At 40.5% G+C, this 55,960-nt stretch carries 61 protein-coding genes (2 of these 61 running past the window's edge); 24 read left to right on the forward strand and 37 right to left on the reverse strand.

The annotated features are described in order from the left end of the window. Both ACE1CI_RS02950 and nfi read right to left on the reverse strand, forming a co-directional pair. Positions 1–2,091, reverse strand: the 5' end (the start) of a protein-coding gene (locus ACE1CI_RS02950) for a PAS domain S-box protein (RefSeq protein ID WP_496615208.1). 2,445 nt of this gene lie to the left of the window's left edge; only the first 2,091 of its 4,536 coding nucleotides appear in the window; the start codon lies at positions 2,089–2,091; the stop codon falls past the left edge of the window. Further along, complete coding sequence (gene nfi, locus ACE1CI_RS02955) at positions 2,066–2,749, reverse strand: deoxyribonuclease V (protein WP_413262878.1); 684 nt, start codon at positions 2,747–2,749, stop codon at positions 2,066–2,068. The genes ACE1CI_RS02950 and nfi overlap by 26 nt, the downstream gene beginning before the upstream one ends. A gap of 174 nt (positions 2,750–2,923) precedes the next feature. Here nfi and ACE1CI_RS02960 point away from each other — a divergent pair, with 174 nt between their 5' ends. Next, the gene (locus tag ACE1CI_RS02960) at positions 2,924–5,194 is read left to right on the forward strand and encodes a bifunctional serine/threonine-protein kinase/ABC transporter substrate-binding protein (protein ID WP_413262879.1); all 2,271 of its coding nucleotides are present in this window, start codon (positions 2,924–2,926) and stop codon (positions 5,192–5,194) included. 135 nt (positions 5,195–5,329) lie between these two features. Beyond that, positions 5,330–6,148: a prohibitin family protein gene (locus ACE1CI_RS02965; RefSeq protein ID WP_413262880.1), complete on the forward strand. Its 819-nt coding sequence runs from the start codon at positions 5,330–5,332 to the stop codon at positions 6,146–6,148. Positions 6,149–6,434: 286 nt separating this feature from the next. Here ACE1CI_RS02965 and ACE1CI_RS02970 read toward each other — a convergent pair whose 3' ends face one another. Continuing rightward, a complete protein-coding gene (locus ACE1CI_RS02970; RefSeq protein WP_413264390.1) occupies positions 6,435–7,367 on the reverse strand; it encodes an RpnC/YadD family protein in 933 nt (310 codons plus the stop codon). Between the two features lie 59 nt (positions 7,368–7,426). Here ACE1CI_RS02970 and ACE1CI_RS02975 point away from each other — a divergent pair, with 59 nt between their 5' ends. From ACE1CI_RS02975 to ACE1CI_RS03000, 6 genes are all read left to right on the forward strand, one after another. Next, positions 7,427–8,023, forward strand: coding sequence for a Uma2 family endonuclease (locus ACE1CI_RS02975; protein ID WP_413264391.1), 597 nt, complete (start codon positions 7,427–7,429; stop codon positions 8,021–8,023). Between the two features lie 48 nt (positions 8,024–8,071). Then, the gene (locus ACE1CI_RS02980; RefSeq protein WP_413264392.1) at positions 8,072–8,707 is read left to right on the forward strand and encodes a Uma2 family endonuclease; all 636 of its coding nucleotides are present in this window, start codon (positions 8,072–8,074) and stop codon (positions 8,705–8,707) included. Between the two features lie 88 nt (positions 8,708–8,795). Then, the gene (locus ACE1CI_RS02985) at positions 8,796–9,098 is read left to right on the forward strand and encodes a DUF2281 domain-containing protein (RefSeq protein WP_413264393.1); all 303 of its coding nucleotides are present in this window, start codon (positions 8,796–8,798) and stop codon (positions 9,096–9,098) included. Beyond that, the gene (locus tag ACE1CI_RS02990) at positions 9,095–9,265 is read left to right on the forward strand and encodes a hypothetical protein (protein ID WP_413264394.1); all 171 of its coding nucleotides are present in this window, start codon (positions 9,095–9,097) and stop codon (positions 9,263–9,265) included. Before ACE1CI_RS02985 ends, ACE1CI_RS02990 begins: the two co-directional genes overlap by 4 nt. A gap of 32 nt (positions 9,266–9,297) precedes the next feature. Then, the gene (locus tag ACE1CI_RS02995) at positions 9,298–9,537 is read left to right on the forward strand and encodes a type II toxin-antitoxin system HicB family antitoxin (RefSeq protein WP_413264395.1); all 240 of its coding nucleotides are present in this window, start codon (positions 9,298–9,300) and stop codon (positions 9,535–9,537) included. Further along, positions 9,534–9,764, forward strand: coding sequence for a type II toxin-antitoxin system HicA family toxin (locus tag ACE1CI_RS03000; protein ID WP_413264396.1), 231 nt, complete (start codon positions 9,534–9,536; stop codon positions 9,762–9,764). The genes ACE1CI_RS02995 and ACE1CI_RS03000 overlap by 4 nt, the downstream gene beginning before the upstream one ends. Before the next feature lie 97 nt (positions 9,765–9,861). Here ACE1CI_RS03000 and ACE1CI_RS03005 read toward each other — a convergent pair whose 3' ends face one another. From ACE1CI_RS03005 to ACE1CI_RS03015, 3 genes are all read right to left on the reverse strand, one after another. Further along, a complete protein-coding gene (locus tag ACE1CI_RS03005; RefSeq protein ID WP_413264397.1) occupies positions 9,862–10,209 on the reverse strand; it encodes a XisI protein in 348 nt (115 codons plus the stop codon). Next, a complete protein-coding gene (locus ACE1CI_RS03010; protein ID WP_413264398.1) occupies positions 10,197–10,613 on the reverse strand; it encodes an element excision factor XisH family protein in 417 nt (138 codons plus the stop codon). Before ACE1CI_RS03010 ends, ACE1CI_RS03005 begins: the two co-directional genes overlap by 13 nt. Before the next feature lie 104 nt (positions 10,614–10,717). Beyond that, the gene (locus ACE1CI_RS03015) at positions 10,718–10,915 is read right to left on the reverse strand and encodes a hypothetical protein (protein WP_413264399.1); all 198 of its coding nucleotides are present in this window, start codon (positions 10,913–10,915) and stop codon (positions 10,718–10,720) included. A gap of 340 nt (positions 10,916–11,255) precedes the next feature. On the opposite strand from ACE1CI_RS03015, the gene ACE1CI_RS03020 reads away from it, so the two are divergent. Both ACE1CI_RS03020 and ACE1CI_RS03025 read left to right on the forward strand, forming a co-directional pair. Beyond that, positions 11,256–11,582, forward strand: coding sequence for a hypothetical protein (locus tag ACE1CI_RS03020; RefSeq protein ID WP_413264400.1), 327 nt, complete (start codon positions 11,256–11,258; stop codon positions 11,580–11,582). Continuing rightward, positions 11,579–11,959, forward strand: a complete 381-nt coding sequence (locus ACE1CI_RS03025) for an aspartyl protease (protein WP_413264401.1) — start codon at positions 11,579–11,581, stop codon at positions 11,957–11,959. The genes ACE1CI_RS03020 and ACE1CI_RS03025 overlap by 4 nt, the downstream gene beginning before the upstream one ends. 188 nt (positions 11,960–12,147) lie before the next feature. Here the strand turns inward: ACE1CI_RS03025 and ACE1CI_RS03030 are convergent, their stop codons facing one another. The 5 genes from ACE1CI_RS03030 to ACE1CI_RS03050 form a co-directional block, all read right to left on the reverse strand. Next, positions 12,148–13,866 (reverse strand): ATP-binding cassette domain-containing protein, encoded by a 1,719-nt coding sequence (locus ACE1CI_RS03030; RefSeq protein ID WP_496615209.1) that lies wholly within the window; start codon positions 13,864–13,866, stop codon positions 12,148–12,150. Positions 13,867–13,877: 11 nt separating this feature from the next. Next, positions 13,878–14,948, reverse strand: a complete 1,071-nt coding sequence (gene fni / locus ACE1CI_RS03035) for a type 2 isopentenyl-diphosphate Delta-isomerase (RefSeq protein ID WP_413264403.1) — start codon at positions 14,946–14,948, stop codon at positions 13,878–13,880. Positions 14,949–14,977: 29 nt separating this feature from the next. After that, the gene (locus ACE1CI_RS03040; protein WP_496615210.1) at positions 14,978–15,412 is read right to left on the reverse strand and encodes a hypothetical protein; all 435 of its coding nucleotides are present in this window, start codon (positions 15,410–15,412) and stop codon (positions 14,978–14,980) included. A gap of 98 nt (positions 15,413–15,510) precedes the next feature. Next, positions 15,511–16,194, reverse strand: coding sequence for a D-alanine--D-alanine ligase family protein (locus tag ACE1CI_RS03045; RefSeq protein WP_413264405.1), 684 nt, complete (start codon positions 16,192–16,194; stop codon positions 15,511–15,513). A gap of 236 nt (positions 16,195–16,430) precedes the next feature. Then, positions 16,431–17,471: a hypothetical protein gene (locus tag ACE1CI_RS03050; RefSeq protein ID WP_413264406.1), complete on the reverse strand. Its 1,041-nt coding sequence runs from the start codon at positions 17,469–17,471 to the stop codon at positions 16,431–16,433. A 348-nt stretch (positions 17,472–17,819) separates the two neighbouring features. On the opposite strand from ACE1CI_RS03050, the gene ACE1CI_RS03055 reads away from it, so the two are divergent. Then, on the forward strand, positions 17,820–18,389 hold the full coding sequence (locus ACE1CI_RS03055; protein WP_413264407.1) for a Uma2 family endonuclease: 570 nt from the start codon (positions 17,820–17,822) through the stop codon (positions 18,387–18,389). Here ACE1CI_RS03055 and ACE1CI_RS03060 read toward each other — a convergent pair. Continuing rightward, positions 18,364–19,590, reverse strand: coding sequence for a sigma-70 family RNA polymerase sigma factor (locus ACE1CI_RS03060; protein WP_496615211.1), 1,227 nt, complete (start codon positions 19,588–19,590; stop codon positions 18,364–18,366). The genes ACE1CI_RS03055 and ACE1CI_RS03060 overlap by 26 nt on opposite strands. A gap of 676 nt (positions 19,591–20,266) precedes the next feature. On the opposite strand from ACE1CI_RS03060, the gene pruA reads away from it, so the two are divergent. Continuing rightward, the gene (gene pruA / locus ACE1CI_RS03065; protein WP_459564153.1) at positions 20,267–23,239 is read left to right on the forward strand and encodes an L-glutamate gamma-semialdehyde dehydrogenase; all 2,973 of its coding nucleotides are present in this window, start codon (positions 20,267–20,269) and stop codon (positions 23,237–23,239) included. A gap of 262 nt (positions 23,240–23,501) precedes the next feature. Then, on the forward strand, positions 23,502–24,347 hold the full coding sequence (locus ACE1CI_RS03070) for an ATP-grasp domain-containing protein (protein WP_413267708.1): 846 nt from the start codon (positions 23,502–23,504) through the stop codon (positions 24,345–24,347). A 31-nt stretch (positions 24,348–24,378) separates the two neighbouring features. On the opposite strand, the gene ACE1CI_RS03075 is transcribed toward ACE1CI_RS03070, so the two are convergent. Then, positions 24,379–25,350, reverse strand: coding sequence for a pentapeptide repeat-containing protein (locus ACE1CI_RS03075; protein ID WP_413267707.1), 972 nt, complete (start codon positions 25,348–25,350; stop codon positions 24,379–24,381). 329 nt (positions 25,351–25,679) lie between these two features. On the opposite strand from ACE1CI_RS03075, the gene ACE1CI_RS03080 reads away from it, so the two are divergent. Further along, positions 25,680–26,066 carry a DUF433 domain-containing protein gene (locus tag ACE1CI_RS03080; RefSeq protein WP_413267706.1) on the forward strand — a complete coding sequence of 129 codons (387 nt, stop codon included), beginning with the start codon at positions 25,680–25,682 and terminating at the stop codon, positions 26,064–26,066. Further along, positions 26,063–26,458 (forward strand): ACP S-malonyltransferase, encoded by a 396-nt coding sequence (locus ACE1CI_RS03085; protein WP_413267705.1) that lies wholly within the window; start codon positions 26,063–26,065, stop codon positions 26,456–26,458. The genes ACE1CI_RS03080 and ACE1CI_RS03085 overlap by 4 nt, the downstream gene beginning before the upstream one ends. A gap of 15 nt (positions 26,459–26,473) precedes the next feature. Here ACE1CI_RS03085 and ACE1CI_RS03090 read toward each other — a convergent pair whose 3' ends face one another. After that, on the reverse strand, positions 26,474–26,680 hold the full coding sequence (locus ACE1CI_RS03090) for a DUF6888 family protein (RefSeq protein WP_496615212.1): 207 nt from the start codon (positions 26,678–26,680) through the stop codon (positions 26,474–26,476). Here ACE1CI_RS03090 and ACE1CI_RS03095 point away from each other — a divergent pair. Next, positions 26,674–26,883, forward strand: a complete 210-nt coding sequence (locus ACE1CI_RS03095; RefSeq protein ID WP_413267703.1) for a hypothetical protein — start codon at positions 26,674–26,676, stop codon at positions 26,881–26,883. The genes ACE1CI_RS03090 and ACE1CI_RS03095 overlap by 7 nt on opposite strands. Positions 26,884–26,945: 62 nt before the next feature. Here ACE1CI_RS03095 and ACE1CI_RS03100 read toward each other — a convergent pair whose 3' ends face one another. From ACE1CI_RS03100 to ACE1CI_RS03110, 3 genes are read right to left on the reverse strand one after another with little or no spacing between them, the layout of a single operon-like run. After that, on the reverse strand, positions 26,946–27,224 hold the full coding sequence (locus ACE1CI_RS03100; protein WP_413267702.1) for a BrnA antitoxin family protein: 279 nt from the start codon (positions 27,222–27,224) through the stop codon (positions 26,946–26,948). Continuing rightward, on the reverse strand, positions 27,187–27,465 hold the full coding sequence (locus ACE1CI_RS03105; RefSeq protein WP_413267711.1) for a BrnT family toxin: 279 nt from the start codon (positions 27,463–27,465) through the stop codon (positions 27,187–27,189). Before ACE1CI_RS03105 ends, ACE1CI_RS03100 begins: the two co-directional genes overlap by 38 nt. Before the next feature lie 25 nt (positions 27,466–27,490). After that, entirely contained in the window at positions 27,491–27,682 is a 192-nt protein-coding gene (locus ACE1CI_RS03110) for a hypothetical protein (RefSeq protein ID WP_413267701.1), read from the reverse strand. Positions 27,683–27,700: 18 nt separating this feature from the next. Here ACE1CI_RS03110 and ACE1CI_RS03115 point away from each other — a divergent pair, with 18 nt between their 5' ends. The 3 genes from ACE1CI_RS03115 (at position 27,701) to ACE1CI_RS03125 (ending at position 31,763) form a co-directional block, all read left to right on the forward strand. After that, positions 27,701–28,183, forward strand: coding sequence for a hypothetical protein (locus ACE1CI_RS03115; RefSeq protein ID WP_413267700.1), 483 nt, complete (start codon positions 27,701–27,703; stop codon positions 28,181–28,183). 4 nt (positions 28,184–28,187) lie between these two features. Further along, positions 28,188–30,692: a phospholipid carrier-dependent glycosyltransferase gene (locus tag ACE1CI_RS03120; protein ID WP_413267699.1), complete on the forward strand. Its 2,505-nt coding sequence runs from the start codon at positions 28,188–28,190 to the stop codon at positions 30,690–30,692. A 141-nt stretch (positions 30,693–30,833) separates the two neighbouring features. Next, positions 30,834–31,763: a cobalamin-binding protein gene (locus ACE1CI_RS03125; RefSeq protein WP_413267698.1), complete on the forward strand. Its 930-nt coding sequence runs from the start codon at positions 30,834–30,836 to the stop codon at positions 31,761–31,763. Positions 31,764–31,820: 57 nt separating this feature from the next. On the opposite strand, the gene ACE1CI_RS03130 is transcribed toward ACE1CI_RS03125, so the two are convergent. The 10 genes from ACE1CI_RS03130 to ACE1CI_RS03175 form a co-directional block, all read right to left on the reverse strand. Beyond that, entirely contained in the window at positions 31,821–31,997 is a 177-nt protein-coding gene (locus ACE1CI_RS03130; protein ID WP_413267697.1) for a hypothetical protein, read from the reverse strand. Between the two features lie 146 nt (positions 31,998–32,143). Continuing rightward, positions 32,144–32,650, reverse strand: coding sequence for an SH3 domain-containing protein (locus ACE1CI_RS03135; RefSeq protein WP_413267696.1), 507 nt, complete (start codon positions 32,648–32,650; stop codon positions 32,144–32,146). 114 nt (positions 32,651–32,764) lie between these two features. After that, a complete protein-coding gene (locus ACE1CI_RS03140; RefSeq protein ID WP_413267695.1) occupies positions 32,765–34,279 on the reverse strand; it encodes a Ycf46 family AAA ATPase in 1,515 nt (504 codons plus the stop codon). A 126-nt stretch (positions 34,280–34,405) separates the two neighbouring features. Beyond that, positions 34,406–34,918: a YceD family protein gene (locus tag ACE1CI_RS03145; RefSeq protein ID WP_413267694.1), complete on the reverse strand. Its 513-nt coding sequence runs from the start codon at positions 34,916–34,918 to the stop codon at positions 34,406–34,408. A 162-nt stretch (positions 34,919–35,080) separates the two neighbouring features. Next, complete coding sequence (locus ACE1CI_RS03150; protein WP_413267693.1) at positions 35,081–35,596, reverse strand: Jag family protein; 516 nt, start codon at positions 35,594–35,596, stop codon at positions 35,081–35,083. 5 nt (positions 35,597–35,601) lie between these two features. Beyond that, positions 35,602–36,759: a membrane protein insertase YidC gene (yidC, locus tag ACE1CI_RS03155; RefSeq protein WP_413267692.1), complete on the reverse strand. Its 1,158-nt coding sequence runs from the start codon at positions 36,757–36,759 to the stop codon at positions 35,602–35,604. A 154-nt stretch (positions 36,760–36,913) separates the two neighbouring features. After that, complete coding sequence (locus ACE1CI_RS03160) at positions 36,914–37,294, reverse strand: PH domain-containing protein (RefSeq protein ID WP_413267691.1); 381 nt, start codon at positions 37,292–37,294, stop codon at positions 36,914–36,916. After that, on the reverse strand, positions 37,281–37,724 hold the full coding sequence (gene rnpA / locus ACE1CI_RS03165; RefSeq protein ID WP_496615213.1) for a ribonuclease P protein component: 444 nt from the start codon (positions 37,722–37,724) through the stop codon (positions 37,281–37,283). The genes ACE1CI_RS03160 and rnpA overlap by 14 nt, the downstream gene beginning before the upstream one ends. Positions 37,725–37,731: 7 nt before the next feature. Then, positions 37,732–37,869, reverse strand: a complete 138-nt coding sequence (rpmH, locus tag ACE1CI_RS03170) for a 50S ribosomal protein L34 (protein WP_073594336.1) — start codon at positions 37,867–37,869, stop codon at positions 37,732–37,734. A 77-nt stretch (positions 37,870–37,946) separates the two neighbouring features. Further along, the gene (locus ACE1CI_RS03175) at positions 37,947–38,477 is read right to left on the reverse strand and encodes a DUF2808 domain-containing protein (protein ID WP_413267689.1); all 531 of its coding nucleotides are present in this window, start codon (positions 38,475–38,477) and stop codon (positions 37,947–37,949) included. A gap of 603 nt (positions 38,478–39,080) precedes the next feature. Here ACE1CI_RS03175 and ACE1CI_RS03180 point away from each other — a divergent pair. The 4 genes from ACE1CI_RS03180 to ACE1CI_RS03195 all read left to right on the forward strand — a co-directional run bounded on the left by ACE1CI_RS03180 (position 39,081) and on the right by ACE1CI_RS03195 (position 43,297). Further along, positions 39,081–40,241 (forward strand): Re/Si-specific NAD(P)(+) transhydrogenase subunit alpha, encoded by a 1,161-nt coding sequence (locus tag ACE1CI_RS03180; protein WP_413267688.1) that lies wholly within the window; start codon positions 39,081–39,083, stop codon positions 40,239–40,241. Positions 40,242–40,343: 102 nt separating this feature from the next. Continuing rightward, the gene (locus ACE1CI_RS03185; protein ID WP_413267687.1) at positions 40,344–40,637 is read left to right on the forward strand and encodes an NAD(P) transhydrogenase subunit alpha part 2; all 294 of its coding nucleotides are present in this window, start codon (positions 40,344–40,346) and stop codon (positions 40,635–40,637) included. A gap of 130 nt (positions 40,638–40,767) precedes the next feature. Continuing rightward, on the forward strand, positions 40,768–42,171 hold the full coding sequence (locus ACE1CI_RS03190; RefSeq protein ID WP_413267686.1) for an NAD(P)(+) transhydrogenase (Re/Si-specific) subunit beta: 1,404 nt from the start codon (positions 40,768–40,770) through the stop codon (positions 42,169–42,171). Between the two features lie 232 nt (positions 42,172–42,403). Continuing rightward, complete coding sequence (locus ACE1CI_RS03195) at positions 42,404–43,297, forward strand: succinate--CoA ligase subunit alpha (protein WP_413267685.1); 894 nt, start codon at positions 42,404–42,406, stop codon at positions 43,295–43,297. Positions 43,298–43,381: 84 nt separating this feature from the next. On the opposite strand, the gene ACE1CI_RS03200 is transcribed toward ACE1CI_RS03195, so the two are convergent. The 3 genes from ACE1CI_RS03200 to ACE1CI_RS03210 form a co-directional block, all read right to left on the reverse strand. Further along, entirely contained in the window at positions 43,382–45,082 is a 1,701-nt protein-coding gene (locus ACE1CI_RS03200; RefSeq protein WP_413267684.1) for an ABC transporter permease, read from the reverse strand. Positions 45,083–45,263: 181 nt separating this feature from the next. Beyond that, positions 45,264–46,979 carry a hypothetical protein gene (locus ACE1CI_RS03205; RefSeq protein ID WP_413267683.1) on the reverse strand — a complete coding sequence of 572 codons (1,716 nt, stop codon included), beginning with the start codon at positions 46,977–46,979 and terminating at the stop codon, positions 45,264–45,266. A gap of 45 nt (positions 46,980–47,024) precedes the next feature. Beyond that, the gene (locus ACE1CI_RS03210) at positions 47,025–47,975 is read right to left on the reverse strand and encodes an ABC transporter ATP-binding protein (RefSeq protein WP_413267682.1); all 951 of its coding nucleotides are present in this window, start codon (positions 47,973–47,975) and stop codon (positions 47,025–47,027) included. Between the two features lie 708 nt (positions 47,976–48,683). Between ACE1CI_RS03210 and ACE1CI_RS03215 the strand changes: the two genes are divergently transcribed. Further along, on the forward strand, positions 48,684–49,478 hold the full coding sequence (locus tag ACE1CI_RS03215; protein ID WP_413268029.1) for an LmeA family phospholipid-binding protein: 795 nt from the start codon (positions 48,684–48,686) through the stop codon (positions 49,476–49,478). A gap of 78 nt (positions 49,479–49,556) precedes the next feature. On the opposite strand, the gene ACE1CI_RS03220 is transcribed toward ACE1CI_RS03215, so the two are convergent. From ACE1CI_RS03220 to lepA, 7 genes are all read right to left on the reverse strand, one after another. Then, positions 49,557–49,943 (reverse strand): type II toxin-antitoxin system VapC family toxin, encoded by a 387-nt coding sequence (locus ACE1CI_RS03220; RefSeq protein WP_413268030.1) that lies wholly within the window; start codon positions 49,941–49,943, stop codon positions 49,557–49,559. Positions 49,944–49,945: 2 nt separating this feature from the next. Further along, positions 49,946–50,224, reverse strand: a complete 279-nt coding sequence (gene vapB, locus ACE1CI_RS03225; RefSeq protein ID WP_413268031.1) for a type II toxin-antitoxin system VapB family antitoxin — start codon at positions 50,222–50,224, stop codon at positions 49,946–49,948. Between the two features lie 2 nt (positions 50,225–50,226). Further along, positions 50,227–50,529: an Eco57I restriction-modification methylase domain-containing protein gene (locus ACE1CI_RS03230; protein WP_413268054.1), complete on the reverse strand. Its 303-nt coding sequence runs from the start codon at positions 50,527–50,529 to the stop codon at positions 50,227–50,229. A gap of 165 nt (positions 50,530–50,694) precedes the next feature. After that, a complete protein-coding gene (locus ACE1CI_RS03235) occupies positions 50,695–51,060 on the reverse strand; it encodes a DUF3011 domain-containing protein (protein WP_413268032.1) in 366 nt (121 codons plus the stop codon). Between the two features lie 249 nt (positions 51,061–51,309). Further along, on the reverse strand, positions 51,310–52,701 hold the full coding sequence (locus tag ACE1CI_RS03240) for a UDP-glucose dehydrogenase family protein (RefSeq protein ID WP_413268033.1): 1,392 nt from the start codon (positions 52,699–52,701) through the stop codon (positions 51,310–51,312). A gap of 181 nt (positions 52,702–52,882) precedes the next feature. Continuing rightward, positions 52,883–53,836 carry a UDP-glucuronic acid decarboxylase family protein gene (locus ACE1CI_RS03245; RefSeq protein WP_413268034.1) on the reverse strand — a complete coding sequence of 318 codons (954 nt, stop codon included), beginning with the start codon at positions 53,834–53,836 and terminating at the stop codon, positions 52,883–52,885. A 403-nt stretch (positions 53,837–54,239) separates the two neighbouring features. After that, positions 54,240–55,960, reverse strand: partial view of a translation elongation factor 4 gene (lepA, locus tag ACE1CI_RS03250; protein WP_496615214.1) — the 3' portion only. 91 nt of this gene lie beyond the right edge of the window; the window shows 1,721 of its 1,812 coding nt (coding positions 92–1,812); the start codon falls outside the window, past its right edge; the stop codon is at positions 54,240–54,242.

Raw genomic sequence — 55,960 nt, forward strand, 5'->3', positions numbered from 1 at the left:
TAATAAAGTTACCTCTCCTTGTTGATTGAAAATTGGACGTAGGGAAAAATCAATAGTGACTATCTGATTATTTTTCCCGATTACATTTACTTCATAACGCATGAAAGCTCCCGCTGCTGCTGCTGCGATCGCTAATTGTAACTCTGACTGAGTTGCTTCCGAAATTGTCCACCATTTAGTTTCCCAAAATGGTTTACATATCGCTGACTCTCTAGTAATTTCCGCAAAATTTAGTGCGGTTTGATTAATTTCTAAAATCGTTCCATCCGGTTGCAATAAACTTACAAATTGAATTCCTCGATCGAAAATGGCACGGAATTTTTCTTCACTTTCCCGCAAAGCTATTTCGGCTTGCTTGCGTTCTGTTATATCCATTGCTGTGCCATATAATTGGATAACTTCTTGGGCATCATTAACAATAGCTTCTCCCCTCCCTTCAATGTAACGAATCTCTCCATCAGGACGAATAATTCGATAGATTATTGTGAAAGACTTTCCACTCTGCAAACTATGATTAACCATTTGATACCAAGCATCGCGATCTTCTGGATAAATTAATTGCAAATGTTCTTCAAATGTTGGCTCTGGTTTAGTGGTATCTAATCCAAAAATGTGGAATAATTCTTCTGACCAAGTAACTTTTCCTTTAATTACATCAAATTTCCAACTACCAATATGGGCGACTCTTTGAGCATCTGCTAAATTAGTTTGACTCTCCTGTAATGCTTGTTCAGCAATTTTGCGATCGCTCACATCAAATAATACACCGTACCAAACAGTATCACCATTTTCCCGTCGTTCTGGTCGCGATTTTGCTTGTACCCATTTCAACTTTCCCGAAGCTGTCACGATCCGCCATTCGTGGGAAAAAGGTGCTAAATTTTGGCTACTAATCGCCACAGCTTCTTGGTAGCTTTGATAATCTTCAGGATGAAAAGCATCGAACAGAATTTGGGGATTTTCTAATACTTCTGCTTGTGGGAATTCGTAAATTTCTTCGATCGATGGACTCATATATTCCAAACCGATCGCACCATTGGATTTTATGACAAATTCATAAACTGCTCCCGGTATATTAGCGACTAATTTTTGGAACCGCGCTTGGCTTTTTTCCCAGGTTTGTTCTGCTTGTTTGCGAGCAGTAATATCTCTAGCTGACCACAGTACAGAGTTAGCTGAAAATGGAGAAATAGTAACATAAAACCAATGTTCTTGTTGCTCTATAATTACTTTATAATCAAAATTAATTTGTTCATTATTGGTTAATGATTCTCGAATTTTGCCTAACCAATTACGATAGTTCTGACTTTTTAAATATAAATTATCTAATGTATAATTCAGTAACTCATTACTATGAGCTAAACAACCTAAATTAGTCGGAAAAACTTCTACTTCTTTGATTTGCCCTTCTACTAGATTGATAACCATTAATAAATCTGTCATTGCCGCAAAGACTCTACGCAGCTTTTCTTCGGCAGAGTGAATTTTTTTTTCAGCTAATTGATGATGATAACTTGTCTTTTCTAATTGCTGATTTAACGTCTTTAATTCTGTTTCTTGCTGCTCAACTAAACTTTGTAATTTGTTAAGCTTTTGATTAACTTCTTGGGGATTGATTGCTTCTAGCAAGTGTTGTTGAAGATTTTGCCGAGCGATCGCACCAATTAGATTACCTGTTTTTCCGAGTATAGGTAAATAATTAATTTGATGTTTACGCATTAAAGAATTAACGGCAAACAAATTTTTAATTGCGCTTTCATTAATAGTAATTAACTCTTTACTAATTACAGAAGCGAGAGATAATTTACTCAATTGAGCACCGGAAGCGATTAATTGTATTATTTCCCGTTCTGTAAATAAGCCAACTACAGGGCTTTCTGGTTCAGCGCTAGCCAATACTACCAAATAACTAGTAGAATTTTGGTTCATTAAGGCGATCGCTACATCTACTGTTGTCTCTGCTGTAGCAGTCAAGGGATGATAATTTATTAGTGAGCTATTTTCCTGATTCTCCATAACAAGAATATAACGTAAACTTACTAAATTTGAGTATAAAAAATCAGCTTTAGTTTGCGGGTAATATCGAACCACGATTTGAGGCTAATTTATCTGCCCAACGAGTTGTTTCTGGTAAACGATATTTGGTAATACAACGCAAAACATAATCAATAGCTGTAGGTAAACTAATGCGATGTCCGCTGGAAACATAAACAGGTTTTACTCTTGTGCGTGTCCGTAAAACAGCGCCTACCGTCTCGCCACGATATACTAAAGGTTGCCAAGCGCCCTGTTGTTCTGGCAATTCATCGTATTTGCCAACTAATAAAGATTTTGCCACTCCGATCGCCGGAATATCCGTAAGTAAACCTAAGTGACAAGCAATACCGAATCGACGGGGATGTGCGATTCCCTGACCATCGCATAAGATCAAATCGGGTGTAATATTGAGTTTTTCCAGTGCTTCTATGACAGCGGGAACCTCTCTAAAAGAGAGAAATCCGGGAACGTAAGGAAAGGTGGTAGGACGGTAGGCTAGAGTATACTCCTGCAACTGCAAGTCAGGAAAACTTAAAACTGCTACAGCGGCTCGTGTCGTGCTTCCAGATTCCGTAAATCCTACATCAACTCCCGCAACGTGCTGTACAGTAGTCAATTGATCCGAAGTAATTACCTCTGAGGCTAACTGCTGCTGGATAATAATTGCTTCTTCTGCTGTCAAAGGCCAATCATGACGTTGATTTATCTTCATCTTTAGATACCTTTTATTTATAAGTGTACTCAACCAAACATGAATAAAACCAAAGAGGGATACATCCCAAATCCTAAATCCTAAATAAAAAATCTGATGAGCGATTAATCATACTTAAAATCAAGTTTAATATATTCCTCAAACTTAACAATTAAATTAATTAAACAGTGAGCTATGTTGGGAAAACTTTTAGGGGCAAGATATCAAATAATTGAAGTTCTCGGTGCTGGAGGATTCGGCGAAACCTATATTGCTGAAGATCGGCAACGCCCAGGTCATCCGAAATGTGTAGTCAAACGCTTTCGTCCTACCAATCAGAATACAAGTTTTTTAACTGTAGCCCGACGACTTTTTTATACAGAAGCAGAAACACTAGAAAAGTTGGGACGACATGACCAAATTCCCCGATTATTGGCTTACTTTGAAGAAGAAAAAGAATTCTACTTAGTTCAAGAATTTATTGCAGGGGCTTCCCTGAGTGATGAATTAAGAAGCAACAAAAAACAATCAGAAGCTTATGTATTAAATTTGTTAGAAGATGTTTTAGGAATTCTCACTTATGTGCATAATCAAGGCGTAATTCACCGCGATATTAAGCCCAGTAATTTAATTCGCCGGAATTCGGATGGTAAGTTAGTTTTAATTGATTTTGGTGCAGTTAAATCGATCGAAACTCAAATGGCAGGTGAGCCAAAAGATCAGATGGAATTAACGGTAGGAATTGGTACTCAAGGTTATATGCCTTGCGAACAATTGGCAGGAAAACCCAGGTTTAATAGTGATATTTATGCCTTGGGAATGATTGCGATTAAAGCTTTAACAGGAATCCAACCTTTACATCTGCCAAATTCCCCACAAACTCATGAAATTATCTGGCAAAATCACGCTCAAATTAGCCCAAGCTTGGCAGCTATTTTAGATAAAATGGTGCGTTATCACTGGAGCGATCGCTATCAATCAGTCTCTCAAGTATTAGAAGCTTTGGGAGAAATTTCTAGTCCTGTACCTCAAACAGAATTACCTTCAGAAATTAAACCATCTCTAGGAAAAGTAAAGCGATTATTGCTGATTGCTACTGGAGTAGCAGCAGTTATTTTATTAGTTGCCTTGTTCGGGAAAACTTTAATTACCTTATCTATAAATTTCCCTCCTAATTCTTTATTTAAGCCAAGTAATCAATCGGATTCTGCTGGCGATCGGATTAGTTTTGGTACTAAAAGTTTAACGCCCTGGCAAATTAACCCTTATAAACAAGAAGGAATAGATTTAATTAAATCTGGCGCTTATGAACAAGCAGTTTCGGCTTTGGAAAATGCCAGAAAAGTTAATCGTAGCGATCCTGAAACTTTAATTTATTTGAATAATGCCCGCATTGGTAATGCTAGATCTTACAGTATTGCCGCAGTTGTACCATTAGTTACTAGTTCTCAGAGTGCTTTGGAAATGTTGCGCGGTGTAGCCCAAGCACAGGAAGAAATTAATACTGCTGGTGGAATTAATGGAATTCCCCTGAAAGTGGGTATTGCTCATGATGATAATCAACCAAAAGTTGCTGAATCTGTAGCCCAAGAATTAGTGAAAAATCCCGAAATTTTAGGTGTAGTAGGGCATGGAATTAGTGATACAACTTTGGCAGCTGCATCAGTTTATCAAGAAGCAGAATTAGTGGCAATTGCTCCGATTAGTTCAGCAGTGCAATTGTCGGGATTTGGTGGTTATATTTTCCGCACTATGCCGAGCGATCGCTTCACCGCCAGAGCTTTAAGTAATTATATGTTAACTCAGTTGAAAAAAGAAAAAGTGGTAGTTTTTTATAATTCTGCTAGTCTGTATAGTAAATCTTTGAAAGATGAATTTAAAAATGCTTTGTTCTATGCCGGAAGAGGTAAAGTTTTAACCGAAATTGATTTAGCTAGACCTGATTTTAACGCTAAAGCTAGTGTCGAGCAAGCAATTGAAAAAGGTGCAGAAGTAATTATGCTAGTACCTAGTAATGATGTAACCGATCGCGCTTTGCAAGTTGTACAAATCAACCGTCGCCGCTTAAATTTATTAGCCGGAGATGGCTTTTACGGGGAGAAAACTTTAGAAATTGGTGGCGAAGCTGCCGCCGGAATGGTGTTAGCAATTCCGGGAAATATTAACGGAAAAAAAGGCGAAGTTTTTCAGAAAAAGGGCTTACAAATTTGGGGTCTAAATGTCAATTGGCGCACGGCTTTTGCTTATGATGCTACCCAAGCTTTAATAGCTGCTATTGGTAAAAATCCTACTCGGCAAGGCGTACAGCGATCGCTTGGGGCACCAGATTTTACCATTTCTGGAGCTACTGGAGATGTGAGTTTTCGTTCTACTGGCGATCGGGAAGCCCCTGTACAACTAGTAATAATTACTCCCAAAACTCCCGAAAAACCAGAAAACGGTTATCAGTTCACTCCGTTAAAGTAATTATAACTTAACTGAACAGCTTGGTGGTAATCTCAATGTAGATTCTAGCAGTGGGGCATCTTTTAAAATTATATTTCGCTCCAGCATTTCTTCGCTATATTAGCAATAACAGCTAAAAAGTCAGGTCAATAACTAATGAAATCTTCCAATAGTTCTTACATCTTGGCAGCTATTACCATATTGCTTTTAGTAGTCGCAATTTTTTTCAAACCTTTTGTGATTATCAATGCTGGAGAACGTGGCGTTGTCATGAAATTCGGGCAAGTTCAAGAGCAGGTATTAACCGAAGGAATACACCCTATTATCCCCATAGTTAACACTGTAAAAACTCTCAGTGTCCGGGTGCAAAAACATCAAATTCCCGGTCAAGCTTCCTCCAAAGATTTGCAAGATGTTTTTACAGATGTAGCGCTTAACTGGCATATTGTCCCAGATAAATCTAATATTGTTTTTCAACAAATTGGTGATGAGAATGAAGTAGTACAACGAATAATTAATCCAGCAATTGAAGAAATTTTAAAAGCAGTAATGGCGCTTTATACTGCTGAACAAATTATCACAAAACGAGGAGAAGTCAAAGCTGGTATTGACGAACAACTAACATTAAGATTAGCTCAATATAACATTGCAGTTGATGATATTTCCTTGGTAAATATTCGCTTTTCCCAAAGGTTTAGCGAAGCAGTAGAAGCAAAACAAATTGCCGAACAAGAAGCCAAAAGAGCCGAGTTTTTAGCCCTAAAAGCTACCCAAGAAGCACAAGCAGAAATTAACCGTGCTAAAGGACAAGCAGAAGCGCAAAGATTACTGCGAGAAAATTTAACAGCGGAAATTTTGCAAAAAAGAGCGATCGACAAATGGGATGGACATTTCCCCACTGTTTTAGGTGGCAATGGTGCGCTACCATTTATTAATATCGCCCCCAATGAATTACCACCCACAGTTCAACAGTGAACGCACCAAGTCACGCCATAATTAATCTTTTTCTCTCTTTTAATAGTAAACAAGTAGGGTACGTCAGATCTAAAATTGTTAAACTAAGCGAAGTTTTAGTTTTTCTGACGCACCCTACACCGGACAAAGACTTGATATTAATTAGTACTAAGTAGGTAGATATAAATAAAGTGAAAAATAGGGCGGGCTCTCCTGCCCACCCCACAAGAGTTACATCTTTCTTGTGGGGTGGGCAGGAGAGCCCGCCCCAAGGTTAGATAACTATTATTACTTTATTTATTTACACCTACTTAATCCCAAACCTAGCCAACAATTCTTCACGAGATAATTGAAGTATCAAGCGCGAATACTCTTCTGGAGGTAACTGTAGTAAAGGTTCAATTACCTGCGACAGTTCCTCATCCACAGAGTCAAATCGAAGTCTCAGTAAATTTCCTACAACTAAGCGACGTTCCTGTAAACTTCCTTCTCTTATTCCTTCCTGTATTCCTTCGCGCATTCCTTCGCGCATTCCTTCTCGTAAAGTATTTTCCCGCCATTCCAAATAAGCTGGTGTTAAATTCACGATCAATTCCCTCTCATCTTCAGTTAAATTTTCTTTCCTTTGCACACTAATTCGCCAGGTAGAAATCAATTCTAAAATGTTTCTGCGTAATGGATTTTCGGGAGAAAGTGCGGTAATTTCATTAATAGCTTGCTGCTGGGTTGTTCCTTTTCCTAGAATTCTCAGCCAAAGTGTTTCAGAATTAACAGGTAGTTGATTTATTGCTACTACTGCTGTCTTCAGAGATTCTGCTAGAAAGTAAACACCAACAGGCCAATTGTTTGAATCTAGTTTAGCACCAAAGCTATCGACTAGGGCTGTGGAAGCAGAAGTTGCTAAAATCCACAAGGTTGGTAATTGATCTTCAGCAATTTCCTCGTCTTCCCGCCTAGCTCGGCGCTGTAACTCGCTGTGAAGGGAGAATAGTTTGAGGATACAATTGCGAATCTCTGTTTTGCTAGGTTGATTGCGAAATGGTTCGAGCAAGCAGGGAGTTGCTACCATTTTACCTAACAATCCTAATATATCGCGATCGCCTGTGGGATTGGGTACAAACGAAATATCAACTAGTCGAACTTCTCCGGCAATTTCTCGGCTAATTTCGACATTACCTATAGTTGACAGGAGTTCTTCTAAATATTGTTTGGCAAATTGATCGTGTGGTTGTCGAGTCATTAGATTTTAAATTTCGAGAACGAGTTAAACTGGAAATGCGATCGCAAAAGGTGACTTAGATGTTTGTCGCAACTTCTCAACTAGGATTGGTTACAAATGCAGCTTTGCTCTCAAATGTAACATGGGAAACTCTCTTAAAGCTGGATGCAGATTTAACAGGAACAGGCGCACGTTTAACTTATTTGGATGGGTGTTTAGAAATTATGTCTCCCTTATCTGAAGAACACGAAGAACCTAAAAACACTTTAGGTCAATTGTTGGAGATTTATATGCGAATGAAAAACATTCGTTTCTACGGACGGGGGAGTACAACGATCGGAAAAAAGGAGTTAGGCGCAAGAAAAGAACCAGATGAATCTTATTGTTTAGGTACGCGCAAATCAGTCCCAGATTTAGCAATTGAAGTAATAGTAAGTAGCGGGGGAATTGACATCTTAGAAATTTATCGTCGCGTGGGAGTTCGGGAAGTTTGGTTTTGGCAAGATGGCGTAATTTCGGTTTATTGTTTGCGGGAAACGGGATATGAATTAGTGAGTAATAGTGAAGTTTTGCCGGAGTTGAATTTGCGATCGCTAGAGTTTTATTCTCGCATGGCAGATCAATATGATGCGGTGAATGCTTTTATGAATTTTCTAACCGCAGATGTAGGGCATTGAAATGTTAAAATAGCCACAAGGCAAGAGTTAAGTTGGGGGAATATAATTATGACCGCTACTCTACAGTCAACAGAACGACACTACTACACCCCAGAGGAATATTTAGCAAGAGAAGAAACCGCAGAATTCAAAAGTGAATATCACGATGGGGAGATTGTACCAATGACGGGTGGAACTACAAATCATAATCAAATCGCTGGAAATATTTACATCGCTTTAAGTCTAGCTTTAAAAGGACAAAATTACCGAGTTTTCATCGGTGATGTTCGCTTATGGATACCGAAAGTTAAACGTTTTACTTATCATGATGTAATGGTAATTCCAGGTCAACCGGAATATTACAATAACCGAAAAGATACTATTACCAATGCTCAAGTGATTATTGAAGTTTTATCTAAATCAACTAAAAATTATGATAGAGGCGAGAAATTTAGATTTTATCAAACAATCCCTAGCTTTCAAGAATATATTTTGCTCGCTCAGAATCTAATGTTTATCGAACAGTATTCTAAGCAAAAAAATAAACGTTGGTCTTATAGCGTTTATGATGAAGAAGATCCGGCATTAACTTTCAGTTCTTTTCAGGTGGAAGTACCTTTGGCAGATATTTATGATAAGGTTGATTTTGCGGAAGTGGAAGTTGAAGAATATCCAGAAGATTTTCACGAAGATGAAGGGGAATGAGTGCGATCGCATTTCCCAAAAAACTACAAAACACCATTGAAAAGTCATACAATCAGAATATCTCCAATCTACGCTTCCCTTTCCTCCGATGACAGAATCTAATTTGAAACAAAAGATTGCCGAAAATTTAGAACGACTACCAAAAGGTGAACTTCAGGAAGTTCTGGATTTTGTTGATTTTTTGTTATGGCGAAACAGCAAAGGAAAGGAAACAAGCTCACCTGATAAAAATTCTCCTTCGGAATTTTCGCCTATCGATGATTCGATCGTACATTATGTAGAGGGAGTTTTAGTAGTGAAAGCTGCATCAAGAGAAGCGGGAGAAGAAGTTAAATGGGAAAGTCTTATCCCAGAAATGCGAGAAGAAAGAATTAGGAAATTTATGCCGTGACGAGAGTTTTGTTTGATACATCTGTGCTGGTAGCAACTATGCTGGAAGAAGATCCCCATCACTCTAAATGTTTTGCTTTTGGAAAACTTGATTGGGTTCTCACCAATTCTCGAACATCTTATCTACAATATCTAATTGTGAGTTACTATGGAATCATGCCCAGCTAAAAGTAGGTAGATTACCAACAAATTGAAAATTTATGGATAACAACACTAAACAAATTTACAATTACACAGTTATTCTGGAAAAAGAATCAGATGGAGGTTATCACGCTTTTTGTCCTATCCTAAAAGGTTGTCATTCTCAAGGAGATTCTTTTGAAGAAGCGATCGCTAATATTACAGAAGCTATAGAATTATATATTGAAAGTTTAAGGGCTGATAATCAATCAATCCCTACAGAAGATTTAATTGTTAAGCCTTTAAGGATATTGGCATGAGTAATTTTCCCAGCGTCAAGGCTAAAGAATTTATCAAAGTCATCGAAAATTTAGGTTTTTATCTTGACCGTCAAAAGGGGAGTCATGCTATTTATAAGAATAGCCAAGGACTAAGAGTTGTTGTTCCGATTCATTCAGGAAAAGACCTAAAATCAGGGACTTTAATGGGCATGATTCAGGATATGGGTATTAACAAGGAAACTTTCTTTGAGTTATTGGGAAAATAAATTAGGTTTAATTTTGGGTTGGGTTCCTCAACCTAACCTAACAATAGCGATCGATCCTCGTAATTCTACAAAACAATGTTTTGCTTGGTTGCAGCTTTTAGCCTACTGCATAATCACTCATTTCCCGCATAAAAGGAGGATAAAAACCTAACACAATATCTTGTTTTGGTACGCCTAAATTAACTAAATCTGCTGCAATATCATGCTCTGTTGAATTGTAAAAAATCCAGATTTTCTCATGGCGAATATCAAGATGTATTATACAATGATGCACCCAGCGTTTATGTTGCCAACCCAGATGCACAATTTGATAGTGATTTCGCTGTGTATCAAAGATAGTTTCAACTTCAATATCACCATAAGCTGGCTTAACTTCTGCGTAATCTATCAATAATTGCTGGACTATTTGCTGATAATTGGTTAATTTATCTGTTAGTTTTTCCATTGTAAAATTTGCTCCAATTCAATGTCGTAAATAATCAATTTTACGGAATTTTCTTGCAGCATTGATGCTGGAAAATCAAGTTGAAAGAAGCTATTATAGATTAGATCGGGGATGGCTAGATAGAGAGTGCGATCGGGTTCTTCACGACGTAATGCAGCGCGATAGTTAATAAATTGCCCCAGTGCTGTATGAAACTCTGAAATTGCTGATGCACTAGCCAAAAAACTTTTGACTTCTACCGCAATTTTCTCATCTCCTCGCTCTGCTGCTAGTAATCGTTCTGCCCCCAAGTCAATTTCCATATCTACACCGCCTACTTTAATCTTAAGTGGATCGTGAGTAACATTCCACCCATCCTTAGTAAGAGCCGTCTTAACAACTTGATGAAAACGATCCTTAGCCACAACAGACGATTCGATCTAGAGGTGCAATTTAAAACTATCACATTGAGCGATCGAGAGCGATCGCATTTCCCAAAAAACTACAAAACACTGAAGAGTTGCAGAATTCATAGCTGTTCGTAATCTAATAAATTGGCTTTTCCTTCTGCAATTTCCTGTTTGGCGCGTCGTGCTGCTTTAATTAGTTGCTGTTGCGTTTTCTGAAAAGATTTATCCCATTTAATTTCATCTTCCAAATCGGCAATATATTCTCGTAAATGTTCTGCAACTTGCTCTTGCAAAGTTTTCGGTAAAGACTCCATCATAGCTATTACGGTAGTAATTGCTGGGGATGACGGCTCTCCCGGATTTATGGTGATAACAAAATCTTATTTAATCGTAGGGTGTGTTAGGCACGGGCGATAAATTCAGCATTCCAATCCATCAATAAATTCCCGTGCCTAACGCACCGTTCCCTGGTTTGTAACATTTATGAACATTTTTCCCCATTAACCCGAAAGAGCCGGGATGACATAGTATAATACTCCAATTCTCTTACGAACATTATCACCTCTATGTTCCCAGGTAGAACGTGGGAACGAGCAGAACCCGGTTTCTGTGCTATACAATCAGAATATCTCAAAATTAATCCGTCCCTTTACTCAAATGACAGAATCAACCCAGAAACGCCAAGTTCGTCGAGGTCGCATTTTTCCCGAACACCAGAGTAGTCCAGAAATTCGCGCTAAACGCATCGCGCAAAGGGAAGAATTAGGCAAGCAATGTCGCCAAATTTTTGAGCAAATTCGCCCACAATTAATGTCAACTCATTACAATTGGTTTATCGCTATTGATGCAGAAACGGGTAACTATTTGCTTGATGAAAAGTTTGATGGTTTAATGCAAAAAGTGAAAGTAAATTATCCGTCTAATGGGAAAGTCAGGTTAACCGCTTTTCGCCTGAACGAAGATGGTTATTGTGGGTTAATATGATTTCGGGTCGGTTTGAGGAACAGGGGAAACTGATTTTTGAGATTGAATTAGTTACAGCTAACGGAGAAGAAATTGCTGTTGATACTTTACTGGATACAGGTTTTACAACAGGTTTTTTGGCAGTTCATGCGGATGATATCGAAGCTTTAGGTTGGGTTATTTTAGCTTCTGAAATTGAAATGCAAACAGCAAGAGGAACTGAATATTTTGATATTTATGAAGGTCGGGTAATTGTGGATGGCAGAGAATTTATTGTCCCCGTTCATGTGGGTTCAGAGTTACCGGAAATTCTCTTAGGTCGTCAATGGTTAAGTTTAATGAAGCTGGTTATTGATGAAAGAAACGGTATTTTGACTTTGGAATATGTGGGAGAGTAATTTTGCGATCGCATCTCCATTAATTTACCTGTTTGCGATCGCACTTTGAAAAAAGAATGCAACACAGATGAGATCCCCCTAAATCCCCCTTAACAAGGGGGACTTTAAGACAATTCCCCCCTTGTTAAGGGGGGCTAGGGGGGATCTCATCTTAGGAAACAGCAACTTCTTTATAATTATTGCCTTGATTACTTTGTTGCCAAAGTGTGGCATAGATTCCTTTTTGTTGCATCAAATCTGCATGGCTCACCTGATGCCACAATGGTTCCGTTTTCCAGCACAAAAATTTTATTAGCACGCAACGCATGGGTAATGCGGTGGGTAATCATAATCACTGTGCGCTCTTTGGCAATGCGATTGATCGTTGCCAGAATACCCGCTTCTGTTGTCAAATCGAGTGCTGATGTGGCTTCATCCAGAATGAGAATAGCAGGATTTCTGACTAATGCTCTAGCAAGGGCAATTCTTTGGCGTTGTCCCCCCGATAATTGTCCGCCTCTGTCACCCACAGGGGTATCGTAACCTTGGGGTAAAGTTAAAATAAAATCGTGAATTTCCGCATTTTTAGCGGCGGTTTCTACTTCCTCATCGGTGGCTTCTAAATATCCCATCCTGATATTTTCTCGGATGGAAGTGTTAAATAAAATTACCTCTTGCGAAACCAGTCCAATTTGCTCCCGCAGTGATTTTTGAGTGCAGGAACGTAAATCAATGCCATCAAATAGAATGCTACCTTTATCTGGGTCATAAAGTCGGGTTAAGAGATTAACAATGGTACTTTTACCCGCACCTGAATGTCCAACAAAAACGACAAAATCCCCTTGGTGGATCGTTAGGGATAGGTTATTAACTCCTTTTCGCTCAGAGGAATAGTTAAAGGTAACGTTATCAAAGCGAATTTCCTGGTAAAAATGGGGTAATTCAATGGCATCCGGTGCGTCTTGGACTTGGGGAACTTCAGCCAACAGAACCGAAATGCGTTGCATCGCGGCTATTCCTTCTATTAGGTAAGGGAGGGAAAAAGTAAAGCTGAGGATGTTTAGATTTAAACCGACTAATAAAACCTGAAAAGAGACGAGCGTACCTACTGTAATCATGTTTCTGTAGGTCATTACTGCGCCGATACTGATGACGGCAAGCTGGACAAATACAAAGACTAGAGTGGGAATCCTTTGGACTAAATAAGAAGAAAACTTGGCTTTTACATAAACTTTTTTTAGAGCCTGCAAATCTTTGGAAAAATTGGTAATCGTTCGGGGTTGCAATCCAAATAGTTTAACAACTGCTTGGGAGAGAATATTTTCTTGAACGACATTAGCAATTTGTCCTTGTTTGTCTCTCAGTTGATAGGTTTGCTCTGTGGCTGTTTGACCAATTTTTGCGGGTGCTAGGGTGCAGAAGGTTAACCCAATGCAACTAATTAGACCTAACTGCCAGTTGAGAAAAAACATTAAAATAGCAGAAAATAGAATGCTACCTAGTTCTAAAATTATTATTAATCCGTAAGCCAAGCTATTTTCTATTTTTTCGGTATCGCCTGAAAAACAGTTGACAATATCTCCGGCTGAACGTCGCCCAAAAAACTCTATAGATAGGTTTTGCAGGCGAACGAACATAGAGTGGCGGATATTGTTGATGACTGAAATGTTAAACCGCGTCGCCCAATAATCTCCTATTAAACCAACGAAAACAAATAAAATTGCTGCTCCCCCCAGCAATAGGATAATTAGAACTAGGAGACGGTAATTTTGAGGAATAATGGCTGCGTCGATCATAAATTTTAAGCTCATTCTAATTGAGGATTCAAAAGCCGCCTCAAAAAGACCACGAGCGATGAGAAGAATAGCTAACCATCGGTAGGGTACGATGTATTTATTCAGTTCTTTGAGAAACCAAATTAGATTCATTTATTTTTAAACTAAAAGGTGACTCGCTCCAATACACCAGGAGTTCTCAAGCCCGCTAACGTGGCATTGCCAGTACAGAATAAAACCGTAGTCATTTCAGCCAGTAAATCTTCCACTAACTCCGATAGCGCAGTTTCAGATTCAACGGCTGCTTTGAGAAAGGGAAACGCCAAACCCGCTAAATCTGCACCCAGAGCAATCACTTTAGTCACATCAAGACCATTGCGAAGTCCACCGGAGGCAATAATGGGAATTTGGGGAGAAATCGCCCGCACTGCTGTAACGCATTCTGCGGTTGGTAATCCCCAGTTGGCAAAGGTTGTTCCCAGTCGGCGTTGTCGTGGTTCTGATGCCCGTTCGCTTTCTACTTTTGCCCAAGATGTTCCTCCAGCCCCGGCTACGTCAATGGCGCTTACTCCCGCCTCTATGAGTTTCTCAGCCATCTGTGCCGAGATGCCGTTACCGACTTCTTTGGCAATGACGGGAACAGGAAGCTTTTGGCAAAGGGTCGCTATTTTGGCGAGTAGTCCCCGAAAGTTGGTATCTCCGTTGGTTTGAATACACTCCTGTAGGGGATTCAGGTGTAGGATTAGGGCATCGGCTTCTAGTAAATCCACACTCCGCAAGCATTCGTCAATGCCGTATTTATAGTTAAGCTGTACTGCACCCAAGTTGGCAAACAACAGAATATCAGGTGCTAGAGAACGTACAGCAAATGTGGGTGCAACTTGAGGGTTTTCAATTGCCACCCGCTGAGAACCGACTCCCATCGCAATTCGGTAGTGTTGGGCAATTTCTGCGAGACGATAATTAATCATTTTCGCCTGTTCCGTTCCGCCCGTCATTGAGGAAATCAGGAGGGGAGCGCCTAGTTTTTTCTGGAAAAAGGTTGTACTCAGGTCAATCTCGCTTCGGTCTATTTCTGGTAAACAGCAGTGAGTAAAACGATAGCGTTCTAGTCCATTGGTTGTTTGATGAAATTGTACATCTTCTTCTAAGCAAACTCGCAAATGGTCAGCTTTACGGGTTTGGGTTAGAGTTGCTTGTTCTGGTGTTGCTTTCTCAGCTATTTGATTTAACAAGCTGCCTCCTGTTATAGAGTAAGAATGATTTATTGTGAAACGGTAGTGCCTTCTTCCAAGATTGGAGCGGGAATTTCGGGTACTGCGAATTCTTCAGTCTCTGGATTCCACATCTTCATTAACTTCAGATCTGCATTCCAGAGTTCAATAAACTTTGTGGCTAATTCGGGTTGAGTTTGTTTTAGCAATTTGAGTCGCTCTTGTAATTCTGAGTTTAAGTCTTCCATATACTGATGCAAGCGTTGAGGAGCTTCTATACTATAGAGACGAACAAACATTCGATAGGTATTAATAACATTGCGCTCGATATCTTCTTCATATTCTTGGATGTCTGCCCATATTTTGCAAATTTGATCTGAAATTCGGCACAATTGCAAGAATTCTTCATCATAATGTCGCTCGGTTAACTTAAATAAAATTCGTTGCAAAATCCCAAAATCAAAACATTTGAAAAGACTGGCCATATAAATATCTGCTTCTGCAATCATTCCCCCCGAACAAAATTTTTGTTCTAAACTGTAGTAAGTCAATCCTTCTTGAAGTTCATTTTCAATTTTCCCATCTAAAAGTTTCCTATCAGGAAAACCGCAAACTCTGGGCCATTGATAAATCTTTCCACAAAAATGCTATTTAAGGGACATTGTTTCCCATGCTCTTTGTTTGCCAAACGCTGGACTTGTAACCCGATCTGTTCATCATTTTGAACAACAGAATCCAGCCAAATTCCTTCACTGGCAGTAGAAATTGATGGTTTTACAATCAGAGGAGAACCAAGCCGCTGACAAATTCCTGGTATGCAGTTCGGGTCTGAAATTACTTCATAACGAGCAGTCGCTACACCCGCTTCAACCAAAGCCCGCTTCATTCTAATTTTGGAGATTGTGAGATATTCAAAATTAGAATCTGCACCTGTAAAAATAATTCCTTTCGCTTCCAACAACTTGATTACAGAAAGACCAGGATAACCATCAACTTCGTCAAAACCATCGCAATAATTCAGCACGACAGGAGTATAGTCACGGCTAGAAGCTACTACTTCCTCAACAACTGCTTGCATATTCTCCAGAGTAATTGGCTGCCATTTCCATTTAATGCCAAGTTCCGCAAAAACACTTGCTAGTTCTTGACGATAACCAGGATTGTCATAAAACTCTCCAATTAGCCCTTGTTCTGTAATTTTATAGGGAATAAACGCCCAGACCAAGAGTTTTTTTTTAGGTATAGGGAATGCCTGAAAATTTGTCATTTTTCTCTGATTTCTTATTTTACTTATAGTCATTAGATGCACTCCATTTTTCTGTGACACAGTTGGTTAAATTTGCAAAAATTCCGCTTTGATTCGCAGATTGTTTTTGGAATGCACGCGGGAGAAGCTATTTTCTCGAAAAGGCGATCGCTCTTTTGATGTGGAAATTTAATCGGTTTGTGGAGCGATCGCTGTCTCTCACCCAACAGTTTCAGGTTAAAAGATGTTGCCAAAATTTAATTTTTGCTTTGCCATATAGGGTTTTTACTGCGGTCGTATATGACTAATTTGCCATTATCTTCAAGAACTAATTGGCTGCCTTTGTATTGAGGCCCATAAACGCCAGACGACCAAACAGGCTGAGCGTGATTTTCGTAAACAACAAAGTTGCCGTCGTCCTGCATATAGGTTCTCCAGGCATAAGTTCCTTTTGTATTGGAAGCCCATATAGGTTTTCTAGTAGAAACTTCGTAAACTACTAGATTCCCATCGTCTTGATAAATAAGGTAATAATTTTTGTTATGCGAGAATAATTTGTCTCCTGGTAGTAAAAAATCACCTTCTTGCAGGTAGCTTCTTACTTCTCCGGCTAGCGCAAAAAATTCAAATTCTCCTTGCATACACCGTTTATAGACAGCAATGGCTTCGTCTACGTTCAGTTGACTCGCTTTGCTATCAACAAAATCTTTGAGCTTGTCATAGCTTGAATGGCCTAAATTGTCTTTAACCCAAAAACCATACAAATTTGCCGGACCTTTATCGGGGTCTCTTAATTGAGTTGCCAGCCAGTACCAAAGCCCCAAACATGGCATATTTGACACTAAAAAATAGAGAGGATCGTATTTTTCTAAAACTTCAGACTTATATTGAATGTAGTCTTGAAGCTTTGGAGCTAACTTTATCCCATTCGGATCTTCTATACACCAAGCCTTAAATAATGCCTCAGTATATTTTTTATAGCTTTCGCGCCGTGCTTCGGCAAATTTTTTAATTTCTGTATCTGTAGCTTTTTCAGCCAATTTATTGTACTGATCAGTGGCTTGATAGCAGTAAATAGCATCTTGCACTGTATAGTTTCCGTATTTGTTAGGATCTAAATCTCCATACTTAATGCCTTGAATATGACAAGTTTGCAGCGCTTGTTCCGCAATCGGTAGGGCGGCATCCCACATTATTTTAGATAAGGGATCTCCGTCAATTTTAAAAAATTCTGTAGTTTCCAGCAGCATCTCTGGAACGAATTTTCGGGGAGATAGAAAAGATAATTCTGGTGGCATATCAAGTGACCTAAGTTTTTACAAAAAAGAGTGAACTTTTCTGGAACACAGAAGATACAGTCCAGGATAGGATTGCGCCTATGAGAAGTTGACAGCTTTTCTCTATTCCCTTGGGCTGCTTAATGCTGGTGCATCATCGTCATCTATTTATTAGACGCTTCCTCTTCCCAGATTGTGAACTCTTCACCTGCACAAATTTCTGAAACTCGCTGCACCCAATAAAACTGCTTCCAGGATGTCCCCCTCTTCCAGCAGAGGTGACTGGTTTCTTTACCAAACCAGCATTTTTTGTCAAGCAAAAAGTAGCCTGATATAATATTCATCACTATTGAGGCTAAGTCTAAAATTATGAGTGCTGTGATATTAAATTTAGACACCGTTCACCTCAGCGACGAACAGTTCTATCAGTTATGTCAAAATAACCGCGAGTTGAACTTTGAACGAACGGCTAAGGGAGAATTAATTATTATGCCACCAGTAGGAGGCGATAGCGGAAATCGAGAAGCCGACTTAATTATCGATTTGGGAATTTGGAATCGGCAAACTAACCTTGGTTATATCTTCAGTTCCTCCACTGTATTTAAGTTACCAAATGGCGCTGACCGTTCCCCAGATGCAGCTTGGATTCGCCGGGAACGATACTCAGCATTAACACCCGAACAAAGACGCAAATTCCCTCCCATTGCACCCGATTTTGTCATCGAATTAAGGTCAGCAACAGATCATTTGCAAATGTTGCGTACCAAAATGCGAGAATATATGGATGCAGGGGTGCAATTGGGATGGTTGATTAACCCCCAACAGCAACAAGTGGAAATTTATCGCCAAGGAGAAAGTGTAGAAGTGCGAAATCTTCCTACAGAATTATCAGGTGAAAATGTATTGCCCGGATTTAGCTTGAATCTATCTCTTTATTAAAAGTATTGATTCTCAGAAATTCGATTTCTGGGTCTTTAACAATTATGATGCAGGTGTGCCAACGTGAACATTTTTGTAGGGACACGGCATAATTAAAATTTTGGATGACCGACATGATTTGATGATGCCGTGTCCCTACAGTATAATTGCAACTGGAATTTTGTTCCTCAAAGGACACGGCATAATTAAAATTTTGGATGACCGACATGATTTGATGATGCCGTGTCCCTACAGTATAATTGCAACTGGAATTTTGTTCCTCAAAGGACACGGCACAATTAAAATTTTGGATGAGCAACATGATTTGATGATGCCGTGTCCCTACAGTATAATTGCAACTGGAATTTTGTTCCTCAAAGGACACGGCACAATTAAAATTTTGGATGAGCAACATGATTTGATGATGCCGTGTCCCTACAGTATAATTGCAACTGGAATTTTGTTCCTCAAAGCTAGAAACATCGGTTTTTTCATCCTCAACAGTTTCGACGTTTTCTAATTCCTCAGTTGATGCCAAATTCTCCTCTGCAACTAGTTCTTTTCGTGCAGTATTCTTAGACTTTCTTTGTTTGGGAGATTCGGGAGAAACCTTTGACTTAAACTCAGACAAATCACAGTTAGTTTCATCCTCCCCAACAAAATCTTCACTCAACCGCTTTCGCAAAATTTCCCGCGCCTGAGAAATTCGTTTACGAACGTTATCGTAGGAAATATTCAGCTGTTCGCCAATCTCTCGATAAGATAAATCTGCTTCAAAATGCAGAACAAAAGTCTGCCGCAATCTATCTGGTAACTCATCAATTATATTACGTAAAAATAAATCGAGTTCTTGCCGCGTAGCGGCAAGAACTGGTGTTTCTTCTTGGCTAGCAAATTCTTCTTCCTTTTTAGGAGCAATTTCTTCCCAACTTTCAAATTTCCGAGAACTTCTGTTGCGTTCTCGATGAATATCCACGCAGAGATTTCGAGTAAGTTGGGTCAACCAAGCCTTAAAATTATTGATAACATGATTACCATTTCTAAGCTTCTCCCAAGCTTTGAGCATCGCCCGACTGAGGGCATCTTCTGCTTCCGCTGTATTCCCCTCCATCCACTTCACACAGCAACGGTAAAGATAATCTTGATGTTGCTGCCATAGTTGCCAAAAAGCTGAATCTCTATCTTTAGGAAGATCAATTAATGTTGAATTAGAAGCTAACATTATTTACTAAGAAACTCCTCTAACATTACAATCTATCCCTGATTTAGACCATGCAAAAACGACATCCCATTTTGGTAAAGGGATAAGCTTTGCCGAATAATTGAAACTATTGCGTAGATGCAATTTATTGATATATATCAATAGTAACCTATGCTCCATGAGGAGCGTCAATAGTTTTTAGCTGAACTTATAAAAAACATACAAAATTTTTATAGGAACTGTAAAAGTATGTTTTGCACACACTTAACTAACGCCATAATACACAACCGTATTAATACTGAAATTAATTAGCAAATGACCTTGATGTATTTCTGAAACTAACAGAAATTACGCATAATTAAGCAAAGAAAACAGATTTTTACGGTTAAGAACGGCGATGTAGGCGAAACTTTCCTGTAGGGTACGTAAATTTATAGATATATTTGACAGAGAAGGCGTAAGATTTTTTAACCACAGATGTCCACAGATGAACACAGATGAACACAGATAGTATATGTAAGTTATCTGTTTTTGCCTGAGTTCTTTTTTTAGTACGCAGATGAATGCAGATGAATGCAGATGAACGCAGATGTGGAGGTATATTTGGGAGGGGATGCGATCGCAAAGTCACCCCAAAACGTAAGAATAGAGGATACGGGATTTTTATCCCTATTCTTGCCGAAAATAGGAGTCCACAATTGTGGTTGCACAAACTAACAGCACTTACGAACCTAAAACCCAGGAGATAGCGAAGCAACTTTTAGCAGCAACTAAGGAAAATCGCTCGTTTTTTGCCAAAGTGCGCGACCAAATGCGCTGGGATGATAAAATGCTGGCATGGGCGATGAGTAACCCAGGTTTGCGCGTGCAGCTGTTTCGCTTCATTGACTGTCTTCCGGCACTGCGTAGCAAGTCTGAGGTTGCTCGTCATTTACAAGAATACCTCAGTGATGAGTCTGTAGAACTTCCCAGCGCGTTGAAGGGAATGTTAAATTTTGCTTCTGCAGATTCTATGCCGGGACAGGTGGCGGCGACAACTGTATCGACTGCGGTGGAAGCTTTGGCGCATAAGTACATTGCTGGGGAAAATGTTGAGCAGGTAATTAAGACGATCGAACGTCTCAGAAAGGATAAAATGGCTTTTACCATCGACCTTCTTGGTGAGGCGGTAATTGCTGAGTCGGAAGCACAGCTGTATCTGAAAAAGTATTTGGAATTGATGCAGCAGTTGACGGAAGCTTCTCAGAATTGGAAAACTATTCCTCAAATTGATGAAGCTGACGGACAACCAATTCCGAAAGTACAAGTTTCGGTGAAGCTAACTGCATTTTACTCCCAGTTTGATCCTTTGGATGATCAGGGAAGTGAGGCGAAAGTTAGCGATCGTATTCGTATTTTACTCCGTCGCGCACAAGAGTTGGGAGCGGCTGTTCATTTTGATATGGAACAGTATGCTTACAAAGATTTGACTCTGGCAATTTTAAAACGAGTTTTGTTGGAAGAGGAATTTCGTTCGCGTACCGATATTGGTGTTACCATTCAAGGTTATTTGCGTGATAGTGAAAAAGACTTGAAAGATTTAATCGAATGGGCGAAATTGCGCGAATATCCGGTAACTGTTCGTTTAGTAAAAGGCGCATATTGGGATCAAGAAACCATCAAAGCTGCTCAAAGAGATTGGCAACAACCTGTTTATAATGATAAAGCGGCGACTGATGCTAATTATGAGAAACTTACTCAACTGCTGTTAGAAAACTATCAATATATATATACAGCAATTGGTAGTCATAACGTCAGAACTCAAGCACGCGCAATGGCAATTGCGGAAACTCTCAATGTTCCCAAGCGTTGCTTTGAAATGCAAGTTTTGTACGGAATGGGAGATAAGTTAGCTAAAGCTTTAGCTGATAAAGGTTATCGGGTGAGAGTATATTGTCCTTATGGGGAATTACTTCCGGGAATGGCGTATTTGATTCGCCGTTTGTTGGAAAATACTGCTAATAGTTCATTCCTCAGACAAAACTTAGAAGACCGTCCAATTGAAGAACTCTTAGCTGCGCCTTCTCCTAAGAATACTGTATCAGATTTAGCGGCGAAACGCGCATTTCCCAATGTGGCAGATACAGATTACGCTGACAAAGAAAAGCGGGAAAAAGCACAAGAAGCATTCCGCATTGTGAGAGGACAATTGGGTAAAACTTACTTACCTTTAGTTAATGGTAAGTACGAAAATACTTCCGAAACTTTTGATTCTGTTAACCCTTCAAATCCCAAGGAAATTGTTGGTAAAATCGGTTTATTATCTGTTGAACAAGCAGAAGAAGCACTGAAAGCAGCAAAAGCAGCGTTTCCGCAATGGCGGAAAAAATCTGCCAAAGAACGCGCCGACATTCTGCGAAAAGCAGCTGATTTAATGGAACAACGTCGCGCTGAACTTTGTGCTTGGATTGTATTAGAAGTTGGCAAACCTTTACAAGAAGCAGATGGAGAAGTTTCAGAAGCGATCGATTTTTGTCGTTACAATGCCAACGAAATCGAACGTTTAGATCAAGGATACAACTACGACCTCGCTGGCGAAACTAACCGTTACATTTATCAACCTTTGGGTATTGCATTGGTAATTTCTCCTTGGAATTTCCCCTTTGCAATAGCAACAGGAATGACTGTAGCGGCGTTAGTTGCCGGAAATTGCACGCTGTTGAAACCTGCGGAAGTTTCTTCCGTAATTGCTGCTAAACTAGCAGAAATCCTGGTAGATGCGGGAATGCCTCCCGGAGTTTTCCAATTCGTACCTGGAAGAGGTTCAATTGTTGGCGAGTACATGGTGAAGCATCCCGATGTGAACATGATAGCTTTCACAGGTTCGCAAGAAGTCGGATGTCGCATTTACGCCAATGCTGCAATTTTACAACCCGGTCAGAAACATCTCAAACGGGTAATTGCCGAAATGGGTGGCAAGAATGCCATCATTGTCGATGAAAGTGCCGATTTAGATCAAGCCGTTGCTGGGGTTGTGCATTCCGCTTTCGGATACAGCGGACAAAAATGTTCCGCTTGTTCGCGGGTGATTGCCGTCGATTCAGTGTACGATACCTTTGTGAATCGCTTAGTGGAAGTTACCCGCAGTTTAAATGTCGGTAATGCTGAAGATCCTAGTACAAAAGTCGGCCCTGTAGTTGATTCTAAGGCACGCGATCGCATTCGGGAATACATCGCCAAAGGCAAAGAGGAAGCGAAACTAGTTTTAGAAATGCCTTCTTCGGAAGCGGGATATTTCATCGGTCCCGTAATCTTCAGCGAAGTCTCCCCAACTGCTACAATTGCCCAAGAGGAAATTTTCGGCCCTGTACTCGCCTGCATTCGCGCCAAAGATTTCCAAGAAGCTTTGCAAATTGCCAATGGTACGAACTTTGCCTTAACTGGCGGTTTGTACTCGCGCACACCTTCGCACATTGAACAAGCAACCGCAGAGTTTGAGGTGGGTAATCTTTATATTAACCGAGGAATTACAGGTGCGATCGTCTCGCGTCAGCCTTTCGGAGGATTTAAACTTTCTGGTGTCGGATCTAAAGCCGGAGGGCCCGATTATCTGCTACAATTCCTTGAACCCCGCGTGGTGACGGAAAATATCCAACGTCAAGGTTTCGCACCAATCGAAGGGGCAGAATAATCTAAGTTTCCCTTGCTAGTCTATCAACTCCGTAGGGGTGGGCAATGCTCACCCTGTTTTTTTGCTCTCTTTCCTTTGCGTTCTTTGCGGTTTAAGTAGGTGCAAATAAATAAAGTGATAATAGTTATCTAAGGATGGGGCGGGCAGGATGCCCACCCCACAAGAAAACTGTAACTCTTGTGGGGTGGGCATCCTGCCCGCCTTGGTTTTCACGCACCCTACTAGCTACTAGCTATTAAAATATAAACAATGTCTATAGTAATTGAATAAAGCCAAAATGAACGTAAAAAAAGTCAACTGGTTAATTGAAAGGAATATTTTTGATGCAGATGAACAATTTTTAGAAGAATTAAGGAAGCAGGGATACATTTACAAAGAAATTAAATATCTTAATTTTCGAGCACAAGAAGCAAATAAATACTTTCCAGATGGTGAATGCGTTCTCTTCAGAGGAACTCTAAATCTCGGTAGAGATATTTTACGCACTTCTTGGATTCCGGGGGCGTACATGAATGAAAAAAACCTTCGCTGTTCTACTTACTATGCTTATTTTGGTGAATACTTACTAAACAATAAATATTTTATTTTTCCTTTGCGTGAGTTGATTAGAAGAAAAGATGAAGTCCTAGAATACTTTAAATCCGAAGGTGAGATTTTTATAAGACCAGATAGCAACATGAAGCCATTTCGGGCAGGAATATTTGACCTTCAAGTGTTAAATACCATGCAGAGTTTAGCAAGTGAATTAACCAGCAATGAAACTATTTTAGTATTAGTTAGCAGCAAGCGACCAATAGCCAAAGAGTGGAGATTCTTTGTTTACAAGAATGAAATTATCACAGGGTCACTTTACTTGATTGGAGAGGAAAGAGTTGATGAAAGAATCCAAGGGGGTTATTTAGAAAACTACCTTAGTGAAGTACTAAAACAAGTGAGTTGGTATCCAGAATTGCTTTACACTATAGATATTTGTGAGTCCGAAGGAGAGCTTTATATATTAGAATTGGGCTCTTTTAGTTGCGCTGGAGAGTATGGTTGTGACTTGGGTTTAATAATAGAAGCTGGCGCAAAAGCTGCATGGGAAGATTACGAAGCTGTAAATAGTTAATGCACCCGATTGATAAATCAAAAGCACCCTACTAGCTACTCCAAGTACTTCCATCCGGCATAACTGTATTATGAAAAAAAACATGACGCGAACTGTATTTAGTGATAATTGCATTTACTAACTCAGTATCACTTAACTTCCTCGACTTTCCTAAAGGAAACTCTGAGTCAAATGTTAAGTTAGCATTACTTAGATTAGCTTCTGTCAAATTTGAATTATTTAAGTACAATTCACGTAAATCTGCACCACTTAGGTTAGCTCTAATCAAACAGCAATTACTCATTTTAGATGACTCTACATAAATCTCTTCAAGATTAGCATCCGTTAAATCACTATTATCAATATTTCTAACAAATGCCAATGTTGCTTTTCGCAAGCTTGCTGCTGTTAGATTGATTTGACTTAACTGCGTTCCTTGTATTTGAACATTGTTTAAGTTTGCTTTATTCAAGTTAACCTTAGTAACATTAACATCTACTATCCTAGCAGATTGAAAATTTGCTGCTCTCAAATCAACGTTTATAAGGTTAATGTGGCTAATCATTGCTCCCTGTAAATTGATATCTGTTAACGTTACGTTGTCCAAACTAATATTCTTCAACCTAGCCTCAGAAAAATTTCTTTCTCCTGCTTCGTAATATTCCAAAATCTCTTCAGCGCTTACCTCTATTCCTGAAAAACGGCTACCTTTAACTCTCCGCTTAGAAGGCATTTTAATGTAGGCATAAACATAAATACCCCCTTGGTCTGTAACTTCCTTGTCACCGTCATAATCATCAAGTGAAAGAAAATACTGCTGTGCTGACCTAGCATCCTCAACTTTAATAGCTCGTAGAACGATACAGCTATGTTCTTTTGACCGAGCTATATGGTTTCCCGGACGTGATTCAATATCAGAAGTAACTCCTATGTACCAATTAGAATGGTTAAAATGAAGCCCCTCTTGCTCCTGCAGATGAGCAAATATTTCTCGAACAATAGCAGCAGAATCTTTCGCATCCATAAATTGTTAACTGATTTGTCGATCGCTACTGCTCTCAATATATCGGCGCAAAAGCTGCATGGGAAGATTAATAAGCTGTAAATGGTTAACACACCTGATTGATAAATCAGCCACTACGCTTACAAGGGTTGAGTGCTAGTTGTGCGTGGCGTTTGTGGGGTGTAGTGCGATTCATTCTTCTATTATGCTTTCATTTGCGATCGCTCTCTATCTGGTGATTTTTATTTAATCTGTGAAGGCAGATTTTGTCTGTGTAGTTGCGGTTTAACCCTATTTTCTTCTAGTTCTCTCTGAGATAGCATGAAAATAGATTCTGACGAGTTAGAAATATGACTTCAGCATCGAGTGAGCAAACCTCCATTATTCTTACTGAACGTGGACTGACAATCTCAGGTACGCGCATCACGCTATATGATGTGATGGATTACCTAATTGCCCAATATCCTCCTAAGTTCATTCGTGGGCTTTTCAACCTAACTGATGAGCAAATTAATACTGCCCTTGCCTATATTGAAGCAAACCGCGCTGAAGTCGAGGCTGAGTATCAAATTGTACTTAAGGAAACTGAGGAACTTCGACAGTATTATGAAGAGCAAAATCGCGATCTCATTACTCGACTTGCTACAAAACCACCAAAACCAGGTATGGAAGCTGCCTGGGAAAAGCTTCAAACCCAGAAGGCAAAACATCGAGCTAAAATTAAATCCTACTCATGATTTTCCTCGTCGATCATAATCTTGAAGGACACGCTCTACTTTTGTCGGGTAATATTGTGATGCTTGGCTGGCTAGATCTACTCCCAATTCAGTTTATTACCTTTGAAGAGATCGAATTATCTATTACTAGCAATGATAGAGAAGTTTGGCGGTTTGCACAGGCAAATCAAATGATCCTGTTAACAGCTAATCGAAGTATGAAAGGTAAAGATTCTCTGGAACAAGTCATACGTGAAGAAAATATATCAACTTCATTACCTGTTGTCACCATCGGAGATGCAGATCGAGTTCTGAGCGATCCTGATTATCGCAATCGTTGTGTTGACAGGCTCATTGAGATTGTCTTTGACATTGATGACTACAGAGGTTCAAGGAGACTTTTCATTCCATAAGCTATTAGTTTCAACTCAAATCTTGCACCTGATTTTAAAAACCCAATTTTTAGATAAATGACAACGAGTTTTATATTGAATGTAGATTGTTTTTAACTTTTGGTCATAACGAAAAACTTGAATTGGTTGATACAAATTAGAAAGTAACTGACAAACAAATATTGCCATGTAGCACTGGCTTTGTGTCGGCAAGTTGTAGCTCCTAAATATAATATATGACAAACTTAGCTTATCAGAAGTTGATACTGATGAATCAGCTGCTACGTTTGCGAGGACTGAGTGCTAGTTGTACATTGCGTTTGTGGGGTGTAGTGCGATTCATTCTTCTATTATGCCTTCATCTGCGATCGCTTCCTGTTCTTCCCACTCCAAATCGAGCCGATATATCACAAATTATAAATGCTCACTATGCTTACAAGAAGTAAGTTTGTGGGGTAAAGTGCGATCGCACTTCTGTTCTATTCAAGTATTCTAATACAAAAAATTGTTAACTCAGTTGTCGATCGCTTTTACTCTCCATATATCGACGCAAAATTGAATTAATCAAAGTTTTGTAATCCACATCTTGAGATTGAAACCAGGTCACAATATCTGGATCGAGTTTTACTAAGTTACGCGCTTGATCTGCTGGAAGTCGCAACGTCGCCTTAGCAAAAAATTCCTCGGTTAATGGTGGAATATCCGAGTAATCAATATCTTCATCCGTCATTGCTTCCAGTGCATCCCAGTTAGTACGAGAGGTATTGCTCAAATCTTTTGCGCTCATATCGGTTAGCCCTTCTTGCTGAAATAATTCTGATTAAATTATTTTGTCGTTCTGTCCAAACAACAACCGCTACACCGTTTCTCAAAAATCCAATTCCAATCCACCGATCTTCGCCGTAATCAATTCGATCGTCAACCTCGATTAACATAGGACTTTCAAACATTTCAGGGACATCTGCAAAGTCTATTTGATGTTTGCGAATGTTTTGCAAATTTTTCGCTTCGTCCCATTCAAACTGCATCAAGGTCTAATGAATGCTAATCAGGCTACTCATTATTATCACATATTCCTGTACCTCTAATAGCGTAGTCTGACAACAAAGGTGCATTTTCCCCCACACTTTTGGCAAATTCATCAGTTAATCGATCGACCATTATTTCAAACTCTTCTTCTGTAATTGTTTCGCTGGGAAGTGCGATCGCTCTTCTCCCTTTTCCCATATAGTTAATATTAACCATAAACTCAAATTATTCACTATGGACAACACAGCCAAAATTTACACTCTATACTTTGTTTTTGTCGATACCCTAACCTCTATTGGCAACATCGACAATAATAGAGAAAATACCGGGGAAAAGTTTGATACTGATGCACTTTTTAATAGATTTTTGACTTACGGTAAAAATCAATATTCTGATATACTCTACGATCTGGCAGCCGAAATAGGGTTATCTCATTACAAGGCTGAAGAAGAGTATGGCAGAATTGCTACCAGAATTTCAAGTTTTTTAGGCAACTTGGGAGATGGAAAAAATGTAGGTTTAGTTTTTGCCCTTTGGATTGCTGTAGAATTAGCCTTAAGTTTTTATTTTTCAAATTGTGAAAATCAGCCTGACTTGGTTTATGATTTGGAAGAAAAACTCAGGTTAGGGCATGAACAATATTTGGCAGCACAATCTAATTCTGAAGAATGGCAAAATACTGATTCTATAATTAAGTCTAAGTTGGGGAATTTCTAAGCCCATGATGGAAGAGAAAAAAGACAAAAAGTTCCAAGGGTTAATTGCTCTGGCAATTATCTGGCTGTTGGGTGCTCTGTGCGATCGCCTTTGGTTCGCTCTCGACCATTCTACCCCGGCTTGGGATCAGGCGGAATATCTCACAGGTACTTTAAATTATGGGCAAGCTTTACGCAATCCTGAGATCTTTTCTGGAGAATGGTGGGTTAATTTTTGGCAGATCTCGTCCAAAATACCACCTTTGGTTTATATTTTAGCAGGCTTTGTCCAAAATGTCTTCGGTACGGGGCCAGATCAAGCAACTATTATTAATCTATTTTTTAGCGCTATCTTGTTATTTTCGGTTTATGGTTTGGGGGTTTATCTATTTAGTGTAGAAGTGGGTTTGTTGGCGGCTGTTATCTGTCAGCTTTTGCCTGGTTTATATCGGTTTCGCTTAGATTTTTTGTTGGATTATCCCCTAACGGCTGTTGTTACTTTTAGTTTTTTTTGTTTGACGGTTTGGCGTTTTTTGGGAACCGCGAAGACGCGAAGAGCGCGAAGGAAGGAGTGGTTTTGGGCGGTAATTTTTGGGCTTTCTTTCGGAGGAAGTCTGATGGTGAAGCAAACTGCTTTGTTCTTTCTGGTGACTCCAATTTTGTGGATTTTGGTGGGAACGATTAAAGCGAAAAAATGGGAAAGGTTAGCACAGCTTTTTACTGCTTTTTTGGTTTCGGTTTTGGTGTTTGGTTTTTGGTATCGGATTAATTGGTTGTTGATTTTAACTTCGGGGAAAAGGGCTACTGTGGATTCTGCGATCGCAGAAGGCGATCCCCCTCTCAATACCTTAGCTGCTTGGACTTTTTATTGGCAAGATTTACCTTATGTGGTTTCTTGGGTTTTATTATTAGTGCCAATCGTCGGTTTAGTGATTTATTATTTTAAATCTAAGGCAAAAGATCCGAAAGCTAAGGTTTTAAATCCGAATTTATCATGGTTGGCGGTTTTTTGGATTGGCTCTTATCTGCTTTGTTCTTTGAATATCAATAAAGATACTCGTTATGTTTTGCCTTATTTGCCAGTTTTGGCTGTCTTTTTAGCTTATTGTTTGACTCTGTGGAAAGGGCGATTTGCTCAACAGATTCGTTGGGGTACAATTGGGTTAGCGTTTTTGTTAATGTTGTTCAATCTTTACCCTTTGGGAGGTGCTTGGTTAACTCAAGTTTTGAGTCCTCGATTTCAACATTATATTTATACTGGTGCGGAGTTTCCCCAACGAGAAGTTATCGAGGAAATTATCCAAACTGAACCTTATTTACGCTCGAATTTAGGGGTTTTACCTTCTACTCCTAAGCTGAATCAGCATAATTTTAATTACTTCGGTGCTTTGCAAAATTTCCAAGTTTACGGTCGGCAAGTGGGAACTCGCAAAAAGTTTGTTCCTCAAGATGCGAGGAGTCTTTCTTGGTTTGTGACTAAAACAGGCGATCAAGGTTCAGTTCCCTCGGAAGCGCAAAGTCAAATAACGCAAATTGTCGAACAAGGAAAGGATTTTAAATTACAGAAAACTTGGAAGTTACCTGATGAAAGTAATCTGAATCTTTACCGGAGTAAACAACCACCTGTAATAGTTCAACCTTTGGCGAAACCTTTGGCAAAAGTTACCTTAAATAAAGTTACTGTGCCCCAAAAAGTTGCACCTGGATCTCCCGTTCCGGTAATCTATGATTGGTCTGGTTCTTGGCAACAATTACAATCAGGCGTAGTACTTCTAACTTGGTATAATACTGCTAATCCTAAGCAATATCGCTGGTTTCACGATCGCGCTTTGGCTATGGGAAATTTATATCCGCAAAATCTGTCAAATAATTCTTTAGGGTTTCGCGTGGTGGAAAAAATGGCAATGCTTCCACCCGCAGAATTAACACCGGGAACTTACACTTTATCCGCAACTTATGTAAATCGCCAAACTGGTGAAAGTTACCCAATTAAAACACCAAAAGTTACTGTAACCATCGACCCTAATGCTAACAAAATCCCTGCGCCAGAATTGGATTTAATTACTCAATTACGCAGTTTAGCAATTTCTTTACCCGAAGGGCCAAAAGCACTCGATCGCGTGTTCGATCAAATTGGTAGAATCAATCAATATGACCCGACTCAAGATTATTTGCAACAAGCAGAAACAGCTTTGAAATTTCGCTTAAAACAAGAACCAAGTAATTGGGAATTAGCTTATAATTTGGCACTGTCGGAAGTTTTGCAAAGAGATGTTAATGGCGCGATCGCATCCCTGCAAAAAGTCACCCAACTAGACTCCCAAAACCCCTACGCCTACGCCTATCTCGCCTTCGTACACCTATACAACTGGAACCCCAAAGCTGCCCAAATCGCCCTTCAGCCAGCCTTAGCAATCAATCCTAACTCGCCAGAATTACAAGCCCTTAGCGGTGTCGCTTCCGCAATGCAAGGTAATCTTATAAAAGCTTGGCGACAACTTCAGCCAATTCTTAACAAGAATTCACAATAAACTGAGGTACGTTGTTGCGCTTCAGCGCTACAATTAGCGCTGAAGCGCAACAACGTACTTTTTTGGTATAACGTAGGGAGGATTAACAATTCTAGAGACAGAGGTAAATTGAGAGAAACTACAATTCTATGGGGATAAATTATGAATAATAGTCAACAACTCAGAATCGTTTCTCTACTTCCCAGTGCGACAGAAATTGTGGCTTGTTTGGGTTTAACTGATGCTTTGGTAGGACGATCGCACGAATGCGACTATCCCCCCGAAGTCCAAAACTTACCTGTTTGCACCCAAGCAAAAATTAATTCGGAAAAACCTAGCGCTGCTATTCATCAAGATGTTACCGAATTAGTCCGATCGGCATTGAGCATTTATGAAGTCAAACTTGATGCTTTAGAACAATTACAACCTACTCATATTTTAACACAAGACCAATGCGATGTTTGCGCGGTTAGCGTTGCAGAAGTTGAAAAAGCTGTGGCTAAACTGATTAACTCTCAACCCCAAATTATTTCCTTAAAACCGCAGCATTTAACAGATGTTTGGACAGATATTCAAAACGTAGGTAAAGCCCTCAATGTATCTCCAGAATCAGCGCTCAAAAACTTAGAAGCGCGAGTCAAAATTTGCGAACAAAAAACTCAATCTCTCACCTCAGACGATCGCCCCAAAGTGCTTTGCATTGAATGGACAGACCCCTTAATGGTTGCAGCTAATTGGGTACCCGAAATGGTAAAAATTGCTGGAGGAGAACCGCTTTTTTGCGTCATCGGTCAACCTTCACCCCAATTAACTTGGGAATCAATAATTAATGCCAATCCAGACATTATTATTTTCATGCCCTGCGGCTTCAATTTAGACCGCACTCATCAAGAAGCTATGCCTTTAACTCAAAGACCGGAATGGCAAAATTTACACGCTGTCCAAACCGGAAGAGTTTACATTACAGATGGCAATGCTTATTTTAACCGTCCGGGGCCGAGATTAGCAGAGTCAGTAGAAATTTTAGCAGATATACTGCACCCAGAAATTTTCCAATATGGCTACAAAGATCGAGCTTGGAAACAGTTATAAACTTCATTTCTGGGATTTCTTCCCGAAACTTTACTTGTTTAATGCCTGTTTAAAATTTTAAATTAACCCCAAGCGATCGCACAGCAAAGCTACCAAAACTGCAAAAATGGTAATCTGTAGCGCTACTAGGGGATGTTGTCCCTGACTCACTGCGAAAGAGGTAACAATACCTGCACCTAAAGCAGCTGTCACCACAGCACCTACGAGATCTTTATTCGAGTTTTTGTTGTACATAAATTCATCCCAGGAACTAGTAAAGAAACCAGATCAATTTACTGTTTTCCAAACTATCATCCTGGGCTAAATTGATTAAGCTTTTGCCTCAATATTGCAACCAAGTTTAAAATTTTGCTACTTTTCTTAACAGATTAATTGAGTTTCTACTGATTAGAGGCTTGTGCTTGTTCACCTTCTTCTACCCGCTTAATATTTCTTGCTCTTACCCAACCTTCGTTACTACCATTTTCCGATCGAATTTTTACCCAACGTTTGTCCTCACTTTCAGTCAAAACTACCACCACTTCGTTATAAGCTACCCCACCAATTCTTTCCGAATCAGGGCGAGGATTACTGCGAATGCTTAAACCACTTGACCAAGTTACCCGTCCTCTGTATGCTCCTGGTTCTAAAGGTTTTTCGCTAGTTTCACTAGTTGGCGTACTATTACTAACTTCTGTCGTTGTAGGAGTACTCGCTGCTGATGGCTCAGTCTTAGCTGCTACTGGCTTAACTTTGTTGGCATTTCTTTCGTTGGCGAATACAGGTCTTTCTGGAGGTGCAGTTAATTTGGTGATAAAATACAGCGCCCCCGCAACACCCGCACCCGCTAATAAACCAATAGCAATCACAAAACCAATCAAAAATTTAACTATTCCAGAAAAGCTCATAACTGATCACCCACTCACGCCTATTTTGCTCAATGCAAGTATATATCCAGATTAGGTACGTAGTTGCGCTTCAGCGCTCTTCTTTGGCGCTAAAGCGCAACTACGTACTATATATTATCGGAGTTGATTTTTAATCCGATCGCTCAAACTGCTATGTTTAGAAGCTAAACGCGCCTTACCCGCCGCCGCCCAATCTTGTAAAAACTCGATTTGTTCTTGAGCAGTTCTGGCTAAAGGTACAATTTGACTAGCCGCTTCTAAAACATCATCGGTGTTAAAATCTCGGTTTTGACTAAAGCCAATGTGCATCGCTTCTGTCAAAGCTTGCTCAATTTCTGCACCCGAAAAATCAGGTGTTTCGTAAGCTAAACGATCGAGATCGTAACTATTCAAATTATGGGGACGTAGCCGAGTTAAATGTACCCCAAAAATTGCCCGTCTTTCTTCTTGTGTTGGTAAACCCACAAAAAAGATTTCATCAAACCTCCCTTTTCGTAACATTTCCGCTGGTAAAGTTTGAATATTATTCGCTGTCGCTACCACAAAAACCGGGCTAGTTTTCTCAGCTAACCAAGTAATAAATGTACCAAAAACCCGGTTACTAGTACCTGCATCACCTTTGCCATCCATCCCGGAAAAAGCTTTATCAATTTCGTCGATCCATAATACGCAAGGTGCTAAAGCTTCGGCTAATTGAATCATTTGTCTGGTGCGAGATTCTGATTCTCCCACTAAACCGCCAAATAGTCTTCCTACATCTAATCTTAGTAAAGGTAAATGCCAATGGTGCGCGATCGCTTTTGCCATTAAAGATTTACCCGTTCCCTGAATTCCTACTAACAATAAACCTCTCGGATGGGGTATACCATATTGTCTCGCCCGTTCCGAAAAAGCACCACCCCGACGCAACAACCATTCTTTTAAATTATCCAATCCTCCCACATCGGAAATATTTTCTGTTGCTGGATAGAACTCTAAAATTTGCGTTTGGCGAATCGTTTGGCGCTTTTCTTCTAATACCAAATCTACATCTTCCGGGCGTAATTCGCCATGAGTTGCGATCGCTCTCGCCAACACCCGCCGAATTCTTTCTAAAGAAAGTCCTTGACAAGAACGCACAACTTGATCTAAAATTCGACCTTCCAAAGATTGTCCCGTAGCCGCCAATAAACGTTCCACTTCCACCTTAATATCCGGTGCTGATGGTAACTGAAACTCCAAAACAGTTAGCACTTCGCTCAACTCTTCGGGAATAGCCAATCTAGGCGATAAAATTACCACATTTTTCGGCTGTGACTTCAGCAAACGCGCCAAATTTTTCAACTTCCGGGCCACAGCCACATCTTCTAAAAAGCGGTGAAAATCCCGTAAAATAAAAATAGCTGCCGCAGAAGTAGGCAGCTTTTCCACAAATTCTAAAGCTTGTAAAGGATTGCGTTTACCGAACCCCGCATCATTGGGATTACCTTGATACCCATCAACAAAATCCCAAATATAAACCCCGCGATTACCTTGATTTTTGGCGATGTTAGCGATCGTACTTTCCACTCGCTCTTCTTCGCAAGTCGGAATATAAATTAACGGGTAACGGGCGCGTAACAGCAGTTCAAACTCATCACTAAAACTCATATTTTTTGCTGATTTGGTAAAAGGTAATGGTAAATTGTTAGGTTTTTAAATTGAGCTTTTAGAATGAAGTGCGTTTTCCATTATAAATCCCAGTCCCCAGTCCCCAGTCCCCAGTCCCCAAAACCGTTATTTACCATTATTGAGTCTTTCCTTCAGAGATTCAAGCGTTGCCCAACGGCTATCGATCGTTCCTCCCCCAGAACTGTTACTATTTTCTAATTGAATACCTTGACAATTTTTATCACACAATTGTCTTTGAGGAATAGCCAAACACATTTGCTGATACAACCAATCATCAGGATAAAAATAACCATTTGGCGGTAAACTTTCCACCAAATCCTCTAAAGCCGTTTCTTTTTCTAAAACATCATCAGGTTGATTTGCTGCTTCATCTAACCAAATCATTTCCGAAGTTTTCACCAACAACCGATGATTGTATTGTTGCAAACAACGATGACAAGTTAAGGTAACAATTGCTTCTGCTTGAGCAGAAACATCCAGATAATTTCCTTTATGAGCTACCTTAATCTTGCCTCTAACTGGTGTTAAAGTTTCCAAATCAGGGAGAAACTCATCTACTTCAATTACTTCAGTTTGCTGCGGTGCTTTCGTCAGACGGGGAATATAAATTGCTTCCATAGTCTGTTACCTTTTTTTTCCATCCTAGTACAAGAAGGCTCCAAGGGAGGTAGGGAGGTGGGGAGGTAGGGAGGTAGGGAGGTAGGGGGAGTTTTAGATATAGTTAAAAAATTTCCCCCCATCTCCCCATCTCCCCATCTCCCCACCTCCCTTGGAGCCGACTTAGCGCCGTCGCACCACCAAACGACGGTCTGGTTCTTTACCCCGACTATAGCTTTCTACATCGGAGAACTCTTTTAAAAACGTATGAATTTGTCGTCTTTCTGCGGCAGAAAGAGACTTCATTTCAAACTCTTGACCATTGGTGCGTACTTGCTGAATGGCGTACTCAGCCAAAGCCAAAAGTTCTGCTTGTCGGCGAACGCGGTAGCCATCTAATTCAACAGTGTAAGCAGCTTGTTCATCATGCTCTTTACCCATATTGAGAATGGCATTAACTAAGTATTGAATGGCATCTAAAGTATGACCTTCTTCACCAATCAATGCTTGAATTTGCGATTGCGACAGGTGGGTTTCATCAATTGTTAACCAGTAGCTAGCCGCTTCTTCTGGTTCCTCTGGATCTGCTAATTCTGCTTGTGCTTCACCCTTTTGGGCTTTAACCATAGCTGGAACTTTCATCAGTTTTAGCAGTTCTTCCAGCCATTTTTGACCACGTTGTATGCGAGTGTCTGTCATGAAAACTAACCCGAGGCTTTTTTCTTAGAACGACCTGGTTCAAATGGGAGTGCCTCTCTTCCCTTACCTTCCTTAGTAGCCGCTTCTTTTTCTTGAGCTTCCACTAATTTTTGGAGATTTTCTGGCAATGGTTCCCTGGACAGAATAAAGGTCTGAGCAGTTTGAAAAATATTAGCAATCACCATGTACATTAATACACCAGCGGGCAATGGGAAGAACAAAAACATTCCCGAAAAAATTACTGGCGTAATCTTATTTACCGTATCTTGCTGAGGATTAGAGTTAGCACCTGGCTGTTGTCCTGAGAGTAGCTGGTTGATATATAAGCTAATACCAAAAAACAGCACCATTCCCACAATATCCCAGTGAATAGCTCCGTCTTGATCGAATGCACCAACTCTTCCTAAAGCGTCGATAAATAGAAATCCTTTATCAGATGCTAAACCTGGAATAGTTCCCTGAATAGTGACATCACCAGGTTCTAAGGCTTCTATATTGCCATTGGCATCTATTTTTACCCGCTCCTCACCTTTAGTAACCTTCCAAGTCGGAGTTAGTTTCGTTTCTTGATGTTCCGCTACTAAAGCTTCTAAAGGCTTACCTGCTGGTGTTTGAAATTCTAATTGCGTTTTCTCACCCACTGCGACTTTATTTCCCCCAGGTAATAACGCAATCACTGGAGCATGAGCGCTTTCCGCAAAATAAATATTTTGGGGTGCAGTGGCAAAAGATTGTCTTTGAACTTGCTCGATTTGTTCCTTGGGAAGAACTTGAACATTCACGGTGTAATTTACATCCGAGAACGGTGAACCACGCAAGGTAGCAAATAGGGCAAATAACACTGGCATTTGTACTACTACGGGTAAGCAACCTGACAATGGGTTGCCAAACTCTTTGTAGAGTTTGCCCATTTCTTCCTGTTGCTTCGTTGGGTCGTCTTTATATCGTTCCTGAATTTCCTTAACCCGCTTTTGCATTAGCGGTTGGGTGACTCGCGTCTGGCGCATACTACGAATAGATTTAGCGCTCAGGGGATAGAGTGCGAAACGAATCACCAGAGTCAGCGCTACGATAGCCAACCCATAGCTGGGGACGATCCCGTAGAAAAAATCCAGGATCGGCAGCATTACGTTGTTGGAAAGAAAACTTACACCAAAATCCATGCTTATGAAGTCTACCTAAAAGCGCTGTATTGTCTTTATCTAATCTATCTTGCGAACCAGCCAGAGAGATAACTGTCTGGTATCTGGAGGGAAATTAGGAGAGGATGAAAAAACTTTTTCTATCTTCTGCGGTTCCCTTTGTGTAACGATTTAACTACCCGACAGTTTTTACTGACTTAATTTTGGCTTTTTCGGTAATGTAATCGTAAATTTCGCGGAATTTAGGAATTGCTCTGAGTTCTAAACGGCTACCGTCTCTGAGAACTACTACCATGTCGCCCCACAAACCAATGCCACGAGGAACTTTTTTCACATCGACTATTTCTGAGTAAATGATGTCAGTGCGATCTTGACCGCGAAAGCCGCCTGTAACGGAGATGCGTCGATCGGTAATCCGATAACGCAGCCACAGGGCACGAGCGATCGCACCTACGGTTAACGGTAAGCCAATCACCGTCAGTCCTATGAGAATATTTAAAATTAAATCTCCAATATGAGGGCCGCCCTCATAGTAAACTTCTTCACGAATGCCCATTGAATACCTCAGCTTCTACCAACAACTGCTCTAATTCTTGCAGAATTTGATGATAATCGCACTGCGTAGCTAATGGTTTTACTACGATCGCTAGTAACCAACCGGGAGCAACTTTGGGTAATAGTTGCCGAAAAGCCGCTTTTAGCTGTCTTTTTATCCGGTTTCGCACAACTGCTCGCTTGCTGACTTTTTGGCTGATGGAAATGCCAAGAAGCGAGGGAAGTGAGGAGAGCGCGATCGCGGCATCATTCCCCTGAACAGCAGCAGCCGAATTCGGCAATCTCGAAAGCGACTGCTTCCCTGATTCCGCTTTGGCTGACTGCCGCAAGGCTCTTAAAGTAAGATGGGGCGTGCTGCAACGCATCCCCTTACGGAATAAGGCAGAGAAGTCCTGCCGATTTTTCAGTCGATGTGCTTTTGGCAAAACCACAGCTTTTTTAAACTGCTAAACGATAACGACCTTTCTTCCGACGGGCTTTCAGTACAAGTTTTCCATTTTTGGTTCGCATCCGGGCGCGAAAACCAGAAGTTCTTTTTCTCTTACGGCTAGTGCCATGTAACGTGCGCTGAGTCATTACGGGTTCTCCAAGCTGGGAGCCTAAAATTAAATCAAAAAGTCACAATCTCTTATTTTATCACTAGTTTTCTGCCCCTAATCAATACTCACCAACCAAGTACCGATGTAGCGCATTAAAGGCACATCCCCCGGAGTCATGATGCTGCAATTAAAGTAAAACATTCCCCCAGCAGAGGGATTTTTGACATTTGAGAGAATCAACTCGACTTGATTCCCCGCTGGTACTGGTTCTCTTGGGAAAATCTGAATAGTCCGGTTTTCCTTATCCCAAGTGACTTCATCCAGCTTTACAGATTTGCCTTTGACTCTCACCTCAACGTCTTTGGTGTCAAACGTGCCTTTGTAATAGTCAGGATAAGAAATCGAAAACTGCGAAACAGCCAAATTCATCTTTTTTTGAGGAATTTTTAACCGATATCGATCCCAAGTATTAATTCTCCCGCCAAAGTCTAAGCGAAACGGCAGTTGATTTTCGCGTGGTGGCCCACCAAATAAGGTAAATCCGGGGAGGCTATCTGCCCAGACAATGCTAGAAGTTCCAGTAAGTAAGCAACTGGTGACTGCTAAGGCTGAAAGGATACGTCGAAAGGAAAGTTGCAAAGACATAGCGGTAGTTTCTGTTGTCACTCCAGAGTAAAGGGTTTGTTACCAAACTTAACTTACACTCAATTTACGATATCAAAGATGTTTTCTAACTGTTAGCAGTTCCGGCAAAGCAATTCTGATTATAGGGGATCGAGGCAGAAAGTTACCTCAGAAGTATAAAAATAACGCTTTTTTCGTAAATTTTTCCGGCAACATATTAAGTTAACTTTAAGTTGGTCAAATAGCAGTTTTGATAATTCGGTAATTAAAGTAACATTATTTGCTGAAAATCATATTTCTAAATGTGTCTAATTGTATATAAATTTTGTCTGAATATTAAGAAAATAGAGATAAATAGGCGAAATAAGTAAAGAATAGGTATTTTCTCATCAGCCAAATGATGAATCTATAAAATAAGTTAAAGAGAATGCCCCAAAATTTGGGGATCAACATATTATAAAAAAGTAGAAGAGTTGGCAGGGCGAATTGGATTGAATTGCGGCAGCGCTATCAACAAACTGAATCATGAGAATGCCCAAATAACTAAATAGGAACGGAAAAGTAGTCACGAACTAAATTTGTAGTTTGGCTACAGAGAATTACTTAAACTAGCAAGGAGGTTCAATGAAATTAGCAGTTGCCAAAGAAATTGAAATGGGTGAAAATCGTGTAGCCCTCATACCTGACACTGTAGCTCGGTTGGTTAAACAAGGAATAGAAGTGTGGGTAGAAGCTGGTGCTGGTGAGCGATCGTTTTTTGCAGATGAAGCATACACAGCAGCGGGAGCAAAAATTATTTCCGATCCTTATACTTTATGGGGAGAAGCTGACATTTTAGTTAAAGTCAGCCCACCTCAAGAAAGAGACGGACGGCATGAAGTGGATATGCTGCGAGAAGGTGCGATTTTAGTCGGTTTTACTAATCCTTTGGGAAATCCGACTTTGGCGCAAAGATTAGCCCAACGCCGCATTACTACTTTGAGCATGGAATTAATTCCCCGCACTACTAGGGCGCAAAGCATGGATGCGCTTTCTTCGCAAGCTTCTGTGGCGGGATACCAAGCGGCGTTAATTGCAGCAGCGGCAGCACCGAAGTTTTTCCCCATGTTAACAACTGCTGCGGGAACGATCGCACCTGCCAAAGTATTTATTATCGGCGCGGGAGTTGCGGGTTTGCAAGCGATCGCAACTGCCCGGAGACTAGGTGCAGTTGTGGAAGCTTTTGACATTCGCCCTGCTGTCAAAGAAGAAGTGCAAAGTCTTGGCGCTAAATTCGTAGAAGTAAAATTAGACGAAGAAACGGTGGCAGACAACGGTTACGCGAAAGAAATTTCTGAGGTTTCTAAACAGAAAACTCAAGAAACGATCGCCGAGCACGTCAAAATCTCTGATGTAGTAATTACCACCGCCCAAGTTCCTGGTAAGAAAGCACCATTACTAGTTACTGAAGAAATGGTAGCGCAAATGAAGCCCGGTTCAGTAATAGTTGATATCGCCGCTGAACAAGGCGGAAACTGTGCTTGCACTCAGCCAGGAAGAGATATTCGCTATAACGGTGTAACAATTATTGGCACCATTAATTTGCCTTCTTCAACCCCAATTCACTCTTCGCAAATGTATGCGAAAAATATTCTCACTCTCTTACAATACTTGATTAATAAAGAAGGAGAATTTAACCTCAATTTTGAAGATGATATCGTGAAGAGCACTTGCGTTACTCACGCTGGGGAAATTCGCAATCAAAAAGTTCAAGAAGCATTGGATCAATTGCGGGTAAATGCTTAATTAAGGGGACTGGGGATTAGGGACTGGGGACTGGGAATTTTGACAATTACCCAATCCCTAATTACCAGTCACTAATCAGCAATTTTTAGGAGTTTTAAATCGATGACAGAAGCATTATTAGCGGCTTTGTTTGTGTTTGTGCTTGCCTCTTTTACTGGGTTTGAAGTGATTAACAAAGTGCCGCCAACTTTACACACGCCTTTGATGTCTGGTTCAAATGCTATTTCGGGAATTGCTGTTCTAGGTGCGATCGTCGTTTCTGGCGAACGTAATACTAGTTTGACAGTAATTCTGGGTTTAATTGCGGTGATTCTGGCAACAGTTAACGTTGTTGGCGGTTTTTTGGTGACAGACAGAATGCTGCAAATGTTTAAGAAGAAGGAAGCTAAGGCTTAGTTCGGTGTTTTTGATTGGTGGGAAGGATCTTTTTTTTGAACCGCAAAGGACGCGAAGAGCGCGAAGGAAGAGAAGAAAGAGAATTTCTCACGATTTCCATAGTTACTGAAAATAAGAAGAAAGAAGGAATATGACTGATTTTTTGCCGACTGGAATTCAGCTGACTTATTTAGTAGCAGCATCTCTGTTTATTTTGGGTTTGAAAAAGTTGGGATCTCCAGCAACCGCCCGTGCGGGTAATGTTTGGGCTGCGGTGGGGATGTTTTTGGCTATTGTGGCTACTTTGCTCGATCGCCATGTCCTCAACTATGAAATGATTTTGTTAGCGATCGCCATTGGTAGCGTCATCGGTGCCGTTGTTGCCTATAAAGTGGCAATGACGGAAATGCCTCAGATGGTTGGTTTGTTGAACGGTTTAGGCGGCGCAGCTTCCGCACTTGTCGCGGTTGGGGAATTTTGGCGACTTCTGGGTACTGGCGAACATATCCCATTGGATTCTAATATTTCGATGCTGCTAGATGTGTTAATCGGCGGTGTCACTTTTACAGGTAGTTTTATCGCCTTTGCTAAACTGCAAGGGATTATGAGTGGTTCTCCGATCACTTTTCCCTTACAACAACCGTTTAACGCTTCACTTTTAATCGGTTATATAGCTGGTAGTGCCTTTTTGATTCTCCATCCGGGTAATTTACCTGTATTCTTGGGAATTGTGGTAATTTCTCTGATTTTAGGGGTAATGTTCGTTATCCCCATCGGTGGCGGTGATATGCCAGTGGTAATTTCGCTATTGAACTCGTTTTCTGGTTTAGCTGCTGCTGCTGCTGGTTTTGTGGTGATGAACAATATGTTAATCATCGCTGGTGCTTTAGTGGGCGCTTCTGGTTTGATCCTCACCGAAATTATGTGTAAGGCGATGAACCGTTCGCTGGCTAACGTTCTGTTTAGTGCTTTCGGTACTGGTGGCAGTTCCAGTGCAAGCGCAGCAGGTGGCGCAACCGATCAAACAGTCCACAGCATCGATGCGGAAGAAGGCGCGATGATGTTGGGTTATGCGCGTTCTGTGGTAATTATTCCTGGTTATGGAATGGCGGTAGCGCAAGCACAACACGCAGTTCGGGAGTTGGCAGATCAATTAGATCGGTTGGGTGTAGAGGTAAAATATGCTATCCACCCAGTTGCGGGAAGAATGCCGGGGCACATGAATGTGTTATTGGCAGAGGCGAATGTGCCTTATCCCCAACTGTACGATATGGATGATATTAATCCTCAGTTTGACCAAACTGATGTAGCTTTGGTAATTGGGGCGAATGATGTAGTGAACCCAGCGGCGCGTCATGATAGTGCTAGTCCTATTTATGGTATGCCGATTTTAGATGTCGATCGCGCTAAACATACGATCGTCATTAAACGCGGCATGAGCACTGGTTTCGCTGGCGTGGAAAATGAATTGTTTTACAAAGATAAAACAATGATGCTCTTCGGAAGTGCGAAAGATATGGTAGCGAAGTTGGTTTCTGAGGTGAAACAGCTTTAACTGCGATCTTGCTTCCTGTAAGGAGGTTCTACCTCCTTTCACCTCGTGACTAGGTTCAACCTAGTCACGAGAAACAAAAAGTCATCCGGTAAGCAGATGCAGCCAAATGATACAGCAGCCCGATACGATCAAATAGCCCAATATAATTCGTTAATAACTAACTGTTAAACTGTAGAAGTTATGATAAGGCGCATTGATGCCCCAGCACTTTTAGAGTGCTAAACTCCTGATTATGAAACTCAGCCCAGACGATAAAGTATTAATTCAAGGTATCAACGAACCACTCGCTGCTGTCCATGCTGTTCGGATGAAAGCTTATGGTACTAATGTAGTGGCTGGAGTTAGCCCCGGAGATGGGGGACAGGCATTAGATGGAATTCCCATTTTTGACTTGGTAGAACAAGCTGTCTCACAAGTAGGTGCGATCGATACTACGATCATCTTTGTCCCGCCTTATCTAGCTTTAGATGCTGCACTCGAAGCGATCGCAGCTGATATTCATCAAATTATCATTATTACTCAGGGAGTTCCCCCCCTGGATATGGTTTGTCTGCTGCGAAAAGCGGAAGCGACAAATACCTTAGTTGTGGGGTCACATTCTTTGGGCATCATAGTCCCAGACAAAATATTATTGGGAACTTATCCCGTAGAATTTTACACTCATGGTACGGTGGGAATTATTAGCCGCAGTGGTACCCTAACTTCAGAAGTGGCATTAGAACTGACAAAAGCTGGATTAGGTCAATCAATTTGCGTCAGTATTGGTAGTGATAGTATTATCGGTTCTTCTTTATGGGAATGGTTAAAAATTTTGAATGAAGATAAAAATACAAAAGCGATCGCCCTAGTCAGTCAAATAGACGATGGCATTCAAGAAACAGCCGCCCAATACATTAAAGAAAAAATTGAAAAACCCGTAGTTGCCTACATCGCCGGACGTTTAGGCCCACCACGCAAACGCCAACTTCACGCCAGCGACTTAATAGTTTCCCTACCCATTTTAGGCACAGATCCAGAAAGTACCGAAAATATTATTGCTACCTTTAGACAAGCAAAAATCCCCATTGCCGATCGCCCATCCCAAGTCCCCGAATTAATCAAAAAATCACTCAAAATTAAGCCTTAAATCTTAGATCCCCGACTTCTTCGAGAAGTCGGGGATCTGGGTATTAGATCCCCGACTTCTTCGAGAAGTCGGGGATCTGGGTAGCTACATTGACTTTAGTAAAGCCTTAGTAGCCGATTCCCCTGCCAGTTTTAACTGTCGATTTAACTGCCGATTCAACAAAGCGAAAATTCCCAACTGAGAGACAAAAGCAGCGAAAAAGCTTTCCACTGACGCATCTTTCATAGCTGCCGCAGGAAAGGCTGTAAATAGCCAAAACAGAGGAGCTCGATCGGGGGAAAGTGATAAAACACCCAGAAAGATTGGCGGTAAAACTATTAAAGCGACAATTGTACCAGCCGCCCATTGCATCTGTCTTTTAACTGGCTTTAGCAACATTAATTGTAGAACAGTGCCATAAATTAATGTCAAAGTCATAGTAATTGCCAAAATAGCTAATATCGGCATTGAGTTAAGTTCACTAGGACTTAAAACAATCCAAACAGACAATATTACAAAACTCAGAACGAGATTAATTGCTATTGCCAAAATAGCCGGACTCTTTTCCGCCCAAAGCAAATCTTTGATTAAATCTCGACTCCAAAAACCCCAACGATTTGTGATTCTTTCCCGCCGATATCTTGCCCAATCTTGTAAAGCTTGTCGCTGTGGAGATAAAGCAGCAATTAAACTCAAGAATAGCACTTGGTTTAAGATTAGCACAGCATAGAAATTGTTTTCTAGTGAAGATGACCATCTACTCGTTTGTAGCGCAAAACCCAAAGTCATTACTTCAATACAAACTACCAGTAAATAACTTTGACCTTTGCTAAGAATTGTCTTACTTGGATTATGGAAACGACGCTGCAAACCTTGCCAAATCCAGTAACTCCACAAGGCATAATTAAACAGCAAAAAACTGATAGCTGTCACAGCATTGCTACCCAATGGTAAGTAAAACCATTGCCAACTATCTAAATTAAGATAGGAAAAAGAAAAGCTATTTTCTACCGGACTTGCATCTACCACATAAAGCAAAGCTCTATAAGGAGAGAATATAATTATCCAATCTGTGGGAGTGTTGGTTATTGGTATAGCGCAAGTTATGCAGAGAAACATTAAAACTAAACCGCTACCTAACCAAGGTTGAAATCCACTAAACCCCGAACTAAACAAGCCAAATAGCAAACTGGCACTGAAAAATAAAAAGCAACTGCCAACAATAGCCGCCCAATAAAACAGAATTCCCATGAAAGGAATGCCAGCGGAAATCCCCGCCCAAAAATGCAAAGGTAAAGCCAGAATAGCGAACAGATAAAGTAAAAAAGGAACACCGAGAATTTTACCTAATAAAATGTTTTTGCTAGTTTGCGGACTGAGGCGAATAAAATTCAGAGTTCCGGTTTTTTCTTCCTTAGCTAAGTCGTTAATTAGCATATACGTACCTGCAACTAACAGGATAAAAATGCCAATTACACTCAAGATTGTAAATATTTCCATCCACCAAAGTTGCCAGTTAATGACAAAATTTCCCCAACCATCTGGCAAACATTCTTGATAAACTCCTGTGCAATATCTGTTGAAAACTTTGCCGTCTGGACTCAGATAGCGATCGTCCGTAGGCAACCCTGCCATAGCCATCATTAATATTAAGAATTGCCCCAAAAGAGAGATGCTAGTGGCAATAATTAAATTGCGTGGTTTGCAGCGTCCTTTAATTTCCCGCCACATTTGAGGATTCACATCACCTATTCTGTCTAACCAATTTAATTTCATCATCTTTCCTCGAAATTTATATTTTGTCATTTGTCATTTGTCATTTGTCATTTGTCATTCGTCATTTGTAAGCGGTTATTGGGAGAAATTTTCCCATCAATAACCACAGGACTTACGCAAAACCTCTATCCGTAGGGTGCGTTAACGCCAGTGTAACGCACCATTTCTCCATATATAGTGCCAGTGCGTAAGTCCTAAACCATTGATTTTTTTACAGGTTTGTTGAGGGTAAAGCCCGTCGTTTCTGTAATAAAGCTTTAGTCGTAGATTCGCCAGCGAGTCGTAGTTTTTTGGTTAATTGTGCGGTCAATATTCCCACTACAGTTAGCTGTCCTAAAGCTGCTACAAAAATTCCGATCGCAGATGTTTGTTCCCAGTAAGTTGTTACGGGTGCTAATACGGAAAAGTACCAGAGAAATCCCAACTCTTTTTCGGGACTAATTTGGAATACTGCTAACACAATTAGGGGCAGAAAAATGGCGGCGCTTAAGGTACCCATTGCCCAAATTATATTGTTTTTAATCCGAACAAACAACAGTAATTGAGTGAGTACAGCATAGAGCATCATTAAAGTAAATGCGAAACCTAAACTGACTAAGGTAGCAGTTTTATACTCCCATTTTGCCCCGGAACTTAAACTCCAGAGGCTGATTAGTGCGATCGCAATTCCCAAATTAATTGCTATGGCTACTAATGCAGGGCTTTTTTCCCCAAAAATCAAATCTTTAATCAGTGATTTACCCTGATTTTGATGTCGGTAACGCGCCCAATCATGTAACACTTGACGATGGGGTGAAAGAATGGCAATTAAACCCAAAAACAGCAGGAAGTTCAAGCTACATAAAAAAATGAAGTTTTGGAAAAGCCAATCTTTATCAGAAAGATGTTCGTAGGTGTATCCTGGTACGGTAAATCCGATTAGGGAAACCTGAAAACAAGTTGTTAGTAAATAGCTTTGAGCTTTGCTGAGAATAGTTGTACTTGGATTACGAAAAGAGCGATTTAAACCTTGCCAAATCCAATAATTCCACAGGGCAAAATTCACCAAAGAAAACAAAAGTAAAATAGCCCAAGTTTCCCCAATTGGTAAGTTATACCATTGTAGTTTTCCTGAGTCTTTCAAATACTCGTAGTTATAGGTATAAAAAGAGGTTTTCCAAACATCAGGAATTAAATCAAATGGCGTGAATATTCTTAGCCAAGAAAGTGGCGTATTTAGGGGAGAATAGGTAAGCAAGCAATTCAACCAAAGGAAACATGAAACTATTCCACTACCTAACCAAGGTTGAAAACCTCCTAACCAATTACTCACTAAAGAATAGAGTAAGGCTGCACTATAAAATAAAATGCAGCAAGCAATAACAAGCAAGTCAAAACCTAAAATCTGAATAAAAGGGATTTGCGCTGATAAACCCTCCCACAAATGCAAGGGAACTGCCAACAATATGGCTAAATAAAGCAAAATGGGAACGCCCAGTATTTTGCCGATTAAAATGTTTTTATTGGATTGGGGACTGAGGCGAATAAAATTTAAAGTTCCCCGGCGTTCTTCCTGAGATAAATCACTGATTAGCAGATAAGTTCCGGCAATTAATAAGGAAAAGATGCCAATAAAACTCAAGCAAACAAATAAATCTCGATTCCAGGTTTCCCAGTTGATAATAAAGTTACCTAAACTATCTCGAAGACAGCGAAATTCTCGGTAAGAACGTTCGCCTGTACAGTAATTGTTGTAAATGGGGTAAGTGTTTTGATAAGGAAAAGGTTCGGCGGGGAGTTGGCTGAGGAAATATTGAAAAATAAAAAATTGGGTGAGCAGGGAAATAGCTACACTAATTACTAGATTCCGAGGTTTGAGGCGACCTTTAATTTCTCGCCACATTTGGGGATTTAAATCACCTATTTTGTCGATCGCATTACTTGCCATTTTTCATCCTCTGTATATTGATAGTTAGGATTTCACCAATGACGATTAAGATGCTTGTTTATGACCCATTTTTAAGAAGATTGTTTCTAAATCTTCTTGGGTACAATGGAATTCGTTTAAGGGAATGCCAGCTTTAACTAGCGATCGCAACAGCTTAGCACAATCTTCTGGATTCCCGCCAAAATCAACCCTTACCTGATTAGTTCCTGACAAAACTTCATATCCTTCAACTAAGGGATAATTTTTCAACTCCGACAGTAGCGGATCTAATTTTCCCAAAGTAGACATAATAATTTGCTGACGACTGAGACGGCGATAAAGTTCAGCTAAACTCGCACTTTCCACCAAATATCCCAACTCCATAATTCCCACAGAAGTACAAAGTTCTGCCAAATCACTCAGAACATGGGAAGAAATTAAAATTGTCATTCCCGCTTCTTGCAAAGTTTTGATGATTTCCCGAAACTGCATTCTGGCGATCGGATCTAACCCCGAAACAGGCTCATCTAACAACAGTAAAATCGGTTCATGAATAATAGTTCTCGCCAAACTTAAGCGCTGTTTCATCCCTCGCGACAAAGTGTTAATTTGACTATTGCGCTTATTAGTTAGCTGCACCAATTCCAAAACCTCAAATAACCTGCGACTGCGCCGAGGTTCTTGTAATCGATAAAGTCGGGCAAAATAATCTAAATAATCCCAGACCGTCAAATCATCATAAAGCGGAAAATCATCAGGAAGATATCCGAGTCGCTGCTTCAAAGTCGGATTACTTTGATCGCGCAACAACCTGTCACCGTTAATGTAAATTTCTCCAATACTCGGTTCTTCCGCCGCCGCCAACATTCGGATTAGGGTAGTTTTCCCTGCCCCATTTGGCCCAATTAAACCATAAACTTCCCCCGCCTTGATTTCTAAATCAACATCATTGACAGCAATGTGGCGATCGAATTGCTTAGTCAGTCCGCGAGTACAAATAGCCAGTTCTTTTGACATGATTGTTTGGGACAAAAAATTTTCCGTACCTTTCTCAGCTAAGGATGCCCACCTGAACCACAAATTTTGTCTCCAATTGGAGACAAAATTTGACCAGAAACCGACATCCCCAGCGAAGATCAATATATCCAGGTCAACTTCACCTATGCAGATAAAGCATCAGCCTTGCTCTACATTTTGCGATCGAGCCATTCCTGAAGGGGCAGGGGAGCAGGGGGCAGGGGGGCAGAGGGGCAGAGGGGCAGAGGGGCAGAGGGGCAGAGGGGCAGAGGGGCAGAGGGGCTCTCGGAGCAGGGGAGCTCTCGGAGCAGAAGATAAAAATTACCCTAGTCCCCTAGTCCCCTAGTCCCCTAGTCCCCTAGTCCCCTAGTCCCCTAGTCCCCTAGTCCCCTAGTCCCCTAGTCCCCTAGTCCCCTAGTCCCCTAGTCCCCTAGTCCCCTAGTCCCCTAGTCCCCTAGTCCCCTAGTCCCCTAGTCCCCTAGTCCCCTAGTCCCCTAGTCCCCTAGTCCCCTAGTCCCCTAGTCCCCTAGTCCCCTAGTCCCCTAGTCCCCTAGTCCCCTAGTCCCCTAGTCCCCTTGCCCAGTCCCCAATCCCCAGTCCCCCATCCCTTACTTATGAATGAGATTGCAACTTAGTATCGAAAAATTATTGCTCTGTCCTTTATATTTTGTTACAAAGGATGAAGATCCTCTGTAGACACAAATCTTTATGTTAGGTGGTCTGACTGGTTTTAATAATAATCCTGGCACTGATTGGGGCGAAAAAATGCTCAACACCGTTGCCAGCCAATCCATCCGCCACTTGTTCAGTAAGAGCGAGTCTGTGGAGGTATTTGTCCGTTGTTCGCCTTCTAACAAGTTGTTACAAGGCAGCATTGACAGCTTTAAAATGAATGGTCGGGGCTTAGTGATCCGCAGACAATTTCCGGTTGAGGAGATGTCTTTTGAGACGGATGCTGTTTCCATTGACTTCAGTTCCATTTTGAGCGGGAAAATTTCCCTGAAACAGCCAACCCAGGCGATCGCTCAAGTTACCCTCTCCGAAGCTGGCATCAACGACGCTTTCCAAGCCGAATTGGTTACAAAACGCCTGAAAAATCTCTCCTCCGACTCATTGAACGAATTATCCGGTGGTCAACCAGTTTCCTTCAGCGAAGTGCAGATAGAACTGGAAAATGGCAACCGGATTCGCCTATTTGCTAAAGCTGAACTTCCCAATCATGGCACCGTACCCATTGCAATGCTGATGACCTTAGCCGTAGAACGTCGTCGCCGCATTGCTTTTAAAGACCCTGTATTTCAAGCCGAAGCTATCCCCGAATCTCTCCGAGAAATTTCCCAATCTTTGGCAAATGCTTTGACAGATGTGTTAAATAACATGGTCGATCTCGATCGCTTCGACCTCGACGGCGTAACCATGAGAATTAACCGTTTAGAAACTCAAGGAAAAAAATTACTTTTCAGTGGTTATGCTCAAATTGAACACTTTCCTAAAACTGGCTGATTCTTAAAATTTAGCTTATCGGAAATTTAAAAGGCAAAAGGAGTAAACATCACTTCTTTTGCCTTTTGAATTTTGACTTTATAACCATAACCTCTGAATTGGATAAGCATCAAAAGCCACATCACAGCCAACTATAATTAAACTATGATTTATAGCCTGAGTAATCAACATTCGATCAAATGGATCGCTATGATGTAATGGCAGAGTGAGATAACCCTGCACATCCGCCAACGTAATTGGCAAAACTTCGACTTCCAGGAATTTCAAAACATCTACTAATTCATCAAATGAATTTTGAAGAACCAGCCTTCCCTTACCAACTTTGATTGCAATTTCCCAAAGGCTAGCAATACTAAAGTATAGATTATTATCTGAAACTCCAATAATATCTCTAGCCTGTCTACTTAACTGCAAACTACCTTCTATATACCAGATGAATGTATGAGTGTCTAAAAGTACATTCATGCTTACATATACTCCTCAAACTCTTCAAGCGGCGCATCAAAATCATCTGCCATCGAAATCTTACCTTTCCATATACCGAAACCGTCTCGTCGTTTTTTAGTTTGTTCTTTTTCCGAAGTTTGGGTATTGTCTTCTGGTGGGAAATCAGAGACCTTTTCATTACTTTGCTTAACATACTTACTACCTAAATACTCTACATAATGCAGAACTTCTATTTGTAGAGATTCAGGAAATTGATGCAGCATTTTCTCAATATTTTGCATAACCAATGTTTGTTTCATGATTATTTCTCCTGTTCAGTCTTTACTAAAAACATTATAGCTACACCTGCTTTAATATCAAATACATTTCCGCTTGTATCTCCACTACGAATATCACCACCTAAATCAACAATATAAACATAATTAAACTCTTGAGCTACAACTTTTCTAAATCCATCAAATGCTTTACCGTCAATAAACGATCGATTAGTAACAAATGCAATTAACCCCTTTTTTCCTAAGCGATCGACCGCCCACCGATAAAACCGCACATACATATCATAAACTGCGATTTTATTTTGTGCTTTCCCCCAATTGTATCGCAGTTATCAGGTAAATTTTTTAACAAAAATAACGGCAAAAATTCCTACCTGTAAATTTTAGAAAAACTTAACATTTTTGGTAAGAATTAATGCCGATCGCTAATCCAATCAACCAAATACCAGTATAAAATTAGCGACTAAAACAGAGCATTCGCCCCAATTTCCTTCTTAATAATATTCGATATAGCCCTCTTCAACACAATAAACTGGGCAAAAATATTCTCTGGGGTAAGGTTGACCTCTTTCTGGCTCAAAGCCGAAGTTACCAACAGCCCGAAACCTAGCCCGACAGCCATTTTCTACCCACACAAAACCATCTTCATAACCCCAATTACCCGCACAAATTGAGTTAGAATACTCTTTATCTAAAACCACACCTCGGCGAGTATCCAAAGAACAAGTTGCAGGTTGGTAATCAATACTTTGGCAAACAGTGGTAGTTTGAGCATGAGCAGGTTTAACTCCTACTAAGGTAGCAGCGATCGCGATCGTCGCAGCTGTACCCACAGCAGCTTGAGAACAAAACTTAATCATTAACTAACACTCCTTTATAAAAATCCGCCCAAGTCGAGAGTCATGTAATAGACTTAATTGGTGTTATTCCAATATTTCCTTGAACAACGAGTAATTTCAGGAAAAAGTCAACCGATTTTAGATTTCAGATTTTAGATTTTAAATTCACCGCACCCAAAACCCGTATGATTAATTCACATAAAAAATCCGAACTGCAAATATCACTTCACAGTTCGGATTTGGTAATAATTATTAGCTATTCAAAAAATGCTATCTACCGACACCAACATAATGGAAACCAGCAGCTTGTAGAGCTTTGCGATCGAGGAAATTCCGTCCATCAATAATGATTGGAGAGTGCATCTGTTTCGCCATTTTAGCGTAATCTAAAGTGAGGAACTGTGCCCAATCAGTAATTAAAACTAAAGCATCGCAACCATCAGCTAACCGTTCGGGATCGGTTTCTACAATTACACCAGTTAAACCGTGACGCAAACCAGTTTGAGAAACCAAAGGATCGTAAGCTTTAACTTTTGTTCCCAAGCGGTTTAATTGTTCGATGATATTCAGTGCAGGTGCATCGCGCATATCATCAGTATCAGGTTTGAAAGTTAAACCTAACAAACCAACAGTTTTACCTTTGAGGATTTTCAATTCCTGCTGTAATTTTTCTACAGCAATTAAACGCTGACGTTGGTTAACACTCACAGCAGCTTTTAACAAATGTGCTTCATAACCATAGTCATCAGCAGTATGAACCAAAGCGGAAACATCTTTCGGGAAGCAAGAACCACCCCAACCAATTCCCGCTTGCAGGAATTTGCCGCCTATGCGAGAATCTAAACCAATACCTCTGGCAACTTGGGTAACGTCAGCGCCAACGCGATCGCAAATATTTGCTACTTCATTAATAAAGCTGATTTTAGTTGCTAAGAAAGCATTCGCCGCATACTTAATCATTTCTGCTGAGTTGATATCCGTTTTCACCACTGGTACTGGTGGTAAAGATGGATCTTCAGCATACTTCCGCTGTGTAATGGGAGCATAAAGTGCTTCCATCATATTCAGCGCTTTTTCGCTATTGCTGCCTAATACAATGCGATCGGGATTAAATGTATCATAAACCGCCGAACCTTCCCGCAAAAATTCTGGGTTACTTACTACATCAAATTCAGCTGCAATCTTTTCTACTTCTTCATCGCTGACAACGCCACCAGCACCGACGAGCACTTTTTGCCGTTCTTTAATTCCATCCATGACAATCATCCGCACCCAGTCACCAGAACCAATAGGTACGGTAGATTTATTTACAATTACTTTGTAGCCATCATTAAGATTTGCGCCAATTCCTCTAGCTACTGCTTCTACATAACGAGTATCACTTTCACCCGTAGGTAGAGGCGGAGTACCAACAGCAATGAATAAAATTTCTCCATGATTAACACCAGCAGCTAAGTCAGATGAAAATTCTAATTTTCCTTCTTTAGCCGCAGACTGCATTAATTCAGACAGTCCAGGTTCAAAAATTGGTGACTGTCCTGACTTCATTAACTTAACTTTTTCTTCGTTGTTATCGATACAGATAACATCATGTCCAATATGTGCCAAACAAACGCCTGTGACTAAACCGACGTATCCAGTACCAATTACACAAACTCGCATATTAGGTAATCCTCAAAACAAATTTTACACAGTAAATCATCAGCCTTAGTCAAATTGTCCAGCCAACGTCAGGATTGTTGGCATGGCGATAAAGCTTATTTCGATATCAGGTGGGAATTGTCCTGTTCAGGACTTATTTATAGTACCCAGCCCACCCAATCCGATCGCTATCGTCGCAAATTTATTTACTAACAGCTGAGGCTGGAGAATTGGAGATGCGATCACGAAAATCTTCTATAGTTAGCTTCAAACCTTCTTGCAGAGGTATAGTAGGTTCCCATCCCAACCAAGTTTTAGCTTTAGTAATATCCGGTTGTCTTTGTCTGGGATCATCCTGTGGTAGAGGTTCGTACTTAATATCTGCATCCGGGTTAACCATTTGCTGAATTTTTTGTGCTAACTCTAAAATAGTATACTCGTCTGGATTTCCCAAGTTTACAGGGCCAGTATGCTCTCCATTCATCAACCGCATTAGTCCTTCTACTAAGTCAGAAACATAGCAGAAACTCCGGGTTTGCGAACCTGTACCGTAAACTGTTAAAGGAATTCCCCGCAAAGCTTGAACGACAAAGTTACTTACTACCCGACCATCATTTTCCAGCATTCTGGGGCCGTAAGTGTTGAAAATCCGCGCCACCCGAATTTCCACATCGTTTTCCCGATGATAGTCAAAAGCTAATGTTTCGGCAATTCGCTTTCCTTCGTCGTAACATGAGCGAATCCCGATCATATTTACATTCCCTCTATATTCTTCTACTTGGGGATGCACTTCTGGATCGCCGTATACTTCTGAGGTAGAAGCTAAGAGAAATCTGGCTTTCACCCGTTTGGCTAAACCCAACATATTGATTGTTCCCATCACATTTGTTTTTACCGTCTTGATGGGATTGAATTGATAATGTACGGGAGAAGCTGGACAAGCTAAGTGATATATTTGATCTACCTCTAACCGAATGGGTTCAGTAACATCGTGGCGAATCAGTTCAAAATATGGATGATCTAACCACTTAAGCAAATTGCGTTTATGTCCGGTATAAAAATTATCTAAGCACAATACTTCATGACCTTGTGCCATTAAGCGATCGATAAGATGGGAACCAATAAATCCGGCTCCACCTGTTACTAAAATTCTCATAGTTTCTCAGTAAGCGGTAGGTTATTTTAGGCAGTTAAGACCGCTGTTACAACTATAACTCCATCGATATCCATCAGTCTATAATTATCTTTAACCTGAAAGATAGTAGTAGAGCTTGGAATCGCTTTATATTTATGGATTCTCTAGTGTAACTGCTGTCTTTGTTCCATCAAAATTAACTGCTTTAGTAGAAAGATTAGCAGATTATTTAGCAAAAAGTTACGTTTATTCATCCAATTCATTAAATCTTTATCAGACAGTGAGATCGACTAACAACTTCTTCATACTTCTTGATAATTATTAGTTAATGATGATTTAGTGATAAAATTCTAAAGAATTAGAAATGAAAACAGATGACTTACTTAGTGAGCCTCTGCTTTCATTTTTATTGGCTAATTCCCACTTATTCTTTATCCAAGCGTAACACTGCCATAAAAGCTTCTTGGGGTACATCTACTGTACCGATTGCTTTCATGCGTTTTTTACCCTTAGCTTGTTTTTGCAGCAACTTCTTCTTCCGGGAGATATCACCACCATAACATTTAGCCAACACATCTTTTCGCAATGCGGGAATATGTTCGCTAGCAATTACTTTACTACCAATTGCTGCTTGCAAAGGAATTTTAAACTGGTGACGGGGAATCAATTCTTTTAACTTTTCCACCAAAGCTCGACCGACATAATAAGCTTTATCTCGGTGAACAATCATCGCCAAAGAATCTACTGGATCGCCATTGATCAAAATATCTAAACGTACCAAGGTATTCTCGCGATAACCAATCAAATGATACTCCATGCTGGCATAGCCGCGCGATCGAGATTTCATTTGATCGAAAAAGTCAGTTACCACCTCCGCTAAAGGCAATTCATAACTTAAAGTTGTCCGTCCTAAAGTCAAGTATTTCATATCTTTGAAAACACCGCGTCGGCTTTGACCTAATTCCATCAAAGTTCCGACATACTCCTCCGGCGTAATCATATCTACTTGCACGTAAGGTTCTTCAATTTTCTCTCGATATTGCGGGTCTGGTAAAGTGCTAGGATTATCGATTAATAACTCTTCTCCTTTGTTAGTTGTGACTCTATAAACCACTGAAGGAGCGGTAATAATCAAATCTAGATTGTATTCTCTTTCCAGCCTTTCTTGGACAATTTCCATGTGTAATAAACCCAAGAAACCGCAACGGAAACCAAATCCCATAGCGCTAGAAGTTTCCGGTTCATAAGACAAAGCGGCATCATTTAACTTCAGCTTTTCTAAGGCATCTCGCAAGTCAGGAAATTGATCGGCATCGGTGGGAAACATTCCACAAAATACCATTGGTTTAGCTTGAGTATAACCGGGTAATGGTGCAGTTGCCGCTGCATTTGCTAAAGTAATTGTGTCACCGACACGGGCATCTTCTACCGCTTTAATTGCAGCTGCTAAATAGCCTACTTCTCCCGCATGGAGATCGTCAACGCGAATTTGGTTAGGAGAAAGTACGCCTAATTCGTCAAGTTCATATTCTTTACCACTTGCCATTAAGCGAATGCGATCGCCATTTTTCAATTTCCCATCCATCACCCGGAAATAAACAATTACTCCCCGATAACTGTCATAGTAACTATCAAAAATTAACGCTCGTAAGCGTTCGTTAACAGTATCTTGAGGTGGGGGTACTAAATGGACGATCGACTCTAAAATTTCCTCAATTCCCAACCCTTCTTTTGCCGAAGCTAAAATCGCACCACTACAATCTAAACCAATTACCTCTTCAATTTCTTTTTTTACCCGTTCCGGTTCCGCTCCCGGCAAATCAATTTTATTCAAAACCGGAATAATTTCCAAATTACTTTCTAGCGCCAAATAAACATTAGCCAAGGTTTGTGCTTCTACACCTTGAGAAGCATCCACCACCAACAGAGCACCCTCACAAGCAGCGAGACTCCGCGACACTTCATAAGAAAAGTCTACGTGACCGGGAGTATCAATTAAATTGAGAACGTAATCTTGCCCGTCTTTTGCTTTATAATTCATCCGGGCAGCTTGCAGCTTGATAGTAATGCCTCGTTCTCTTTCCAGTTCCATATTATCGAGGAACTGTTCCTTCATATCTCGCGCAGCTACCGTTCCGGTAGCCT

This window comes from Floridaenema flaviceps BLCC-F50 (assembly GCF_041929275.2).
Lineage (GTDB): Bacteria > Cyanobacteriota > Cyanobacteriia > Cyanobacteriales > Aerosakkonemataceae > Floridanema > Floridanema flaviceps.

What these genes read in the sequence shown, in the direction of transcription:
- ACE1CI_RS03145 (WP_413267694.1), bottom strand. Translation starts at nt 34,918, where the DNA reads ATGGAAGCAATTTATATTCCCCGTCTGACGAAAGCACCGCAGCAAACT.
- ACE1CI_RS03235 (WP_413268032.1), bottom strand. Translation starts at nt 51,060, where the DNA reads ATGATTAAGTTTTGTTCTCAAGCTGCTGTGGGTACAGCTGCGACGATC.
- ACE1CI_RS03040 (WP_496615210.1), bottom strand. Translation starts at nt 15,412, where the DNA reads ATGGCCAGTCTTTTCAAATGTTTTGATTTTGGGATTTTGCAACGAATT.
- ACE1CI_RS03160 (WP_413267691.1), bottom strand. Translation starts at nt 37,294, where the DNA reads ATGGGCATTCGTGAAGAAGTTTACTATGAGGGCGGCCCTCATATTGGA.
- ACE1CI_RS02970 (WP_413264390.1), bottom strand. Translation starts at nt 7,367, where the DNA reads ATGACTCGACAACCACACGATCAATTTGCCAAACAATATTTAGAAGAA.
- ACE1CI_RS03150 (WP_413267693.1), bottom strand. Translation starts at nt 35,596, where the DNA reads ATGACAGACACTCGCATACAACGTGGTCAAAAATGGCTGGAAGAACTG.
- ACE1CI_RS03125 (WP_413267698.1), top strand. Translation starts at nt 30,834, where the DNA reads ATGAATAATAGTCAACAACTCAGAATCGTTTCTCTACTTCCCAGTGCG.
- ACE1CI_RS03000 (WP_413264396.1), top strand. Translation starts at nt 9,534, where the DNA reads ATGAGTAATTTTCCCAGCGTCAAGGCTAAAGAATTTATCAAAGTCATC.
- ACE1CI_RS03110 (WP_413267701.1), bottom strand. Translation starts at nt 27,682, where the DNA reads ATGGTTAATATTAACTATATGGGAAAAGGGAGAAGAGCGATCGCACTT.
- ACE1CI_RS03045 (WP_413264405.1), bottom strand. Translation starts at nt 16,194, where the DNA reads ATGACAAATTTTCAGGCATTCCCTATACCTAAAAAAAAACTCTTGGTC.
- ACE1CI_RS03015 (WP_413264399.1), bottom strand. Translation starts at nt 10,915, where the DNA reads ATGATGGAGTCTTTACCGAAAACTTTGCAAGAGCAAGTTGCAGAACAT.
- nfi (WP_413262878.1), bottom strand. Translation starts at nt 2,749, where the DNA reads ATGAAGATAAATCAACGTCATGATTGGCCTTTGACAGCAGAAGAAGCA.
- yidC (WP_413267692.1), bottom strand. Translation starts at nt 36,759, where the DNA reads ATGGATTTTGGTGTAAGTTTTCTTTCCAACAACGTAATGCTGCCGATC.
- ACE1CI_RS03020 (WP_413264400.1), top strand. Translation starts at nt 11,256, where the DNA reads ATGACAGAATCAACCCAGAAACGCCAAGTTCGTCGAGGTCGCATTTTT.
- ACE1CI_RS02985 (WP_413264393.1), top strand. Translation starts at nt 8,796, where the DNA reads ATGACAGAATCTAATTTGAAACAAAAGATTGCCGAAAATTTAGAACGA.
- ACE1CI_RS03205 (WP_413267683.1), bottom strand. Translation starts at nt 46,979, where the DNA reads ATGGCAAGTAATGCGATCGACAAAATAGGTGATTTAAATCCCCAAATG.
- ACE1CI_RS03220 (WP_413268030.1), bottom strand. Translation starts at nt 49,943, where the DNA reads ATGAATGTACTTTTAGACACTCATACATTCATCTGGTATATAGAAGGT.
- ACE1CI_RS03105 (WP_413267711.1), bottom strand. Translation starts at nt 27,465, where the DNA reads ATGCAGTTTGAATGGGACGAAGCGAAAAATTTGCAAAACATTCGCAAA.
- ACE1CI_RS03135 (WP_413267696.1), bottom strand. Translation starts at nt 32,650, where the DNA reads ATGAGCTTTTCTGGAATAGTTAAATTTTTGATTGGTTTTGTGATTGCT.
- ACE1CI_RS03180 (WP_413267688.1), top strand. Translation starts at nt 39,081, where the DNA reads ATGAAATTAGCAGTTGCCAAAGAAATTGAAATGGGTGAAAATCGTGTA.
- rpmH (WP_073594336.1), bottom strand. Translation starts at nt 37,869, where the DNA reads ATGACTCAGCGCACGTTACATGGCACTAGCCGTAAGAGAAAAAGAACT.
- ACE1CI_RS03115 (WP_413267700.1), top strand. Translation starts at nt 27,701, where the DNA reads ATGGACAACACAGCCAAAATTTACACTCTATACTTTGTTTTTGTCGAT.
- ACE1CI_RS02995 (WP_413264395.1), top strand. Translation starts at nt 9,298, where the DNA reads ATGGATAACAACACTAAACAAATTTACAATTACACAGTTATTCTGGAA.
- ACE1CI_RS02980 (WP_413264392.1), top strand. Translation starts at nt 8,072, where the DNA reads ATGACCGCTACTCTACAGTCAACAGAACGACACTACTACACCCCAGAG.
- ACE1CI_RS02965 (WP_413262880.1), top strand. Translation starts at nt 5,330, where the DNA reads ATGAAATCTTCCAATAGTTCTTACATCTTGGCAGCTATTACCATATTG.
- ACE1CI_RS03245 (WP_413268034.1), bottom strand. Translation starts at nt 53,836, where the DNA reads ATGAGAATTTTAGTAACAGGTGGAGCCGGATTTATTGGTTCCCATCTT.
- ACE1CI_RS03075 (WP_413267707.1), bottom strand. Translation starts at nt 25,350, where the DNA reads ATGGATGCGAAAGATTCTGCTGCTATTGTTCGAGAAATATTTGCTCAT.
- ACE1CI_RS02975 (WP_413264391.1), top strand. Translation starts at nt 7,427, where the DNA reads ATGTTTGTCGCAACTTCTCAACTAGGATTGGTTACAAATGCAGCTTTG.
- ACE1CI_RS03100 (WP_413267702.1), bottom strand. Translation starts at nt 27,224, where the DNA reads ATGAGCGCAAAAGATTTGAGCAATACCTCTCGTACTAACTGGGATGCA.
- ACE1CI_RS02960 (WP_413262879.1), top strand. Translation starts at nt 2,924, where the DNA reads ATGTTGGGAAAACTTTTAGGGGCAAGATATCAAATAATTGAAGTTCTC.
- ACE1CI_RS03200 (WP_413267684.1), bottom strand. Translation starts at nt 45,082, where the DNA reads ATGACAAAATATAAATTTCGAGGAAAGATGATGAAATTAAATTGGTTA.
- ACE1CI_RS03050 (WP_413264406.1), bottom strand. Translation starts at nt 17,471, where the DNA reads ATGCCACCAGAATTATCTTTTCTATCTCCCCGAAAATTCGTTCCAGAG.
- ACE1CI_RS03240 (WP_413268033.1), bottom strand. Translation starts at nt 52,701, where the DNA reads ATGCGAGTTTGTGTAATTGGTACTGGATACGTCGGTTTAGTCACAGGC.
- ACE1CI_RS03190 (WP_413267686.1), top strand. Translation starts at nt 40,768, where the DNA reads ATGACTGATTTTTTGCCGACTGGAATTCAGCTGACTTATTTAGTAGCA.
- ACE1CI_RS03030 (WP_496615209.1), bottom strand. Translation starts at nt 13,866, where the DNA reads ATGAATCTAATTTGGTTTCTCAAAGAACTGAATAAATACATCGTACCC.
- vapB (WP_413268031.1), bottom strand. Translation starts at nt 50,224, where the DNA reads ATGAAACAAACATTGGTTATGCAAAATATTGAGAAAATGCTGCATCAA.
- ACE1CI_RS03060 (WP_496615211.1), bottom strand. Translation starts at nt 19,590, where the DNA reads ATGTTAGCTTCTAATTCAACATTAATTGATCTTCCTAAAGATAGAGAT.
- ACE1CI_RS03080 (WP_413267706.1), top strand. Translation starts at nt 25,680, where the DNA reads ATGACTTCAGCATCGAGTGAGCAAACCTCCATTATTCTTACTGAACGT.
- ACE1CI_RS03120 (WP_413267699.1), top strand. Translation starts at nt 28,188, where the DNA reads ATGATGGAAGAGAAAAAAGACAAAAAGTTCCAAGGGTTAATTGCTCTG.
- ACE1CI_RS03055 (WP_413264407.1), top strand. Translation starts at nt 17,820, where the DNA reads ATGAGTGCTGTGATATTAAATTTAGACACCGTTCACCTCAGCGACGAA.
- ACE1CI_RS03195 (WP_413267685.1), top strand. Translation starts at nt 42,404, where the DNA reads ATGAAACTCAGCCCAGACGATAAAGTATTAATTCAAGGTATCAACGAA.
- ACE1CI_RS03215 (WP_413268029.1), top strand. Translation starts at nt 48,684, where the DNA reads ATGTTAGGTGGTCTGACTGGTTTTAATAATAATCCTGGCACTGATTGG.
- ACE1CI_RS03175 (WP_413267689.1), bottom strand. Translation starts at nt 38,477, where the DNA reads ATGTCTTTGCAACTTTCCTTTCGACGTATCCTTTCAGCCTTAGCAGTC.
- ACE1CI_RS03095 (WP_413267703.1), top strand. Translation starts at nt 26,674, where the DNA reads ATGACAAACTTAGCTTATCAGAAGTTGATACTGATGAATCAGCTGCTA.
- ACE1CI_RS03025 (WP_413264401.1), top strand. Translation starts at nt 11,579, where the DNA reads ATGATTTCGGGTCGGTTTGAGGAACAGGGGAAACTGATTTTTGAGATT.
- ACE1CI_RS03130 (WP_413267697.1), bottom strand. Translation starts at nt 31,997, where the DNA reads ATGTACAACAAAAACTCGAATAAAGATCTCGTAGGTGCTGTGGTGACA.
- ACE1CI_RS03185 (WP_413267687.1), top strand. Translation starts at nt 40,344, where the DNA reads ATGACAGAAGCATTATTAGCGGCTTTGTTTGTGTTTGTGCTTGCCTCT.
- ACE1CI_RS03085 (WP_413267705.1), top strand. Translation starts at nt 26,063, where the DNA reads ATGATTTTCCTCGTCGATCATAATCTTGAAGGACACGCTCTACTTTTG.
- ACE1CI_RS03005 (WP_413264397.1), bottom strand. Translation starts at nt 10,209, where the DNA reads ATGGAAAAACTAACAGATAAATTAACCAATTATCAGCAAATAGTCCAG.
- ACE1CI_RS03210 (WP_413267682.1), bottom strand. Translation starts at nt 47,975, where the DNA reads ATGTCAAAAGAACTGGCTATTTGTACTCGCGGACTGACTAAGCAATTC.
- ACE1CI_RS03140 (WP_413267695.1), bottom strand. Translation starts at nt 34,279, where the DNA reads ATGAGTTTTAGTGATGAGTTTGAACTGCTGTTACGCGCCCGTTACCCG.